Origin of the sequence: Algibacter miyuki, from assembly GCF_030409805.1 — a bacterium.
GTDB lineage: Bacteria > Bacteroidota > Bacteroidia > Flavobacteriales > Flavobacteriaceae > Algibacter > Algibacter miyuki.
Window position 1 is genome coordinate 57,672 of record NZ_JAUFQP010000001.1, and the last position, 57,671, is coordinate 115,342.

Genomic DNA, 57,671 nt, shown 5'->3' on the forward strand with positions numbered 1-57,671 from the left:
ATAAGTATGAATATGCTTATCATCAATTAATGATGGAGCTTGTTTTACTTCAAGTTAAAGATATTAAAGGCGCATTAGGCGAAAACAGTATTGCACGCATTTATATAGATGGCGGTTTTAGTAATAATGATATTTATATCAAATTATTATCGCATCATTTTAGAGGGAAAAAATTAAGTACTACAGATGCTTCATTAGGCTCAGCTTTAGGTGCAGCTATTTCAATTTCAGATAATAAACTCAATTCTAAATTTTTGAAAGAAAATTATGCGCTTAAAAAGCATGTGCCTTTTATAGTTAGCGGATAATTGTTTTTTCAATTGAAATTATATTTTTATTCGAGTAAATCAATAACATAAAAACCCTTGATAAAAAAAAACATCAGTAAATAACCATGATAGTACAGGATAGGTTTTTTATAATTATCCTTTATTTTTCGTAAGTCGAATTTATTCTGAAATTCAACTTATACCAACACCACCAACTAAACCAAAATTATGACAAAATACGAACAAGCAGAAGGCATTTTAGACGATGCTTCTGGAGGTGAATTTGAAAGAACACCCGTGCCAAAATCTAAACTTAAAGGTTGGAAAAGCTTTATAGGGATGTATGCGGGCGAACACGCAGCAGGTACCGAATTTATGATTGGTCCACTCTTTTTAACAGCCGGTGTTAGTGCTTTCGATTTAATTATAGGTTTACTCTTAGGAAATCTATTAGCGGTTTTAAGCTGGCGGTTTCTAACTGCCGAAATTGCCATTAAAAATAGGCTAACTTTATATTTTCAATTAGAAAAAATTTGTGGTAAAAAATTGGTGACAGGATACAATCTGGCCAATGGTATTTTGTTTTGCTTTTTAGCAGGCTCCATGATTACGGTTTCTGCAACCGCCGTTGGTATTCCGTTCGATATGCCGATGCCAAAACTAACAGACACGATGCCTAATGGCGTCACTTGGGTGGTTATTGTCATTATCATTGGTGCCGTGATTTCTTTAATTGCAGCACGTGGTTACGATACAGTAACAAAAGCAGCAAATGTAATGTCGCCCGTTATTGTGATTGCTTTTTTAGCTTGTGGTGTTGTGGCACTTAATCAATTAGGTGTTGGTAGTTTTTCAGATTTTTGGAACATTTGGGGAGAAGGTGCCGAGCCTTTTCCTGGGCAAATAAAATTCACGTTTTGGCATGTTGTTATTTGGTCTTGGTTTGCTAATGGTGCCATGCATATTGGGATGTCCGATTTATCGGTATTTAGGTTTGCAAAAGAAGCTAAAGCAGGTTGGGCAACAGCAGCAGGAATGTATGTTGGCCATTATATGGCGTGGATAGCCGCTGCATTATTATATGCTGTATATTTAAAATCACCAGAAGCCATGGCTTTTTTAAGTAATGGCGATGCGCCTCCGGTAGCACCAGGTCCACTAGCATACAATGCTATTGGTGTCTTTGGAATTATAGCTGTGGTATTGGCTGGTTGGACTACTGCAAACCCGACTATTTATAGAGCAGGATTAGCTTTTCAAGCTATTTTGCCAAAATTATCAACGGCAAAAGTGACTATTTTAGCTGGAACTATTGCAACTATAGCAGGGTTGTTTCCGGCATTTGCCATGAAGCTTTTAGGTTTCGTTGCGTTATACGGTTTCATATTGGCGCCATTTGGAGCTATTATTGTTTTTGAGCATTTTTTCCATAAGAAGGTAGGTATTATTAAAAATTATGCTGAAGTTGCAAACCTTTCCTTTAATAAATCGGTGTTTTGGGCTTGGGCGATAAGTTTCGGTTTGTTTTACTTTATATCCATCCAATTTGATGTGTTTTTATCCTTTGTAACATTGCCTGCATGGTTATTATGTGGGGTCTTGTTTTTGGTGTTCAGTAAACGTTTTCAGAATAAATAATTTTTCAGAATAAAAAATATAAGTTAAACGCCGCTAATGGTCTTTTTGTAAGATGATTTGCGGCATTTTTGCAACTTATTTTGATTGATTTAGTACCGTTTAATATGCTCGGTTGGCGGTGCTCCGTGTTTCTAATTGAAGCATGCTTTAATGTTATTTTGAGTTCAACCGTGACACTTGAAACACAAAAGAATAAGAGTTTTTTAGATTATATATTTAAAAATAGACTTAAAATGATTATTAAGCCTTTTTATGTTGTTAAACCCGGTAAACGGGGAATGGTTTTGATATAAAGAGCTATAATATTGCTGAGGTTTTTACGCTAAGTTTTAAATTTACGCACTGCTTACGCTTCGTTTAAAAGAAACCGATATCAGCTACTATTATCGGAGAAGAATACAAAAATCGTCATTCTGAAGTTTGTGTTAAAGGGGGAATGCGATTGTATTACAATCAGAAAAATTAAATTATCTAATTAAAACAGCTGGAGTTTTTCATCCTTAAAAAACCGGTTAATTTATTTAAGTTTGTATTAAAGTTGAATAACCAAAAACCATCAAACCATATAAAATAAATGAATTGGAGATTATATATTGTATTTCTTTCTCTTTGTGTTTCGTTTTCAGCTCTAGGACAATTCAAAAATTTAAAATTTGAGAATCTAGATAAAATTGATGGACTCTCAAGCAGCACTTGTTCTGAAATATTTCAGGATAGCGATGGGTATTTATGGTTTGGGACAATTGATGGTTTAAACAAATATAACGGATATGGTTTTGAGGTTTTTAGGCCAAACTTAAACGATTCGACTTCCATTAGTAATATCCGAATTAATACTATTACAGAAGATAAAAATGGTAATTTATGGATTGGTACTAACAACGGCCTCGATATTTTAAATAAAAAAACACAACAATTTTCGCGTGTAAATATTTTTGAAAGTGAATCTCAAATTTCAAACACCAATGAGGTTATAAATAAACTGTTGTTTGATGAGGTTAGGAATACCATTTGGGTAGCAACCAATAAAGGTGCGGTGAAAATTGTTTTAAAAGAAGGTGATGTTAGCCCGTCTAACTTAAAAATCACAAGGTTTAATAATAACGAAAATGATAAAAACTCTTTAGATGATAACTATGTAAATGTTGTTTTGAAAGATGAAAACAACAATATATGGCTGAGTACAAATGGGGCTTGTTTAAATAAATATAATGAAGTCGAAAATAATTTTGAAAGGGTTTTAATTGAAAATAAACGATTTTATGAGCTCAACCATATTTCTAAACGCGTTTTTATTGATAATGATGGCGATTTTTGGATAGGTAACGATGTTTCTAATTTAATTCTATGGAATCCGAAAAATCATAGTTTTAATCATGTTTCTATTGTTGAAAACAAAGCGCCAATACAAGATTTTTATCAAGATGAAAATGGTATTATTTGGATTTCTACCGATGGTTATGGTTTGTTATTATACAATAAACAGGAAAAAAAACTAGAGCAAAGTATTGTTAATAATCCGTTCGATCCTTTTTCTTTACCCAACAATCAACCTTCAAAAATATTCCAAGATCGTGATGGTGTGTTCTGGATTGGTAGCTATGATAAGGGCGTGAGTAAGTTAGATCCTTCTAAAAACTTTTTTGGTCATCACTATTATCAACCTAATAACCCAGACGGACTTAGCGAAAAAATTGTCCAATCTGTTTTACAAGATTCGAAAGGGCGTATTTGGCTAGGTGCTTATAATGGCGGTTTAAATTTGTATGATCCAGAAACGAATACATTTAGAAATTTTGCACAGAATCCTAACAATAAAAACGCATTAAGTTCAAATAAAATATTATATACTTTTGAAAGCTATAATGGTGATATTTGGATATGCACTTATGATGGTGGTTTAAATAAATTTAATCCTGAAACCGACCAGTTTGAACGATTTTTTCATGATGAAAAAAATCCTTTGACCATAGAGCAAAATGCGGTTTGGACGGGCGTTGAAGATGCTCAAAAACGTATTTGGCTAGGTTTAAAAAGTGAAGGTTTAAATATTTACAACCCTAAAAATAAAACGTTTCATAGTTATAAAAAAAACTTAGCAAGTAATAATATTTTTACGGTATTTATCGATTCTAAAAACCGATTACTTATTGGTACTAATTTAGGGTTGAATGTTTTAGATTTAAATACTTTAACGGAATTTATTCCAAAAACATTAGACTTTTCCGAAGTAAAAGAAAAAGGAATTACTGGGCAGAAGATAAATTTTATTACGGAAGATGTTTTGCACAATATTTGGCTAGGTACCGATAATGGTGTTTTTAAGTTAGATACCAATTTAAAAGTCTTAAAATCGTATGCTTCAGCAAACGGCCTGCCTAATAACTTTGTTGTTGGCTTGGTAGAAGATGATGATAAAAATTTCTGGGTAACCACCAAAAACGGTTTGTCATTCATCAACACTAAAACAGATCAAATTAAAAATTTTAATACGCACGATGGTGTACAAGGTGCGGAGTTTCAAAGTAAATCGATAACCAAAATTAAAGATGGTAGAATAATAGCAGGAGGTATCAATGGTTTCAATATTTTTAATCCGAAAAGAATTAATTTAAAATCAGCGGCAGTATTAAAACCCAAAATAACTGGTTTTCGTTTAAATAATAAGAAGATAAGTTACGGCGATTCTGTAAACGGTCGAGTACTTCTAAATAAAGCTATTTCTCAAACCAATCACATAGAGTTACAGCATAATGAAAACTATATTTCGTTTGAGTTCGAAGCGCTTTTTTATAATAATCCGGAACATGTTAAGTATGCCTACAAAATGCATGGTATTGATGATAGCTTTATAACCGTTGATAACTCGCGTGTTGTTAATCAGGCTAATTTACTTCCAGGTACTTATACTTTTGAAGTTATTGCATCTATTGATAATGCATGGGATAAAAGTGAATCGGCGGTAATCAATATTGAAATTTTGCCACCACTCTGGAAAACTTGGTGGGCATATTCCATTTATTTTATACTAACCATTGGGTTGGTTTGGTTTTTTATGAGGTTGTATAGTAAAACTATTCAGGAATCTCAGGAACGAAACCTAGATTTAATGAAACTTCAGTTTTTTATAAATGTATCTCATGAGTTTAGAACACCGTTAACGCTTATTTTAAATCCGTTAGAAAAAATATTAGGAAACTTAAGTGAGACTACGGTTGTGAAATCTTCAGCATTATCAGCGCAACGTAGTGCTAGACGTTTGTTGCACTTGGTAAATCAACTTTTAGATTACCGAAAAATGGATGCAGGAATGGCGCCACTGCAATTAGAAAAAGGTGATATCGTAAAGTTTAGCGAAGCTATTTTTGATTTATTTAAAGGCTTAGCCGAAAAAAAAGAAATAAACTATAGATTTATTTCGTCTTCCGGAGAAGTTATTTCCCTTTTCGATTTTGATAAAGTTGAAAAAATAATTACGAATTTGATATCTAATGCCATAAAATTCACAGAAAGCGGTGGCGATATTGTGGTTTCTATAACGCACGTAACAGAAGAGGCTAATGCTTCCGGTGTTTTTAAAATGAAAAAAGCCAAACTCGGCGAACATGTAGAAATTGTTATAAAAGATACCGGTATCGGAATGGATAAAGAGCAGCAAGAGCAGGTGTTTTCTCGTTTTTCTAATTTAGATGCTTCTAAATCAGGAACAGGTATTGGGCTAAATTTTACTAAAGCCTTGGTTGAAATCCATGAGGGTGCTATAGCTGTAAAAAGTAAATTTAAAAAAGGAACTAAGTTTGTAGTTAGGCTGCCTTTAAATATGAACAGGAAGGAAGAAACGGTAGAAAGTATTAAAAACGAGTTTCTTATAAATTCCATGAAAGCAGTTGAGTATGATATGTTAACCTCGGATATAACGGTATCTGCGGAAAATTCAAAGCCCGAAAACCCAGAATCAAAAACCATACTCATAGTTGAAGATAATAGCGAACTACGGGCACATTTAAAAGATGATTTAAACGATACTTACATTGTGAAAGAAGCCGTTAACGGAAAAGAAGGCTTAGAAATGGTGCTAAAGCATTATCCCGATATTATTATTAGCGATGTTATGATGCCAAAAATGGACGGCTTCGAGATGTGTAAAAACTTAAAAGCAGCGTTTGAAACTTGCCATATTCCCATTATTTTATTAACAGCAAGAAGTCGTGAAGCGGATTTAATCTCAGGTTTTAACCAAGGTGCCGATGCCTATATTGCAAAACCGTTTAGAATTGCGGTGTTAAAGGCACGGATTAAAAATTTATTAGATTCCAAAGAACGATTAAAAGAGAAATTCTCAAAACTCGGCGCGATACTGCCATCAAAGGAGCTAACAACAAATTCTTTAGACGAAGCTTTTATTGAAAAAGTAACCAAATTTGTACTGGATAATATAAGTGATCCCGATTTTAAAATTGCTGATATTTTAAAAGAAATCGGCCTTGGTAAATCTCAGTTTTATAGAAAAATACAATCTATTACAGGGCAAAATCCAAGTGGGTTTATTAGAACCATTCGTTTAAAACGAGCTTCGGAATTACTATTGAATAGCCATTATTCTATTAAAGAAATTTCATATATGTGTGGTTTTAATTCTACAACCTATTTCGGAAAAACCTTTAAAGATTTATTCGGAGTTTCTCCTACTGAATACCTAGAGAATAATAAGAAAGAATTATAAAAAGCGTGTGTTTTTTTCGTTTTTGAAGCTTTAATTAATAAGGAGAAACCTTTTTATTTAATGCATTTTCAATCCTAGATGTTTCCGAAAATGTAAGTCAATTTTTATTGTACTAAATAATATACACGTAATATTTATATATTGTCTTAGGTGTATGCCAGCATTGGTTTGTTTTACTTCTACAGTTGTTATACCTGGTGTTTATTGCTTAAATGGGTTATGGTTTTGAGTTTTGGGTTTATAATTTTGACGTGTTTTTTACTTGTTTTAATAATATTGCAGTGTCGTTTTTTATTCCGAAGAATGTTTTTTATCAAAGCATGAATCATTGGAATGAATCCATTAGAAAATGGGTTAACAAAGAAAATGAGATAGAAGTACAATACTGTCGATAGACGTTTTTATAAATAGAATAATTTAAAAAATATGAGCATATTAAAAAAAGGAAAAAAGGTGTTGGCCATAGCATTGGCGACAACGTTGGTAGGATGTTTTTCAACTAAAAAAGAAACGTCTAGTACATCCGTTGATAGTGTTTTAAATGCCAATACGATAAAAGTTAAAGCCGCTTTAAAAGATTTAAAAACATTCGATAGTTTTCCTCGTACTATTTCTAAAGGTCATAACAAATGGGAGAAAGTAGGTGTAAAAGATTGGTGTAGCGGATTTTGGCCGGGAGTACTTTGGTATGCTTATGAGTTTTCTGGGGATGAAGAATTAAAAAAAGCAGCTGAAAACTTTACGTTACCTATAAAAACTATTGCTTATAGTGAGGCTCTAGATCATGATGTTGGTTTTCAGGTTTTTAATAGTTATGGTAATGGTTACAGACTTACCGGTAATCCAGAATATAAAAAAGTATTGCTAGCTGCAGCCGATACTTTAGCAACTTTGTACAACCCAATTGTTGGTTCAATTCATTCTTGGCCAATGAAACCACAATACCCACACAATACCATTATTGATAATATGATTAATTTAGAGCTACTGTTTTGGGCGGCTAAAAATGGCGGATCGAAAAAGCTCTACGATATTGCTGAAAGTCATGCTGAAGTTACTATGAAACATTTGGTTCGCCCAGATTATTCAACCTACCATTTAGGGGCTTTTGATGATAAAACAGGCGCATTTATTCGTGGCGTTGCGCATCAAGGTTATGCTGATAATTCTTTGTGGGCAAGAGGGCAGACTTGGGGGATTTATGGATTTTCTTTCGCGTACAGAGAAACAGGAAGAGACGATTTTTTAAAAACAGCCATTGGCCTTGCCGATAAATTTTTAGAACGTTTACCAGAAGATGGTATGCCTTTTTGGGATTTTGACGACCCGAAAATTCCAAATGCACCTAAAGATGCTTCTGCCGCAGCCGTTGCAGCTTGTGGATTATTGGATTTGTCAAGTTTAGTGAAAGATTCGGAATTAAAAGAAACTTATTTTAATGCGGCCAAACGTTTTATAGCTATTTTGTCTTCCGAGACTTATTTAAGTAATACAACCAATCAAGCATTATTGTTACATTCAACAGGGCATCATCCTAGAAATTCTGAAATAGATGTTCCGATTATTTATGCCGATTACTATTTTATGGAAGCCTTGTTACGATTGAAGAAAATGGAAGCTAGTAAAAAAAAAATCATAGTCAATTTTTAAACTGAAAGGACTAAATTATGAGGAATGAAAACACTGGAAAGATGATTAAATCGGCTAAATTAATTTGTTTTTTATGTGTTGGGATATTATCTTTTTCAGCTTGTAAAAGTGAAAAAAAAGAAGTGATTCTTCATGGTAATGTTGTTTTAGTTGAAAACCTAAAAGATTTCACACAATACCTATCAATGGATGATGTTACGGTGAGATTAAAACCTGGTAGTTACAAAGTAAGTGATACATCGTTTAGCGAAACGGCTATTTTAAAACGTTACCAAGGAGAGAATAAAACATCTGATTTTCCTATAGCCTCTATATTTAATTTTTCAGGGAGTAATAACCGGTTTATTTTAGACGGTGTTGTTATTCATATAGACAGTAAACTGCATACAGCTTTCGGAAACCGTCAAATTTTTGAAATATTTGTGACAGGAAATAATAACACTATTGAAGGCTTAGAAGTTTATGACGAGGCGCACGAACATGAAGCACCTTCGCGCGCAGCCATCATGATGCATGTTATGGGAGATGGGAATAGTATTGTGAATACAACCCTCCATATTAAAGGTTCTTACCCTTATGGTTACGGACACTTATTAGGGAAAGGAACAAGAACAATAGTAAAACCCCGAAAGCACTCGTCTCTTTTAGTTACAGGGAAAGACACCAAATTAATTGGTTGTAACGTGATTACTCGCGGTTTTGGTCATGGTATTGTAATGCAAGGCGCTGTAAATACACTTATAAAAGATTGTTATGTAGAAGGCGAAATGCGTGCTACCGATGCGATGTTAGCCGAAACATCAGGACCTGCTTTTGATACAGGGTTTAAAAGTGATTATCCTCCGGGAGATATATTACCAAATGAAATAAAATCACTTTCCGAAGATGGTGTTAGGTCTTATCCGTATGGTTATTTTGTGGGAAGAAAAACAGAAAATATTACCATTATAAACACCACGGTAAAAAATATGCGGTCTGGTTTCGATTTAAGTGCGCATGTTGGTAGAACGCTTATAGATGGCTGTACGGCTCTTGGATGTCAAGAAAAAGGATATTCGGTATCTAAAAATGCAGTTATTAAAAATTCAAAAGGGGATGCTAAATATGGGCCTTTGTTAAGCTTTCATAATAACAATACTGAAAATTGTACTGTTGAATTAGGACTGATAAATACCGTAAGTGAATTTCCGGTGCATCGTTTAGCAGAAATTAACGGTACAGGGCATAAAATTACACTTAAGAATCACAAAAGTGAATCAAGATCTATAGCTTCTCCTATTGTTTTCGGAGAATCTTTTTGGTCCGATGTGCATAAGTACAGACAGCCCAATACAGATCCTAAAGCATTTTCTGGTGCTTATAATATTACCTTAATCAACGAGACAGGGATGCCGGTTGTTTTTAAGGAATTAACGAGCGATTGTAAAGTAACGTCTAATGGCGAATTATCGCAAGATTTGGGTGAAAGAAATCAATTTAATTAATGAAACATATTTATTTGAAGACACTTTTTTACATGATATTTACTCTGTTTATTTGCTTAACCGCATGTAAAACAGCTTTAGTAAAAAAAGGCGAGGTTACTTTAGTTGTAGAGAATAATGGTGTTGCTGGAAATTCAACTGCCAACTTACTACGTCGATTAGAAAGTGATGTACTAAGCGAGAAGCCGGACTTGGTTATTATTATGGTTGGCACCAATGACATGTTAAATTCTAAGAAATTTGTGTCGTATGAAAACTACCATGAAAACCTTTCTTCAATTGTAGAAAATATTAAAAATATAGATGCTCAAGTATTATTGATGACGCCTCCAAGAGTAGATAGTTTATACTTATTTAAGCGTCATGATAAAGCTTTATTTACCGATACACCAAATGTGAAACTTCAGAAAGTAAAACAAATAATGGAGGATGTAGCAAAAGAGTATGATGCCTTTTTTGTTGATAATTACAGTGTTTTTAAAGCAAAAGGATTACCACAGCACAACCAAGATAATTACATCAGGAACTTAAAAAATAGTAATAAAGAAGATGGTGTGCATTTAAAACCGATAGGGTATAAGCTTATAGCCGAAAATGTATTCGATTATTTGAAAACTAATAATTTACTAGATAAGTATAAGCATATTATTTGTTTTGGAGATTCTTTAACCAAAGGTTCAGGAGCTTCAGGAGCGGGAACGATTACAGGAGAAAACTATCCGTCGTTTCTGTATCGTATGCTTTTAAAGAATTAAAAAATATAGAAGATGAAAGGCTTCGTAATATAGAAAATCATAAAACCACTAATGAAAAGAACAATAGCCATATTAGTCAGTTTGTTTTGTTGTTTCACTTTGTTTGCGCAAGATGAAAACGGCATTGCTACAAGTAAGTTTTCAACCTTAAATTGGATTATATTAATTGTATTTCTTTTAGGGACCACGGTTATTGGGGAATTAGTGAAAAATGAAGATAAGGGCCTCGATGCTTTTTTTAAAGGCGGAAATAATTTGCCTTGGTGGGCGGTTTCCTTATCATTAATTGCAACAAAAACGAGTGTTGCAACCTTTATTGCGGTACCGGCTTTTATATTTTCAATGAATGGAAATTTAACCTATTTGCAAATGACCATCGGTTTTGCTTTAGGAAACGTACTATTTGTTTATGTATTATTAAAGGAATATTACGAAGAAGGTATTTACAGCCCATACGATTTTATTCAGAAAAGATTAGGTGTAAAAACGAGTCAATTATCTCGAACTTTTTTCATGATTGGAGCCACCATGAGTCAAGGTGTACGCTTGTTAGGTACTGCTTTAGTACTTAGCGTTATCACAGGGCAAAGTACTTTAATATGTATTTGTATTATAGCGCTGTTTGCTATAGTTTGGTCTTATATTGGTGGGATTACAACCGTAGTTTGGACCGATGCTATTCAGTTTGTAATTTTTATTTTCGGTGCTTGTTTTGCGCTTTTTTATGCAGTAGGAGATATTCCTGGAGGTTTTGGAGAAATGATGACCATTGCCGATAGCAAAGCAAAATTAGTACTTTGGGATTTATCCTTAGATCCACATAAAACATATACCTTATGGGTCGGGATTTTAGGGTGCACCTTTTTTGAGTTTGGTTCAAATGCCGTCGATCAGGTTGTAACACAACGTGCCTTATGTTGTAAGAATTTAAAAGAGGCAAGAAAAGCAGTTGCTTTTTCCGTTGTTGGTGTGGCCACTACATGGATTATGGCTTTTGTAGGCATCGGTTTAGTAGCTTATTATGATATTAATCCGTTATCCGATTTAATTCAAGCGTCCATAAGTGCAGAGCCAGATAGAATATTTCCTTATTACGTGGTAAACGAGTTGCCAAATGGTATTTCTGGTTTAATTATAGCGGCCATGTTTGCAGCGGGAATTTCAACTTTAGACTCCGCATTAACGGCACTTTCACAAACAAGTGTAATGGGGATTGGAACTTTAGTTTTTCCGAAGTTAAAAATTATGGACGAAAATAAAGTGGTTAAAATATCTAAAATAGCTATAATTGTTTGGGGCTTAATTTTAGCATTATTGGCATACGGATTCAGCTTCTTTCAAGATGGAGGCTTATTAGCTTTAGGCTTCAAAGTTCCGGGTTATGCATATGGAATATTAATTGGTATCGCGTTTTTAGCACTTATGCGGAAAGGAACTTTTATTGGGATTTTAATTGGTGCATTTATGGCTATTTTGGCCATTGCATGGATGCATTTTGAAGGTATTAGTTTTTTCTGGTGGTTTCCAGTAGGAGCACTTGTGGTAATTGTTACGGCATTATTGCTTTCAAAAATCGGTGTAGATTCAAGTAAAACAGATTTAGTTTAAAAATTATAAAAAAATAAAAATACAGTTTAATGAAAACATTCAAAACAAAATTAATAGAAGGATACGATGTGATAGTTGTAGGCGGAGGAGTTTCTGGAAGTCATGCCGCGATTGCAGCAGGTAAAACAGGAGCAAAGACATTATTAATCGAGCAATTTGGGTTTTTAGGAGGCTCGTTAACTGCTATGGGTGTTGGTCCCATGATGACGTTTCATAACAAAGCAGGTAAGCAACTTGTGTTTGGTTCTCCAAATGAAATGGTAAATAGGTTAAAGGAAAAAGGCGCAAGTCCAGGACATATTTTTGATAGTACAGGTTATTGTTCTACAGTAACTCCTTTTGATGCCGAAATGTTGAAGGTGGTTTTAGAAGATATGGTACGAGAGGCTGGAGCCGATATTTTATATCATACCCGATTAATTGATATTGCTAAAGAAGGCAATAAAATTAAATCGATTTTTATCCATAATAGAGGAGGGATTCAAGAAATTCCCGGAACTATTTTTGTTGATGCCAGTGGAGATAGTGAAATTGTAAAATTATCTGGTGTGCCTTTTACAGAAGGTCGTATTGAAGATAATAAATCGCAACCCATGACTACGAATGTGAAAATGGGGAATGTGGATACGGAGAAGTTACGTGAATACATGCGAAACAATTGGGATCAATTTGATGCCGAAGAGCGTAGTGACGATAAAGCCGAAGTTTTAAAACGTACCAAACGTATTTCTACTTGGGGCTTTTACGATTTATGGAACAAAGCCAAAGCAAACGGAGAAGTTACCGTACCAAGAGATAACGTGTTGTTTTTTGAAACCAATACCGAGGGTGAATTCATATTTAATACCTCACGTGTTTTAGGTTTCGACCCTCTAAACCCGTTCGATTTAAGTAAAGCGGAAAGCTTGGGGCGTAAGCAATGCGTCGAGATTTTTAATTTTATGCGTAAGTATGCGCCAGGTTTTGAGAATGCAACGTTTATAAGTACAGCGCCACATATCGGCATTCGCGAGTCACGTCATCCGCATGCTAAATATGTATTATCAGCTGAAGATTTAGTAAACGAAGTGAAGTTTGAAAATCCGGTTGCTGTTGGTGGTTATCCTTTAGATATTCATTCGCCAGATGGCGGAAATACCGATACCGTACACTTAAATGATGATGGAGTTTATTATATTCCAACCGATTCTTTGTTGGTAAACGAAGTCGACAATTTAGTGCTTTCTGGACGAGCTATTGGTGCCGATCATCATGCTAGTGCTGGCTTGCGTGTTACGCCTATTGCCATGGCAATTGGTCAAGGCGCAGGAACATTAGCAGGTTTGTCAGTAGCAGATAAATTAATGCCAAGCCAAGTAGAATACGCTAAAATTAAAAAAGCTTTAGAAGCAAATGGAGCTTATTTAGGTTAAACACTATTTTAGTGCTTATAAATATTTTAAATCTGTTTTGTTAGGTTATTTACAGAACAGATTTAGCATTTTTCAAATAAAATAAATTAAAAATGAACGTTTTATCATTAAAATTCAAAGTAGGTTCAAAACAGTTTTTATTAGGACTGTTTTGTTGTTTAATCCATGTTTTATGTTATGCTGGTTCGCCTATTTCAAAAGTTGTTTTCAGTAGCCCATTACAAACCCAAGCAGCAAAAGCTAATGAAACTATAACTTATAATTTTCAACTAAAAAATTTAAAAAGTACTTCGGAAACTTATACTCTTAACGTGAAACATCCGAGAGAATTGGCTAGTGAAAATATACTAAGTGTGGCATCAATAACTTTAGAACCTAGCGGAAGTTATAACGGGACACTAAAAGTTACAGTTAGCGATAGAATACCTTTAGGCGGACAAGAAGCAAGCGCAATAGAACTGAAAGATTCCGAAGGGTATATTATTGAAACATTAGAGTTTATATCTGTTCGAAGTAAAGCGCATCCATTTTTATTGGCAACTAATGCTGTTTTTGAAGACACAAAACAAAAGATAAAAAACTATACTTGGGCTAAGCAAAACTTAGATAATATGTTGATGGAACTTGATGGGTTTGAGTTTCCTGAACGTAAAATTGTTAGTAAACCAAGGCCAACCAAAATATGGTCGAGCTTTGATTATAGCGCCAGCGATGGCGAAAAAGCGTTTCAGTTGGCATTGGCTTATAAATTAACGGGAAAGGCTATTTACAAGGAAAAAGTAATCAGCTTAATTAAAGCAGTTTTTGATAAGGATGAAGGTTATTTATCTATTGGAGCGGCCACGAATGGTGTCCAAGTTCATGAAGGGAATTTCTTTTTATTTATATCCGCAGCTTGCGATATTCTTTATAATGAACCAGAATTTTCTAACACAGATAAGGAAAATATTGAGGCTTCGTTTCGTTATTATTTAGAGTTGAATAAAAAACACATGGACGGTTTGGGGATAATGAATCATCAAGCAAGTGCTAACGCAGGTGCTATATTTGTTGCATTATATTTACAAGATATGCCACAAATAGAATATTTAACCGAAGCTGATGGCGGTATGGCAGACCAAATAGGTAAAGGAGTTATGGCTGATGGTTGGTGGTTTGAAGGGACTGGTAATTATTGTTATTTGGTGGTGCAACGCTATTCTTTGGTAGCTCAAGCTTTTGAGAATTATGGAATGGATTTATACCACAGACGATTTCCTACTAAATTCAAAAGTGAAGATTTTGAAAACTCAAAAGAAGGTTTCACAGGTATGAAATTTGACAATTGGGGACCAACTGGAAAAAACACCAGAGGTCTTGAAGATATGGTTACGCCTTACGTACCTTTTATGGATGAAAATGCGTATTTGGTATCGACTAACGATTCCGATTTAAAAGCACCAAATGAGTTTTATGAACTGGCTTATCGCGAATATAAATTCAACGATTTAGCTTGGGTTATTAGTAAAACAGAACGCGATTCTTGGGTGTCTTTAATGTATGGCGTTCCAGAACTTCCTGAAGTGGAAGATCCTAGAACCGGGTCCGATTTTAGAGAAAATATTGGGTTGGTAGCCTTGCGCTCTCAGGGGCAAAAAGAGACTCCTGAAAATCAAATTCAAGCCTTTCTTAAATACGGTACGCATGGCGGATGGCATGGGCAATTTGATCGTGTAAGTTTAGCGGCTTTAGACCGTAATGGACATAAATATTTTGGTTCGGAAATGGTGTGGTACGGATACGGAAAGCCTGGGTATAAAGAGTGTGTGCAAACTTCGGCAACTCATAATATGGTTATTGTTGACGAACTTCAGCAAGAGGCTGTGCCTTCCGAGCAATTGCTGTTTCATAAAGGCGATATGATGCAAGCATCGGTAGTAGAAACGAATGCCAGATGGCGACAAATTCCACGTTGGAATGCTGAAAAATTCCCACCATGGGACGATACCGATTATGCTAACGGTTTTAACCCCATTCAGCAACGAAGAATTTCTATTGTTACAGATGATTATGTAATTCTTGCCGATTATATGAAATCGGATAAAAAACATAATTACGATTGGTTAATTCATCCCGTTGGTTTTTCTTCTATGCAAGGCGCTAAAAAGAAGGGGATAGCACTTGAAAAGTTAAGCACAGATGGAAATTCGCCTTATAAATATTTTGAAAACGCACAGTGGTACACGGCTAAAAAAGGTGCAAAAGTGGAGTTCATTGAAGGGGAACATAAACTAGATGTGCATACAGTTTGGCCTAAAAAATCTGAGATTGTAATTAGTAACTATCCAAATGGTGGTAAACAACGACGTATTCGAAATAACCCGGATAGACGCACGTATGGTGTTCGTGTAAACGAAAAAGAGATTGTTTTTCTAAGTTTAATCGAACCTTATAAAGGGGCTTCTTCAATTGAAAAAATAGAATCGGCTTCTGAAAACGAAATTACGGTAACCTTGAAAGATGGTAGAGTACAAGATATAAGTATCGAAAATTTAAAAGGAATACTTCCCAAGATAAAAATTACCGAAACGTTTGCTGGAAAAGTGAAGACAGAAATAACTAAATAACCATGTGGGAGGCAAAGAAAGGCTCAACAAAAAGGCATGTCACATAGATAATTTTGATGTAGAAAACATTTGTAGTTGTAAAATATAAATCATTAATTAAATCAGTTAAAAAACCATCGTATTGTAGTTTTATAGGGTGGTTTTTTGCTGATTTTTTGTTTTTTAACATGTTATTTTATGGATGTGCAAAAATAGTATCGTTAATAGTCAGTATTTTGGAAGATTAGCTTTCCAATATTGATTAAAATTGTTTTTTGAAAATTAAACGCTTCTAAAGAGTATGAAACGCATTTTATTAATAGCCATTATTTTAACCTTAATACTTTTAGGGCTTTTCTTGATTCCGCTTACGGGTGAAGTAGAAAATACAATGGTATTTTTCCTTGGACGATTCCATCCCATTTTACTACACCTTCCCATAGGTGCATTAATTGTATTGTTTTTCATGGAAATTATTAATGGTTTGCGCCCAGAGCTTAATTTAGATGCTGCTTGTAAACTGTTGCTTTGGTTTTCCGTTTTCAGTATAGTTCCAACGCTTATTTTGGGCTTTTTATTAGCTTCATCAGGAAATTATAATGAAGAGTTACTCGATTTACATAAATGGCTTGGTTGGTTTACCGCACTTAGCGCAATTTGGTTGTTGGTATTACGTCAAAAAACACCTGCAAATAACGAAAAGCAAGTTACCAAATTCTATAAAATTGTTTTATTTGTAAATGTTGTATTGCTTACTTTAACGGGGCATTACGGCGGTTCATTAACGCATGGAGCAACGTATTTAACCAAACATATGCCGTCTGGCTTAAAAGCAGCGTTGGGTGTCAATGCTAATGAAGGAGAATATATGGCTGTAAATACGGTTAGCGATTCCACATCTGTAGAAGCTTTGCATTTTAAAAATAAAGTGAAACCTGTTTTGGAAACCTATTGTTTTGAGTGCCATGGAGCAGATAAACAAAAGGGAGATGTGCGTTTGGATGTGTTGCATTGGGACATGATAAACGGACATGATGCTGAAGGTTGGCATGCCGCTTTAGATATGATAAATTCTGGGGAAATGCCTCCGAAGAAAGAAGCACAATTGGATGCTGATGAGCGTCGCGCTGTAGTAGATTGGATGACGGAGAATTTAGAGCAAGCTGCCATTGCTAAAAATAGCGCGAACAAAGGTGTGATGCGTAGGTTGACCAAAAAGCAATACACTAATTCGTTAAACGAATTACTCGATGTTCATGTTAATTTTGGAGATGTTTTACCAGACGATGGTAAGTCGGAAATGGGCTATAGTAATAATGGAAATATCCTTCAAACTTCAGCATTACATATTGATTATTATCAGAAAATAGCACGTGAAGCATTAGATAAAGCCATCGTTTTTGGAGGTAAACCAGAAACTAAACGCTATAAAGTAACTTTAGGGAAAAATATAGGTGATGGAAAAACTGGCGCCGAGTATGGAGGGTATCAAACCGCTGCTATTAGTAATAAAGATTTGCGTGTTGATATTTTGGATGAAGAAGGAGTACCTTTCGGAAATTCTTTCAGTAAAGAAAAAGATACCATAAAACGTCTAAAAAATAAAATAGGCATTGGTATGCGAGGTTCTGCCAGTAATCGTTACAGTGTGGTGAAAGAGGGTATGCTACTAAATTCGGCGTTACCAGCACGAGAGGTGACTCCAAAATCTTGGCAAGGGCCTTCACCAAATTTAAAATTATTAGTTAAAGAAGATTTTCCAAGAACAGGCGATTTTGTGTTTCGCGTAGAAGCTTCAAAAGGATACAATGCAATATCTGTAGAACGTTTAATCGATTTAAGAAACGATGAACCTGCTAGAAAAACCCAAAAAGCAGTTCGTATAGCAGCAAAGGATATTAAAAAGACGAAAGGCTTTGTTTTAAAGGATAACCGCTGGTTAGTGGCCGAGAATGTAGCAACTAATGTAAAAACTCAGTTTAAATACCATGTGCCTAAATCGGGTATTTATCAAGTCGATTTAGTACATCCTTATGTGTCTGAAGACGCTATGCCATCCTATCAATTAAGCCTTTTGGGTAATAATAAAGAAGGTCGCGTAGGTGAACGTTTATACATGGATAAAGGCCTTATAGATGCAGATGAAATTGTTACACCAGTAACATTGGCGTATTTATCTGAAGGTGAGCACAAAGCTTATATTGGCGGTAAGTTTTTTGTAGGCTTTAGCCATATTGTACTTACGCCGTTACCTGAAGATGATCCTTTACCAAAAACGTTAGCAGAAGAAGCAGATAGAAATAATATAAAATATGCCGATGTTAATCCGTCGATACAAGTATTTGCAGGATCTAGAACCGATGATGGTATGGATTACAAAACCTTTGGTGATGCGATAGAGGTTACAACGCCAATGGGAGAATATCAAACCTTTGAGTTTAAAGGACGTTTAGAAAATTTGCCAATTCCGTTAGGTAGTGCGCAGGTTAGTGGCGATTTAGCTAATATACTTACTGTTGGTCTATGGAATAATCACCTTGTTAAAGACGGAAGTTTCAATGGGCCTCCATTGCTAATAAAATCAGTAGAATTCGAGGCGCCGTATCATCCAGTTTGGCCTCCCGAAAGCCATACAAAACTGTTCTTCGATTCGCCGAACAAGATTGATATAGAACTTTATACAGAAGAAGTACTTACACGTTTCATGGAACGCGCGTTTAGACGTTCACTTAACCCAGGAGAACTTAATCGTTACATGGATTTCTGGCGTAGTGTTAAGGATGATTTCGAACGTTATGAAGATGGTGTTAAGGAAGTTATGGTTGCTGTGTTATGTTCTCCAAATTTCATATATTTGTTTGAACCTGAGGTTCCTGAAGGTGAAAAGTCGAAAAAATCTACGGATGAGTTTTACTTGGCATCCCAATTATCTTATTTTTTATGGAATTCGCCTCCAGATGAAAAATTGAGTGCTTTAGCGGCTACAAGCGATTTATATGATGACTTGCCAGAGCAAATTGAGCGCATGGTAGACGACCCTAAAATAACACGAATGATTCATTCTTTTACTTATGAATGGCTTCGTTTAGATCGTCATAAAAGTATGGATACCGATGTTGGTGTATATAAAGATTATACCCGCTTTGTGAAAGAAGATATGTTTAAAGAAACCTATGCTTTTATTCAACATATATTGAAAAACGATTTGAGTATTATGAATTTCATTGATTCAGATTTTGCTATGCTGAATCAAAACCTTGCTGAATTCTATGGTATCGATGGTGTTAAGGGGAATGAGTTTAGACCAGTTACTTTACCAAAAGAAGCGCAGCGAGGTGGTTTACTCTCGCAAGGTTCATTTTTAAATGGGCATTCCGATGGAGTTCAAGCACATCCAATAAAAAGAGCTGTTTGGTTGAAAGAAAAAATATTAGGCGATACACCACCACCACCACCACCAAATGTACCGGAATTAGCAACCGATACCCCAGGTTTTGAAAAAATGACGTTAAAAGAACAGTTGTTCTTACATAGAAATAAAACCTCGTGTTTAAATTGTCATCATAAAATAGACCCGTTTGGTGTGGTATTTGAAAATTATGATGCCGTTGGAAGATTTCAATCTATGGCAAAAGGAAAACCTATTGATGTAAAATCAAAATTACCAGATGGTACTGAAATTGAAGGTGTACAAGGTATAAAAGATTATATTTTAAGATTGAAGCAGGAAGATTTTACACGCGCTTTAGTTGAAAATATTTATGCTTACGCCTTAGGTCGCGATGTGGGGTTTGCTGATGAAAAAGAAATTAATCGTATTGTAAAAGAAGTTGTAGAGGATGATTATCGCTTTAAAACAGTGATAGAACAAGTTGTTTTAAGTCCGTCATTTTATAAAAAAGAACAAAGTTGGTTTAACAAAATATTTGGATCATGAGTAAAAAACCTTGGCATTTAGATCGTCGTACGTTTATTAAAGGATTGGGAGTAGCTTGTATGCTGCCTTATTTTGAAGGTATGGCCATGAGTAGTTTTTCAAAATTTATAGAACCTGCAATACCTAAACGTATGTGTTTTCTATATTTTCCAAATGGAGTAGGTATTCCACCTAAAGAAAGTCCGTATTACAAAGATTGGAGTTGGTTTCCTACGGAAGAAGGTACCGATTATAAACTAACAAAAACACTATCTCCTTTAGAAGCTCATCGTAATGATATTTCCATTATGGGCGGTTTAAGTCACCCGTATAGTCGTAATGTTTTAGGACATATGGCGGGAGATTCTTGGTTAACAGGGGGTGATTTACGTGGAGAGTATAAAAACAGTGTTTCGGTAGATCAAGTTGCGGCCGAAAAATTAAGTAAATACACACGTTTTCCTTCTTTATCATTATCAACTGATGGTGGTGTGGGGTATAAATCTAGAACATCAACCTTATCTTTTAATTCGTCAGGAAAGCCATTACCTTCAGAACATCGCCAACGTGAAATTTTTGAGCGTTACTTTTCTCCAAGCGGAGGTGCTTCAACCCTTGAAAGACGTAAAAGTTTAAATCAAGGTAAGAAAATTGTTGATTTGGTTTTAGAAGATAGTAAAAACCTAGAAAAGCGTTTGGGCGCCAATGATAAAGCGAAATTAGACGAATACTTAACATCGCTTAACCAAGTAGAACAACAGGTAGAGCGTAATGATAAATGGTTGGATGTACCCATGCAAGAGTTTGATGCAAGTTTAATTAATATGGATGTAGATCCAGCAACGGCGCCAGATGATTATGTAAAATCCATGATGGATTTAATGGTACTTGGTTTTCAAACTGATGCAACACGAGTGATGACTTACATGATGGCGCGTGAAGACGGTATGGGCTTTGGTGATAATTTCCCGAAAATAGCCTTAGGCTTAAAAGGACATCATAGTATTTCTCATGATAAAACTTCTGGCCATTGGAAAGATTGGGGACGTTTAGATCAATGGTATGCTAAGAATTTTGCATACTTTATAGATAAAATGAAAACCACAGAAGATGCTCATGGTTCTTTATTAGATAATTCACTTATTCTTTATGGAAGCGCTTGTAGTTCAACGCATAATGCTAGAAATTGCCCACTTGTTTTAGCAGGAGGTTCTAATCTAGGTGTTAAGCACGGCGCATATACCAAGTTTAACGAAAAAGAGGTGCGATTATCAAACCTTTTTGTGAGTATGCTTAATAAGGTAGATGTGCCAACTGAAAATTTTTCAGATAGTACAGGGCCATTACCGGCTATTTTTTAAATATAAAATAAACAACTAACTAATAAATTAAATCAAATTATATAGATGAGTAAAAAAGCACGCATTCCTGTTGTAAGCAAAGAATTATTATTTCCTTTTATCATTATAACCTCTTTGTTTGCTTTATGGGGTATTGCTAACGATTTAACAAATCCAATGGTATCTGCTTTCAAAAAAGTAATGCCAGAATTATCAAATATTCAGGCGTCTTTAGTACAGTTTGCTTTTTATTTTGGGTATTTCTTTATGGCATTTCCGGCGGCTTTATTTATTAGACGGTTTAGTTATAAATCGGGAATTTTACTAGGTTTATCGCTTTATGCTATTGGTGCATTTTTGTTTTATCCGGCAGCTAAATATGAGGAATATAATTATTTTTTAATTTCATTATGGGTAATTACCTGCGGATTGGCTTTTTTAGAAACTACTGCAAATCCTTTAATTCTTGCTTTAGGTGATAAAAGAACCGCGACACAACGCTTAAATTTAGCACAAGCTTTTAATCCGGTGGGGTCGCTTACCGGAATGATTATTGCTCAAGTTTTTGTACTTCAGGCTTTGCGTTCAGATGATTATACAGCTGAAGCTTATAATGCATTAGCATCATCAGAATTGGCAGCTATTCGTGAAAACGATTTAAGTGTTATCAGTATTCCGTATTTAAGTTTAGGTGTTTTGGTTTTAATTATTATGGCCATTATTGTGTTTACAAAAATTCCGAAAACGGCTGTAGAAGATAAAATGAGTTTAAAAGATTCATTAAAAAAATTGACTGCCAATAAAACCTATTTAAAAGGCGTTTTAGCTCAGGCAGCTTGTGTGGGTTCGCAAATTATGTGTTGGACGTATATTTTTCATTACGTAGATAATCTAAATGAAACTACCGGGAGTACTATTACGGCAACGAATTACAATGTGGCTGCGATGGTTTTATTCTTATCTGGGCGTTGGATTGGCACAGCTTTAATGAAAAAAGTAAATCCACCAAAAGTGTTAATGTTATTTGGTTTAGGTGGCGCTTTAGCAAGTGTTGGAGCTATTGTATTGCCAGGAATGGCTGGGTTAATTTCTTTAGTAGCTATTTCCGTTTTTATGTCTATCATGTTTCCTACCATTTATGGTATTGCTCTAAAAGATATGGGAGATGAAGCTAAAATTGGTTCTGCTGGATTAGTTATGGCAATTGTAGGAGGTGCGCTTATGCCTATTATTCAGGCGGCTATTTTAGATTTAGGTGGCGATGGTTTGGCCGATATTAGTTTTTTAGGCTACATACCAGAGGTTAATTTATCATTTATTCTACCTGCTTTATCATTAGCTTTTGTTGGTTATTACGGTTACAACAGTATCAAAACGGTAGTGCGAAATGATTAGTATAAACTTCGGAATAAAACAAAATCAACATATTTCTTATAGACTGATATTTGTTGCGATTGCTTTTTTAGGATTGTTTTCTTGTGAGCAACATCGGGGCAGTGTAGTTCAGGTTGCCGATAGTGAAAATCAGTGGCCCATGTCTGGCGGACCTGATGGAAGTTATAAAATTAAAACAGATTTAAAAGTTCCGGTGGAATGGTCTGTACGAAATAACGAAAATATCAAATGGAAGAAATCACTTCCTGCTGGAGGACAAAGTGGTATCGCTGTTTGGGATAATAAATTATTTTTCACCATTAACCCGCCTTTAGATACGGCTCCTTTTTCTGAATTGGAAAGCAATTATAAAGACGGTAAATCGAATTATGATATTGTTTATGCTGAAGCAATAAATCGTTTAAGAAAAGAAGGAGCGCCTGCTTTTGAAAAGGTTTTCAACCGGAAAAATACAGCGCATAATCTTTTCGGAGCTTTTTTGTTTTCAAATGAAAATTATCAAAAACTATCTTCTGAAAAAAAGAAAGCTAATTATAATCGATTACTGAGTAGGAGTAAAGAAGGCCAGCTATTTTCCGAAGCAAATAAAAAACTGATAGATTATGTGAATTCAAAATCTGATACGGTTTTAAAGCAATATAATAAGTTTCAAGAAGCAGAGAAAGCATTAAAAACAAGGCCTGCTGGAACCGATGTTGTGTTGTATTGTATGGATGCAAATACAGGAGAAACCATTTGGACAAAACCGGTAAAAGGATTGTTGCCTAGTGATTATAATTATGCCTTTAGTGATGCGACAACGCCTTGTCCTATGACGGATGGCGAATTTGTTTGGGCCATTAACGCCAGCGGAGGTATGGCTTGTTTTTCATTAAAAGGTGAATTGGTTTGGGAACGCACTTGGATGCCTACCGTGGGAAGACCGTTTAATAAACAGTTTGACTCGGTGTTGTTTGAAGATATTATTCTTAACGTAGAACCACCATTTGAAAGTGATTCTACACGAATAAAGGATTGGAATTATCTACACGCTTTTAATAAATATACCGGAAATCACGAATGGACGACAGAAGCAGCCATTACGCATTATAATACACCTGTAATTGGAGAAACTTTCGAAGGAAAACCAGCAATTTTAATAGCACGTGGCGGACCTCATGGAGTTCCAGAACGCCCTGTTGGATTGAGTTTAATAAGCTTAGAGCAAAATAATGCAGGTAAAGCTTTATGGCATTGGGAACCCGAAGCGCCAAATAAATTATCGGGTTATGGCGCCTTAAATACCCAGCATTGGGATACCGAAAAGATATCGTGGATTTATAAATGTGAAGAAAATTTAACCGTAAACTCTAATACAGGGGAACTAATCAATCAAAAGCCTTTAAATATTGTAGATCAATATATTTATGATGAAGCTGATAAAAAATTTCATATAAAGGAAAATGTTGTTCTTAAAAATTCAGAAAATGAATTCCATTGTAATATGGCGGTCAACGATTATACCTTTTATATGGTTATGCATAAACCTTTTATTGCACGACACAACATTGTAACCGGGAAAAATGAACATTTAGAATTGCCTCATGAAAAAAACGCTGACGGTAGTTTTATTTGGAAAACACCACAAACTAACGATGGTTTGAATTCCAAAGGGCAATTGCACAGTAATGATACGCGTGTTTTAGGTGATGGTTTTCAGCGCTCGTTTTTAGGATCTCCAGTCATGATTAATAATTATATCTACTTTACAAATGCTGTAGGTATGGTGTATGTTATTGATGCGAATGCTGAGCGTTTTGATGAAACGGCTTTAGTAGCAGTAAACGATTTAGGTGAAAAAGGAAAAACATGGACGGTAAATACTTTAAGTTTTGCTAACGGACATATTTATCACCGCACCTTAAAAGAGATTATTTGTATTGGGGAGTAAGATGTGCTTTTCAAAAGCAAGAGTTTGGAATAAATTGAAATGATAAGTATCTTAATAGTAAACAAAAGTAGATTAACTTAATTCTTTTTTTAAGAGATTTAGAAAGAAGAGGTACAAGTTATCTTTTTCAAAACCTTTACGTATTTTTTTAAAAGCGATACTCATTTGCGATTCTACAGTTTTTATAGAAACCCCCATGATTTCAGCTATTTCATAATATTTGAGTCCGTTAATTTTATTCATTTCAAGAGTTTGTCTGCACTTTGGAGGTAGGGTTTCAATAATTTGGTTCATTTTTTCAACCCGTTTTTCTAGTGATTCACTATCTTCTTCTATTCTGTCTCTTAATGCTTTTTCATAAACAACATTCAGTAATTTATGACGTCTTTTATCGGTATTAATACTATCAATAAACCTGTTGTAAGTAATAGTATATAGGTAGTTTTTTGGCGATTTGCACTCGTGTAATTTTTCTTTAGCATTCCATAAATCAATAAAAGCTTGCTGTACAATATCTTCTGACCTCATTTTATCATGGGTGTAGGTAACCATGTAAGCTACTAACCTGTCGTAATATAAATCAAAAAGAACCTTAAAGGCGTTTTTATCACCATTTTTTATGGCTATAGTGGCTTCAAGTTCATTCATACATTAACCTTTACAATATTTAAATAGACGAGAGGATTTGTAAGTGTTTGGTGTCATTCTTGAACAATAGTATAAACAAAAGATTAAATATGCAATATTTTACTAATATAAAGTTAAAGAATAATTAGTAAATATTATTATCGTATTATAGATTGGAAGTATTTAAAAATTCTTTGTTTATTCTAAAAAAAAATGTCGTTTTAATAGAAGTAAGCATCTTTGTTTTAATTAATAATTTGGTATTGTTTTTTTTGTAAATCGTAATAATTTAATATAAAAGGTGTTTTTTTTTAGGGGTTTTAGATGTTTTGCAGGTAATAATTCATGTAAACACTTAAAAGAGTAATTAACTTGAAAAATATTATAACCAAATTTATAGCAAATTCCATTGCTGAAGAGGAATTAGAGTTACTTTATGTTTGGCTTGAAAATAAGGATAATCAAAATGAGTTTGAAAGATATGTTCTAGATTATCATGATTTAAATATGGCCATGTTGAAAAACGATGTATCTGAAGCTTATAAAAATGTAGATAAATCTATAGAGAATAAAAAACGTTCGGTTAAAATTATTTCGTTATTTAACCGGGAGTATGTTAAATATGCAGTGGCAATATTAATTATAGTTTCTTCAAGCTTTTTCTTCCTATCAAAAAAAACTTTTGTTGATAGCAATAATGTAATTATTAGGCCTGGTACCGATAAAGCTATTTTAACACTCGCCAATGGATCTGAAATTTTTCTAGATAGTGTCACAAATTATCAAGATAAGATGATTATTAGTGCAGGGAAAGAAATTGTATATAAACCTTCTTATAACAAAACAAGTCCAGTTGAGTATAATTATTTAACTGTACCTAGAGGAGGACAGTATCATGTTGTATTATCTGACGGTACTCAGGTACGAATAAATTCCGAATCTCAATTAAAATACCCTGTAGCTTTTAAAGCTGATGAAACTAGACAAGTAGAACTTGTTTATGGGGAGGCTTATTTTGATGTATCGCCTAGTACTTCGTGCGGAGGAGATGCCTTTAAAGTATTTAGCCAATCACAAGTGATTGAAGTTTTGGGAACTCAATTTAATATAAAAGCTTATAGAGATGAAACCAATCTTTATACTACGTTAATAGAGGGGGAAGTCCTTGTAAGTACAGCAAACACGGATAAAACGCTTGTCCCTAACCAGCAATCAAATCTAGATTTGACAACAAATGAGCTATTAATCACAAACGTTGATGTAAAAGGAGAAATAGCTTGGGTAAAAGGAGAGTTTCGATTACAACAAAAAACATTGAAAGAGATTATGAAAGTCTTAGCGCGTTGGTACGATATAGAGATCGTATTTAGTGATAAAGATCTTGAAGATATTCGATTTGAAGGTGTATTAAGTAAAAAACAGAATCTTGTAGAAATACTAAATAGTATTAAAAGCTTTGGCGTTATTAGAAATTTTAAAGTTAATGATAAAACAATCACATTAGAATAAATTATCAATGCAGTAATACCTAGAAATAATAACACTTAAAACCGTAAAATATGAAATAAAAAAACAAATAAAGTAAAAAGGGAACGAAGTTCAAACATTACCACGTGCATAAAACTCCGTCCCCAAACAAACAAATTAATCAAACATAAAGTCTAACCAATTCATACAAATTTATGGAAATTAAATTAATAAAGACCTGTTCTCTCTTTAGAAAGCAGGCATTAATGATAATTATGAGAATATTCCTCTTATTATTAAGCACCGCTGTTTTTAGCTTTAGTACAGTAAACAGTTTAGCACAAAATAAAATTACTATTAACAGCAGCAAATTGGTCTCTGTTGATGAAGTATTTAAAATAATTATGGACCAAACAGACTATCATTTTATGTATCCGGTAGGGATTTTTAAAGATACTCCTAAAGTCCAACTTAAAAAAGGTACTATAAAAATAAAAGATTTACTAAAACAAAGTATTGCAGCTGCACAATTTGGTGTCGTTTTATCTGCAAACAACACGATTGTTATTAAAAAAAGAAGTGAACAACAACAAAGGCAAGTATTCGGTATTGTAAAAGATAAAGAAGGGGTACCACTACCAGGGGTTGTTGTTTTAATAAAAGGTACTAATAATGGGGTGTCTTCTAATTTTGAAGGGAAATATAAAATTACAGTACCCGATATTACCAGTGTATTGGTTTTTTCCTGTATGGGGTACGAAACAAAAGAAGTTATAGTTGATGAACAAAAAGTAATTAATATCATTTTAAATGAAGATATAAGTGATTTAGATGAGGTTTTAATTACAGGGTATCAAAAAATATCGGTAAATAGAAGTACAGGAGCAACTAGTAATGTACAGGCTGAAACTATTGAGAGAAAAGGAAACTCTAATTTGTTAGAATCTTTGGAGGGACAAGTTGCAGGATTAGGTTTTTTCTCAGACCCTACTCAAGAGGGGGTAACAAAATTTGATATAAGAGGGGTGACTAGTTTAGTTGGAGATTCTAGGCCTTTAATTATTGTTGATGGTTTTCCTTTAGAAGCCAATATTTCTACAATTAATCCTTATGAAGTAGAATCGGTTACGTTTTTAAAAGATGCTGCTTCTACATCTATTTATGGAGCTAGAGCGGCTAATGGAGTAGTAGTAATTTTAACTAAAAGAGGTAAGTCTGGTAAATTAGATATAAACTACAGGAGTTTTCTTACCACTTCATCAAGTCCAGATTTATCATATAGATTAAATAGAGTTAGTTCAGCTGATTTAGTTGAAATTCAAAAATTAGCTGCAGGAAGCAATCCACATACTTACGAGTGGAGATATAACAATGCTCCAAGTTCTGCATCAAGTTTTGCAGAGGCAGCATCTCTAGTATATAATACTATGGGGTTGTTAAACGAAGGAACCATTACACAAGGGGAAGCAGATGCTACGCTTGAAAACTTAAAAAATATAGACAACTTAAATCAGCTTCAAGATCATTTTTTTCAATCTAGCTTTGAGCAACAGCACAATATAAGTATTAGTGGTGGTGGAGAACGAAATACATTTAGAACCTCACTAAATTATACAACTGCTGAAACAGATAGAGTAGGAAGCAACTCTGATAGAATAATTTTAGATGTTTTGAATAATTTTAAAATTAATGATAAGTTAGACTTTGATTTGATAGGAAATGTCGTTTTAAACAATTCAAAAAGTACACCTGTACCTGATAACTTAATTTTTGGAGGTATTAATTCTTATGAAGAAATAATTGATGAAAACGGCAACTTTTTACCTGTAAGAATTAGAGGTATAAACACTGGGCTTACCACCAGAGGTTGGTCGGCAGGAAGTAAAGAACCTTTTGAAGTAGAACGATTAATTGGGGCAGGTTTATTAGACGAAACATACTATCCTTTAAAAGAATTAGGGGCTTATACTACAGATGTTAATGAATTATCTGTTAGACTTCAGTCAATGCTTAATATTAAATTTACAGATGCATTATCTGGTCACGTAGCTTTTCAATACGAAGCGGGTAATGTAAAATCTAAAAAAATATCGTCATCAGAGTCTTTTGAGGTGGTAAATTTAATAAATAACACAACACCATTAACTTATTCAGGCTCCCCTGATGAATTAAATGTACCATTAGGAGCTAGACTTACGGAAACAAGATCAAACAGAAATTCATATACTTTAAGAGGTCAGTTAGATTTTAATAAAACTTTGAGTAAACATGAAATTTCTGCTATAGCAGGAAGTGAGGTAAGAAATGTTTTTGATACACAGACAGTAGTAGATAAATTTGGGTATGATGATGCCACTTTGTTATTTGCTTCTCTTAATACAAGAGATTTAGAAGAAAGAATGACAAATGTTTATATTCCTGGAGGGAGAGTAAATAGCGGTATTCGTTTTGCAGATGATTTTAGCGAATCAACAAATAGATATTTTTCATTATATGGAAACCTTACGTATGCTTTTGATGATAAATATATCATTTCTGGTAGTGCGCGTGTAGATCAATCTAATCTGTTTGGAACAGATCCAGAATATAGATATAAACCTTTTTGGTCTGTTGGAGGAAAGTGGAGAGTAAAAGAAGAAAGTTTCTTTGATATGCCAATGATTAACAAGTTAGATTTTAGAATGTCTTATGGAATTAATGGTAATGTTTCAAATAATTCTGGCCCCTTTAATATCGCAAGATATATAACTGCTTCTAGAGCAGGGGGAGTTCAATCTCTATACATTTCTTCGCCAGCAATATCAGATTTAAGATGGGAAAGAACAGGTACTACAAATTTTGGTATGGATGTTAGTTTTCTAAATGATAAAATAAATTTAGGGTTGGATTATTATATTAAAAAAACCACAGATTTATTAGCGAATGGTAAAACGAACCCAACGCAAGGTTTTTCAACTTTAGTAAGAAACGATGCTGATATTATTAATAAAGGTATTGAAGTTGTTTTAAGCACTAAAAATATAACAACTGACAATTTTAGTTGGTCATCATTTTTAACATTTAGATATAATAAAAATAGAGTTTCTAAATCTTACTCTGACGAGGAGCACGCTGGTAATGCAAGTGGTTTAAGAAATTATGAAGGAGCTCCTGCTAATACCCTTTGGTATTTTGATTGGAATGGATTAAATGAAGATGGAAATGGAACCATAAAAGCTGCTAATGGGGAAATTATCCCTTTAAACAGTGCTTTTAGAACCGCATCATCTGTAGTTGTAGACGATTTAGTAAACGCTGGAACTGTAGAACCTATTTATACAGGGGCTATTACAAATACATTTGCTTATAAAAATTTAAAACTTTCATTTATGTTTATTGGTAATGGTGGACATGTACTGGTAAAAGATTCTTATAATGGATTAACTGTGGGAAGATATCCTACAAATTTAACTTTAGATGCAGCAAATGCATGGAAAGAACCTGGAGATGAAAATATAACAGATGTTCCTGCAGTAAATCAACAATCTACTTATGCTAGAATTGCAATGACAAATAGTACAAAAAATGTTGTTGATGCAGATTATTTAAAATTAAGAGAAATTATCCTTACTTATGAAGTGCCAAAAGAAATACTCAATTTTGGTGTTCAATTTAATTTGAAAGCTAATGATTTATTTTATGTAGCTAAAAACAAGGAAGGTATTGATCCTGAAAACCACGGAATAGGGAGACGTTATTTTCCTAATAATCCAACTTATAGCTTAGGGGTTCTTTTAAATTTTTAATTAACTAAAATAACATAAAATGAAATCAATAAATATTTTATTCACACTATTGTTAACCATAACATTTATAAGTTGTGATGACTATCTGGATGTAGAGCCTAAGGGGCTTGCAGTTCCAGTAAGCATAAAGGAATTTGACTTACTATTAAACGGTGGTACTTCAATTTTAAATACGACCTCAAATGCGAATGCCTTGTTTTTTACTGCAGATGATTTCGAATCTACAGAAGATGATTTGGGTGATTTAGACAACCCTAATAATGTTGCGTTAAAGCTATATTCTTGGGATACTGACTTATTTGAAGATGAAGTTGGTAATGGGAGCTGGAACCTTCCATATCAAAATATATATACCTACAATGTAGTTATCAATTCAACAGATGAAGCTTTAACAGCTACTAACTATATAGAAGAAGATAGAAACATTATAAAAGCAGAAGCAAAAGTAGGGAGAGCTTATGAATATTGGTTATTGATAAATACATTTGCTAAACAATATTCCGAAGCTACCGCTGCGTCAGATCCTGGCGTACCTCTTATTAAAGTTGCAAACCCTACAGGAGCTGTATCGTCTCGATCAACAGTTAAAGAAGTATACGATTTTATTATAAACGATGTTGAAGCATCTATAGAATACCTACCTGAGGTGGCTAAAAACAGACTTAGACCCTCAAAAGGTACTGGGTATGCTATGTTGGCGAGATTTTATTTATCAATGAATAATTATGAAAAAGCTTTAGAAAATGCCAGTTTAGCGCTATTAGAAAAAGGAGAAATTGCAGATTATAATATAAACTTTCCTTTTGGGGGTGCCTATGAAACTGAGCAGTATATATTAAGGGTTTTTGATAATAGTCCAGGACATAAATCTGGTTACTTAAGTCCAGATTTAGCCAACTCATTTCATCCTGAAGATCTTCGCTTTACAGAATTACTAGGAAATTGTGAATCTGTATTTACACCAGGTGTAGGTTGGGAAGTTATATGTGGTGATCATTATCGAAATAATTCAGTAATATTTTATATTAACCATGCGGTATCTGTTCCAGAAATGTATTTAATACGTGCGGAGTGCAATGCTAGAAGTGGTAACATTGCAGATGTTGTTTCAGATTTAAACGCTTTAAGAGTTAAAAGATTTCCTACCGGAACATATACAGACCTTACTTTAGGTGATTTTTCAAGCAACGAAGAAGCTTTAAATTTTGCTTTAGAGGAAAGAAGAAGAGAGCTATTTATGACAGGTATGAGATTGTTTGATTTAAAACGTTTAAACCTTGATCCAAGTACTGCTAAAACAGTAATACATACAGTTGTTGGTGTTGATTATGTTATGCCTCCAGGAGCTAATAATTTGGTATTACCAATTCCTAGTCAAATATTAAGTCTGTCTTCAGGGGTAGCTCAAAACCCTAGAGACTAACACATAAACTATAAAAATGAAAAACATATTTATTTTAATATTTGCAACCTTTTTAATAGTTGGTTGTAATGAAAGCCCTAAAAAAGAGTACATCCTTTTTTCAGGTACTATTATAGATGCTACTAAAGACTTTAGATTAGTTAAACGATTTAGTGATACTGATAGTCAAATTTCAATTAAGTTAACAGATAATGGATCTTTTGTTGCTGATACCATTACTTTTGGAACAGGGCGTTACGTTTTTACAGACGGTAGAAATAGTGCTGAACTTTATTTAACAAATGGGGAGGAATATCATTTGACAGCTATTGCTAAAAATTTTATAAATACTGTAAAATTAACAGGCCCTGACTCTGGAGCATCTAATTATTTAATTTCTAAGGTAGATAGAATCAAACGTTTAAGAGGTGATTATGTTGAATATAATAGTTTAGATGAAGCTGCATTTCTTGCAAAACAAAAAGAACTTCATAAAACTTATGTTAGTTATTTGGATAGTTTTCCAAATATGCCAAAAGAATTTGAAGAAATTGAGCGTAAAGAATTGTATTACAACAATCTTCTAAGTTTAACCATGTATGAAAGATTACATAAAAGATATACAGATAATTCAGATTTTAAAGTTTCAGATGATTTTTTAGCTCAATTAGATAAAGTAGATAATCTCTCTGATGAAGCAGCATATAAAAGTAACGGGTCTTATAAAAGTCTTGTAGATGAGCATTATAAAACAGCAGCTAAAGAACTATCAAAAAAAGAAGGTGTTGATTGGTATTTAGCCAAGTTAAAAGTTTTTGAAACAATACCTAACGATTTTATTAAGAATAGTTTACTGTTGTCAGTTGCTAATGCCGATATAGAATATACAGATAAAATAGATGAATATTATAAAACATTTATGGCTGTTTCTACTTCTACCAATAACAATAAAAGCATTACAGAAAGGTATAAATCTCTTAAAAAACTCAGTACAGGGGAACCTTCTCCTGTTTTTACAGATTATGTTAATCATGGAGGAGGAACAAGTTCTTTAGGTGATTTTAAAGGGAAATACGTTTATATTGATATTTGGGCTACTTGGTGTGCGCCGTGTTTAAAACAAGTCCCATATCTTAAAAAGGTAGAAAAACAATATCATGGAAAAAATATTCAGTTTGTAAGTATTTCTATTGATAAAGAAAATGCACACAATAAATGGAGAAAAATGGTGACAGATGAAGAGTTTGTTGGTGTTCAACTATTAGCAGATAATAATAGGGAAAGTGAATTTGTTGCTGCTTATCAAGCCGATGGTCTTCCTCGTTTCATTTTAATAGATCCAGAAGGTAACATTGTAGATTCGAATGCTCCTAGACCTTCAAGTCAAAATTTAATTAAGTTGTTTAACGAACTAAACATTTAAAGTTTAAATTAGATTATTTGAGACTACTTATTGATTAGGTAAATGCTAAGTTTAAACGGGGGTTGGCTTAAAACCCTCGTTTAAATTTGTTATTTAAAAATGAGAAGAAGCATGTAAATGGAATTGGTTTATAGTTTTGTATAGTCTTTTAAGAAAGTAAAGTGTTGCGAGATAGGATTTTGCAAGGGATTCTTTATGGTTAAGATATTTGTATATTAATTTTAAAATTAGAGAATTCAAAAAGCAAATAAAGTAACGCCACTATATCAATTGTGTAACATGTTTTTTTGCTTCTGAAGACAAATAAATATGTTTGAACAGTAGCTTATGTCGTATTAGGGGGCCTTAAGGATGAAACTGGCCTAATTACCCTAATGTTTTTTCAAGAAATTTACTAGTAAGAGGTATAAGTTCTCTTTTTCAAAACCCTTGCGTATTTTTTTAAAAGCGACACTCATTTGTGATTCTACGGTTTTTACTGAAACTCCCATAATTTCGGCTATTTCATGATATTTGAGTCCGTTAATTTTATTCATTTCGAGAGTCTTTCTACATTTTGGAGGAAGCGTTTGAATAATTTGATTCATTTTTTCAACACGTTTTTCTAGTATCTCAATATCGTCATCTATTCTATCTCTCAAAGCATTTTCATAAACAACATCTAATAAATTATTACGTCGTTTATCGGTGTTAATACTATCGATAAATCTGTTGTAAGCAATAGTATATAGGTAGCTCTTAGGAGATTTGCAATCTTGTAATTTCTCTTTAGCATTCCATAAATCAATAAAAGCCTGTTGTACAATGTCTTCAGAGCTCATTTTATCATGGGTGTAGGTCGCAATATAAGCTACTAACCTGTCGTAATATAAATCGAATAGATTTCTAAAGGCGTCTTCATCACCATTCTTTAAGGCTATAGTGGCTTCTAGTTCATTCATATATTAATTTTAACTCTAATTAAATAGGCATGAATATTCTTAGGGGTTTTGTGGTATTAATAAACAATAGTATAAACAAAAGATTAAATATGCAATAATTTGCTAATGTAAAGCTGAAAAATATCTTGTAATTATGATAATCGTATTATAGATTGAAAGTATTTCGAAATTCTAAAATTATTTTTTAAAAAAGTTAAGTATGAGAAAAGTATTATAAAAGAAGAAGGGGGAGTGTCAATTTATTCTAATTGAAGCTTTAAAGGATGTTAAAAGTGGTGTTTTTATTAAATAAATCTTAGTGATTTAGTAAAAAGTGTAATTTTTTTTAGGGGTTTTTTAGTTTTCGTAAGTAATAATACATGTAAACCTCTAAATAGGTGAATAATTTGAAAAAGATAATAACCAAGTATATAGTTAATACAATTACAGAAGACGAGCAAAATTTGCTTAACGAGTGGCTTAAAGATCGTGATAACCAAAAGGAGTTTAAAAGGTATGTTTTAGATTATCATGATGTTAAAATGGCTTTATATAAAAATGATGTAGATAAAGCATATAGAAATGTAAAGGAAGCTATTAATAATAGCAAACAGAAAGTTATCCCAATTTATAGAAAGAAATTCTTCAAATATGCTGCGGCTGTTTTGGTTTTAGTTTCTTCAAGTTTTTTCTTCTTATCAAAAAATACTCCAGTTGAAAATAATAATGTATCTATTAATCCGGGTACAGATAAAGCGATATTAACGCTTGCTAATGGCACAGAACTTCTTTTAGATAGTGTAACAAATTATCAAGATAAATTGATAACGAGCACAGGTAAAGAAATAATATATACACCTTCTGAAAACAAAACAAATACGGTTGAGTATAATTATTTAACCATTCCAAGAGGCGGGCAGTACCATATTGTTTTATCCGATGATACGGAAGTTTGGGTAAATTCAGAGTCTCAATTAAAATATCCAGTAAATTTTATAGAAGGACAACCAAGAGATGTTGAGTTGGTTTATGGTGAAGCTTATTTTGAAGTATCGCCAAGCACAGAACATGGTGGAGCGAAATTTCGTGTTATAAATGAAAATCAAACCATTGAGGTTTTAGGAACAAAATTCAATGTTAAGGCCTACAAAGAAGAACCTCATATTTATACCACACTTGTAGAGGGGAAAGTTTCTGTAAATACAAAATTGGATGCTAAATTATTAGTACCTAATAAGCAATCTGTTTTTAGTTTGAAAAATGAAAATTTGAGTATTCAGGACGTCGATGTTAAAATCGAAATAGCATGGATACATGGCGAATTTGTTTTTCAGAAAAAATCACTAAAAGACATTGCTACAGTATTAGGGCGTTGGTATAACGTTGATTTCGAATTTTTAAATGATACCATTGCCGAACAAAAATTTAATGGAGAATTAAAGAAAAGTCAAAACTTGGAAAATATCCTGAAACTTATTCAGGATACCAATAAAATTAAATCTTATGAAATGAAAGGAAATTCAGTTTTTCTGAAATAAAAAATAGGGGAAAGAATAGGAACACTAACTAAGAATATTCTTCTCTTATAAGTTTAAAAACAATTAATTAACTAACCAATTTATGTAAATTTATGAAAATTAATCAAACAAACGCCCGTCTCATTTTTGGTAAGCGGTTCTTAAAAATTATCATGCGAACATTTCTCTTTACTTTTTGCTTAACAGTATTTGGTCTCTCACCAAATAACTCGATCTCTCAAAGCGCGAAAATTATTATAGAGACCGATAAAACAGTATCTGTTGATGAGGTTTTTAAAATGATAAGCGACCAAACGGATTACAATTTTATTTATTCAGATGATTGCTTTGAATCCATATCAGAAGTTCATTTGAAAAAAGGAAAAGTTAAGGTATCTAAACTTTTAGAAGACTGTGTAACTTCAAACAATCTTAGTTTTGTGATATCGGAAGAACACACAATTATTATTAAACAACCAGTAGTTGAAAAACAACAAGACATTATTGTTTCTGGTCTTGTTACCGATGAGCAAGGTGTGCCATTGGCAGGTGCTACAGTAAAAGTGAAAAACAAAAATGTGGGTACTTTTACTAATTTTGATGGGGCTTATAAAATAAAAGCTTCGGAAAACACAACATTAATTTTTAGTTCTATGGGTTTTGTTACTCAGGAAGTTGCTGTTAATGGGCTTAGTGTTGTTAATGTTATTTTAATAGAAGACATTTCGGCATTAAATGAAGTTGTTATTAATGGTTATCAAACCAAAGATAAACGCGAAACAAGTAGTGCTGTAACCGTAATTAAAACTAGCGAAATTGATGTTGTGGGTAGTTCCAGTATTGAAAACATGATACAAGGGCAAATTGCAGGTGTAAGTGTTGTTAATAGTAGTGCAGAGCCAGGAACCGCGGCAAGAATCAGAATTAGAGGAACGGCTACCCTTAGTGGTAATGCAGAACCTATTTGGGTGGTTGATGGTGTTGTACTAGAAAGTGGGGTTCCTGCAACTCCTGCAGAACTTAATGATCCTGATTTTTTAAAATCATTTAACAGTTCAATAGGTGGGGTTAACCCAAACGATATTGAATCGCTTACTATATTAAAAGATGCATCGGCTACAGCTATTTATGGAACAAGAGCGGCCAACGGTGTTATTGTGGTGACAACGAAAAAAGGAAAAAGAGGAAAGCCAAGAATATCTATAAACCATACATCAGGAATTCAACCAAGACCTACCTATGAAGATTTTGACTTAATGAACTCACAAGAACGCGCTCAGTTTTCATTTGAATTACTTGAGGATCAAATTCCGCTTCATGGCGTAGTAGGTGTTGCATATTATGATGGTTTATTTACCCGTGGCGGACTTAGCGAGGAAGATTATATTGCTGGTATACGATACACGTCTGAATTAAATGAAGATTGGTTTGATTTATTATTCCGTAATGCCGTTACAAATACTACTGATTTTAGTGTTTCTGGTGGTTCTGATAAAAGTAATTATTATACTTCGTTAAGTTACACAAGCCAGGATGGTATAGATAAAACAACTGATTATCAGAGTTATAATATTATGGCTAAGGTGAATACAGAACTTTCTAGTAAAGTTAATTTAGGAATTATTCTAAATGCTTCTAAAAGAGATAGGGAACAAAATTATACAACAAATGCTTTTGATTATGCATATACTAGATCAAGATCATTACCTGCATATAATGATGATGGAAGCTTGTTTTTTTATAGAGATGGGCAATACCAATACAGTTTTTTAAATGAACAAAATACAACCAATCAAACTTCAAAACAAAATGAAACTAGAGCAACTGTTAGTTTAGATTATAAAATAACAGATTGGTTAACGTATAATGCACTTACAAGTTATACCTACTCTGGTAGTGTAATGCAACAGTATGCTACAGAAGCAAGTAACTATGTGTCTAAAATTCGAGGTTATAATTTAGGGGCAGGATCTGCAGGTCAGATAGAAGATTCAAGCTTACCTTTTGGAGGTGTATATAATCAGACTGATTATACACAAAACTCTTATGTAACCAGAAACTCTTTAAACTCAAAGTTTAATCTATTAGATGATTTATCTATAGATTTATTAGCGGGAACAGAGTTTAGAAATGTGGTTTATGATGGGCTTACTTCTCAAAATTACGGGTATTTACATGATAGAGGTCAGATTTTTTATAACCCACAAGAATCTGAAGAGCAAGGTGAAATTAAAAGAAACACGGTGTCTCGTTCTCTTAGTGATAGGTCTTTCATGTCGTATTTTGGAACATTCTCTTCAATGTTTAAGAATAAATATGTTATAAACGCCAATATTCGTTTTGATGGTTCTAACCTTTTCGGTTCTAATCCAGATTATAGATACCTGCCACTTTGGTCGGTTTCAGGTAAATGGCATATTGATCAAGAATCTTTTTTAGACTCTGCTGATTTTATTGATGCACTTTCTATTAGAGCATCTTACGGATTAAGAGGTAATATTGTACAGAACAGTTCTCCTCAAATCATATCTTCAGCTTTGGCTCCAAATAGTTATACCTTTTTAAATGAACAATATATTATTCAACCTGCCAATCCTGAATTAAAATGGGAAACCACAGAAACTGTAAATCTTGGAATTGATTTCTCTTTTTTTAATAGAAGATTATCTGGATCTCTAGATGTATTTAAAGATTTCGGTAATGATTTGATTGCCTCTAAAAATGTATCCAGTGTAACAGGTTTTCAATCTAAACCAGTCAACTTTGCCAATATTACAACTGAAGGGATAGATATTGGGTTAAATGCTACCATTGTTAAATCGGAGAATTTTAAATATAATTTAGGAATAAATGCATCAATTACAGGTAGTGAGGTTACAAAGTCTTTTATAGAACCTAGCGTAGCAAGTCTTATATCATCAACCTATACCGTAGGAGAAGTTGTAGAAGGGAAACCTCTAAATTCCATGTATTCATATCGCTTTTCAAGACTAACAGATGAAGGTGCTGCATTGTTTTTTGATGGAGAAGGTAATGAATATGGTGTTGGGGATCCAGAGTTTTTTTCCAATATATATCAAAATCCAGATGCTCTTAAGTATGAAGGTTCTAGAGTCCCAACTTCGACAATAGGTATTACTAACAGATTTAATTACAAAAATTTTCAACTATCTTTTTTACTTGTTGCTGGTCTAGATTATAAAATTAGACTTCAAAACCTTGCCTTTGATTCAGAGTATATTCAAGATGATTTTAATTTACGAAGAGGTGTTTCTAATAGATGGAGACAACCAGGTGATGAAAACACAGCAGATATCCCTTGGTTGGGCAATGGTTATTATATGCTTTACGAAAGTGATTTATTTAACAGTAGTGATGCTCAAACTATTAATGGTAATTATTTAAGACTAAGAAATGTGTTATTTCAATATAGCTTCCCTAAAACTTTTATTGAAAAAGCAGGCATTTCTAACCTTGTTCTTAAGTTTCAAGCAGACAATCTATTCGTACTAGCAGACAAACGCTTAAATGGTATGGATCCAGAAACGGCTAATTTCAATACGTCTTTTTGGGGAAGTTCTCTACCATTACCAAAAACATTCACATTTGGTGTTAGTTTAAATCTTTAATAATGAAAATTGAAAATAACATGAAAAATAGATATAAAATATTTCAAATAATTTTGGTAGTCCTACTTATTTTTGGTGAGCTATCATGCGAAAGCTACCTTGAAGAAGTTCCTCAAAATAAGTTAAATCCTACAACGGTTACTGACTATAGAGAACTTTTAAATTATGGATACATTACAAAAGAACGAATCATGCCATATCTTGAAGCTCTTGGTGATGATGTAGATTTAAAGTTGGAAGATAGAGCACGTGATGCCGTTAACGGTGATGCTTACATGAGTGCATACCTTTTTGAACCTACACACGAGACATCATTGGGAAGTGATGTTGCGTTTGCAAAACTTTATCAGAGTATTTATTATGCCAATTTGGTTATCACTAGAATAGACGATGCAGAATCTGTTATTCTTGGTGATGACATGCAAGGTTATAAAGATAATTTAAAGGGAGAAGCCTATGCTTTAAGGGCTTTTTCATATTTCTATTTGGTTAACTTATATGGACAGCATTATGACCCAGCTACTGCAAGTTCAGATTTTGGAGTCCCTATTAATTTCTCTACGGGGGCTGAAGATCAAGGATACCCTCGATCTACAGTAGAAGAAGTATATAATTTAATGGCATCAGATTTAGACAATGCAGTGAGCTTAATGGAAGCTAACACTATTGAAAAAACCTCTAAAATTCAGTTCAATGCACAAAGTGCAGGGGCTTTACAATCTAGAGTAGCCTTGTATATGCAGGAGTGGGATAAAACAATTGAAGCTGCTAGTAATGTTTTGGATGTTAACAATACAGTTAATGATATAACTGGTTTAACAGATATATTTAATGAGGATGAATACAGTGAATTTTTTTCATTAAGAGCTGGTCCAGATTATTTAGATGCCGATAATAGCAATATCTTTTTTGTCAATGGTGTTACAGAAAATATACCATTGGTAAACTATTATCCTACCTACACAACGTTCTCTGTGAATACAGAGTTAGAAGATTTGTATGATGAAGGTGATATAAGAAAATACTATTTTTTAGGTATACTAGATAGAGTTGTAAGCGGTGTAGCTTATCAAAAATTGGCTACATTAAAAAACAGATCAACCACGAGCTTTTTTGGACGTTATCAACCTACTACCTTTGATGGATATAGTCGAGTACTTAGAGTAGAAGAGGTATTATTGAATAGAGCAGAAGCTTATGCCAAAAACGGAGATTTACAATTAGCTATAAACGATCTTAATGCCATTAGAGTTAAAAAAATTGAACCTTCTTTTTATACAGATTTAGCTGTTGGAAGTTTTACTCAAGAAACTCTTATTGATTATATTCTTGAAGAACGAAGAAGAGAACTTTGTTTTGAAGGGCATCGTTTCTTTGATTTAAAACGTACCACCCGACCAGGAATGACTAGAATTGGTTATGAAGGTGATATTACTGTTGAGGGGATTTTATTAGAAGATGACCCTAGGTATGTATTACAGATTCCAGAAAAAGAACTTGAGGCAAATTCTGCTATAACTAGAGCACCTAGGTAATCAATTAAAACTTAAAACAAAAAATTATGAAATTTATAATAAAATTAATATCACTATCAGTACTGATTTCTTTGTTTACAGCATGTGAAAGCGAAGAAGTTATAATTTCTGATTTCAACGGCAAAGATCCGTTTCCACTTATTGAGGAAGGAACCACGGAAGCTAGTCAACTCGCTTTTGGTTTGCTAGAAGAACATGAATTACACATGTATTATGATCTTGAAGGCGAAGAGGCGCTTCAAACAGAGTATGGAGCAATATCTTTGGCATCAAGATTTGGAGATGGCATAATAGCAGCAGAAGAAGAACGGGCTGTCGTTTTCTTAAAGTTAATTGATGAAATGTTCGACCTATTTAGTGATTATAGAGAACTTCAGCTAGCTAGAAGATGGATGCTAGTTGGTAATGGGTTTTCGTCTAGTACTGCTGAGCAACTTAATACCTATGGTTATAGTAGAGATATTCTGTATTACAATACACAGGGTACACAAATACTTTCTAGTGTAAATAATACTTTTGAATTCGATTTATCATTAACCAAAGAGATGCTACTTTTTGCTTACTTTTATGCATATATTGATTATACTTATGATATTCCAGAAGAATTTAGCAGTATTTCTGGAGATATTTATAGGCAATATACTTTTCATAGTGTTCCATTTTACACATCAGCAACAGAATATGATGAAGAAGGAGCTACAGATGCTGGATTTGTGCATCCATGGGGGCCGCAATCTATTTCACTTAAACCTCATGAAGATTGGGAATCTTATGTAGTATGGATCATTTCTAGACCAAAAGCAGAACGCGATGTTTGGTTAGACACAAAACCTCTTATTAAGGCTAAATACGATATTGTAGTTGAATCTATGATGACTGATTTAAACATGGATTTAGAAGCACTTTCAATCCAATGGCAGTCGGTAGGCATCTAAATTGATGAACACTATTACCATATTAATACATCTTATTACAATACTTAATTAAATGAAAAAAACAATATTTAGTGTCGTACTGCTCTTGAGTCTTATGGCTTGTTCAAAAGTAACTCCAGTAGAATACGCTTTGTTTTCGGGTAAAATTGAAAATCTAGAAGCTAAGGTAATCACTTTAGAAAAAGCCGATCAATCCTTTAAAAAGGAAATTACGATTGAATCAAATGGTGCTTTTTCTGATACCATTCAGGCGAGTTCTGGAGTTTATCAACTTACAGTAGGTAAACACAGAGTTAATGTCTATTTAGAAAACGAGAATGTTATTAATCTTTCAGCCGATGCTAAAGATTTCAATGGTTCATTAGCGTTTTCGGGTAAAGGTGCTGAAACCACAAATTATATCACATTTAAAAATAAAAAGACAGCGGAATTACGTGGCGATAATAAATCGTTTTACACGTTGGAAGAAGCTGAATTTAAAAAGAAACTCAATGATATAAGTACGATACTAAATACTGTAATAGATACTACAAAAGGGATCGATCCTGAATTTAAAGCATTAGAAAAAAGGAATATTAATTACACTTATTTATTACAATTGTCTCAATATGCAAGTGGAAAGCATCGTTATTGGACAAAAAATAATGATTATAAACCTTCAGAAGATTTTTTATCAGAATTAGATGATTTAGATATTAATAATGAAAAAGATTTTGAACTTTCAAATGCATATAAACAACTAGTTACCGGTTATTATGTTAAAGAAATTAGTGCGCTAGCTAAAAAAGATTCTATTGAGTTTATGTATGCCAAGGTTAAAGTGCATGCAGCTATTCCGAATGAAAGCATTAAGAATGCGCTTATATTTTCTGGAGCTGAATATGGAATAACTAAAATAGAAAACGTAGAGGATTACTATAAAACCTTTATGAATGCTTCTACTAACGAAGAAAACAATGCGAAGCTTACAGCAACTTACAACAAGTTAATAGGGCTAAATAAAGGCAAACCATCACCAAAATTTGTGAATTACCAAAACCATGCTGGTGGCACATTATCTTTAGACGAGCTTAAAGGAAAATATACCTATATCGATATTTGGGCTACTTGGTGTGCACCTTGCTTAGCAGAAGTACCGTACTTAAAAAAGTTAGAAAAAACATATCACGGTAAAAACATTAATTTTTTGAGCGTATCTATTGATGTGCCAAAAGATGTTGAAAAATGGAAACAAATGATTGTTGATAAAGAATTAGGAGGCATTCAAGTCATTACTGATAAAGGTCCAACGGCTGAATTTATTCGAGATTATTTTGTGTCAACCATTCCACGTTTTATCTTAATAGATCCACAAGGCGCCGTAGTTGATAAAGATGCTCCACGCCCTTCAAGTCCAGAATTAATAGAATTATTTAATACGTTAAATATTTAAAAAATATTAATTCGATTTACTTTTTTTAATCACATGTATTCCATAATAAAATCGTCATTAGTAATAAACAAAAAATAACCATCCATAAAATGAAAAAAACAGTTTTTAGTTTCGGACTAGCCTTAAGTCTTATAGCGTGTTCAAATAACGCTCCAGTAGATTATGCCTTAGTTACCGGGAAAATAGACAATCTTGAAGCCAAAGAAGTTACTTTAGTAAAATCAGATCAATCTTTTAAAAAAGAAATTACTATTGAATCAAATGGTGTTTTTACCGATACCATTAAGGCAGGTTCTGGTCTTTACGAACTTGTTGTTGGAAAAAACAGAACTAATATCTATTTAGATAACGGGAATGTTATTAACCTTACCGCAGATGCCAAAGCCTTTAATAGCTCTCTTGATATTTCTGGTAAAGGTGCAGAAACTACAAATTATATTCTATACAAAAATAAAAAGGAGGCTGCTTTAAAAACAAAAGATAGAGCGGTTTATAAATTAGAAGAACCTGATTTTAAAGTTAAATTTAAAGAAATAGAGAACGCTTTAAACGCAAGGTTAGATACTACGCAAGGTATAACGCCTGCTTTTAAAACTTTGGAAAAGCGTAATCTTAATTACGAATATTTAAATGAATTAGAACGTTATGCTGGTGGTTACCACAGACAATGGGCACAAAAAAAAGGATATAGACCATCGGAAGAATTTTTGGCCGAGTTAGAAGGTGTGGATTTGGATAATGATGTTGATTTCTTTTTTTCTAGTGCTTATAAAGAAATGGTTAACCGTCACTACACGAAGCAAATAAATGTTTTGCATAGAGAAGATTCTCTTGAATACGGTTTAAGAGCAATAACTATTTATGCTACAGTTCCTAATGAAATAATTAGAAACGAACTTATTTTTAGCAAAGCAGAATATGATTTATATCAAACCGTAGATTTTGAAGAATTTCACAAAATCTTTATGAGCGCTTCCACTAATGAAGAAAACAATGCTAAAATCACTAAAATTTACAACGACTTAATGCGTGTAAATAAGGGGCAACCATCGCCTAAATTTATAGATTATGAAAAGCATTCTGGAGGTACATTATCACTGGATGAGCTTAAAGGAAAATATATCTATATCGATGTTTGGGCAACTTGGTGTGGACCGTGTTTAGCAGAATTGCCAGATTTACAACGTATTGAAAAAGATTATCATGGTAAAAATATAACCTTCCTAAGTATTTCAATAGATCAAGCTAAAGATCATGATAAATGGAAAGATATGGTTGTAGATAAAAAGCTTGGTGGTATTCAAATATTAGCAGATAAGGCCTTTGATTCACAATTTGTATTAGACTATAATATTAGATCAATTCCTCGTTTTATAGTTCTTGACCCAAACGGTGTAATCGTTTCACCAAATGCACCAAAACCTTCAGATCCTGAGTTAATAAACCTTTTTAACGAGTTAAATATATAGATCCGATTAAGTCTAAAACGTATTGATGTCCTTATAAATTCGTTAATAAAATGTAAGCCATTATTACGGCAGTTAGCTCGGAATTCTTCAAATACCATTTTGATAGTCACAAATTAATATCAAGATATTTTTTTAAAAGAATATCTTGATTGTGATTATTTACCCTCTTTTTATTAAAGTATCGCCCTAAGCAATCAAAGTAAAAAAATAAACTAAATATAATAGCTGAAAAAGATGTAGTTCCTGGTAAATATGCCTATAAGTTAAGAACTTAAAGCGAAAAATCAGAAGCTGTTTTCAATAAATTAATTAATAATATGAAAAATATACTTGCACTTTTATTCGTGTCATTATTCCTGTCTTGTAATCAACAAGAGCCTCCACGTTATGTTATCAATGGGGTTTTTGAAAAAGGAATAGGAGAGCAATTACTATTAGAAGAACTTTCTAATTTAAGAATTGTTAAAACTATTGATACGGCACGTGTGGATAGCCATGGGAATTTCTCTTTTAATGGCCCTGCATTTGGCGAAATAAAAGAGGCTAGATTATCAATTGTAGGCACAAAATATAAAGAAGATTTTATTATTGAAGATACTATAGTCAATGTAAATATTTGGCAAGATTCGATAACAAAATTTAATAAACCGTTTAAGTTCGAGTTTGATAGAAGTAAAGAAGATGCTGTATATGCCAAGCTTAAGCGTAATTATAAGGATAGAAGAACGGTATGGGGTAATGCCACAAATAGATTGATTGTTGCCAATAAACAAAAAGAACTTAGTGATGATGAGTTAGCAAAAGCACGTCAAGAATTAGACGAAGCTTTTGTGGAAGAAGTTATAGATACTTTATCTAATTACTCGAATAGTTATGGAACTTACTTCTATATAAAAAATTACATGCTAAGGTTTGATCCGCTTCCGTCGGTTGAAGAAGCATTTAATAATTTATCCGACAATATTAAAGCTTCAAAAGAAGCAACGGTGTTTAAAAAGGAAGTAGAAGAAATTAAAAGATCTTTTGTAGGAGGTACTCCTGACGATTTTTCAATTCCTGCTTTAGATGGATCGGTAACTAGTTTGTACCAATATAGAGGTAAAGTTTTACTAATCGATTGTTGGGCAACGTGGTGTGGGCCTTGTATTGAAGCCATGCCGCATATAGGCGAAGTCTATGAGAAATTTCACCCGAAAGGTTTGGAAGTTTTAGGGATATCTTATGATAAAGATGATACTAAATGGCGTGAATTTTTAAAGAAAAACGAATACATCACTTGGGATCAGGCGTCTTCTCTAAAGGAATTTAGATGTCCATCTGCAAAAGTGTTTTCAGTAACCATGATACCAGCCACCATCTTAATTGATAAAAATGGAGTAGTGGCCGGACGAAATCTTAAAGGAGAAGAACTGGAAGCCAAAATAAAAGAATTATTGGCTTTAAATTAATTAAAAGAAACACCTAATCACTATTCTGCTAAGATTTTAAATTAGAATTTGATATCATATTATAGAGTCGTTTTTAATAAAAACACTAAAAACATAATGAGAAAAATAACCATCCTATTTGCTTTTTTATTTAGCATCAGTTTATTGGCGCAAAATATTAATTTTAACGATCCATTACCCGAAAATACACGTGTTAAAAAAGGTGTTTTGCCTAACGGGCTTACCTATTATATTTACAATACCGACGTTGTAAAAGATGCGGCGAGTTATTATATTATTCAAAATGTAGGCTCTGTATTAGAGAATGAAGATCAACAGGGTTTAGCTCACTTTTTAGAGCATATGGCTTTTAATGGGACTAAAAATTTTCCGGATAAAGGCATAACAGATAAGCTAGAAAAACACGGCGCCAGTTTTGGTCGAGATATCAACGCGTATACCATGTTTGAAGAAACGGTGTATAATATGAATAACATTCCGGCTACTCCAGATCTTATTGATACCTGTTTATTAGTACTTCACGATTGGGCTAACTTTTTGTCTTTAAAAGAGGAAGAGATTGATTTAGAGCGTGGTGTGATTAAGGAAGAGTGGAGAACACGCCAAAATGGTTTTATGAGAGTTTATGAGCAAAAGATGCCTGTATTGTTTAACAACAGTATTTATACAAAGCGTATGCCTATAGGGAAAATGGATGTTGTAGATAATTTTAAATACAAGGCTTTAAGAGATTTTTATCATGATTGGTACCGAACCGATTTACAGGCTATCGCCATTATTGGTGATGTTAATGTAGAAGATATAGAGGCAAAAGTAAAAACGTTATTTTCTCCAATTCCAGCTGTTGAAAATCCAAGAGAACGCTTTGTTATCACTATTCCAGAAAATGATGAATTAATGTTTAGTTCAGCTATGGATGTTGAGGTGAAATCGACGTCAATAGACTTCGGAATAAGACACGCTAAAAACCTTAAAAAGAAAACTGTTGCCGATTTAAAATCGGATTTATTAAGAAGTATTACTGTAACCATGCTTGCCATTCGATTAGGAGAATTGAATGATCATCAAGATTCGCCTTTATTGAGAGCTTCACTAAGCTTCAGCGATATTTCTAGAAGTACAAATACCTTTAAATTATTAATATCACCAAAAGTAAATCAGCAACAAGCGGCTTTTGAGATGGTTTTAAAAGAAGTAAACCGTGCTGTAAAATTTGGGTTTACACAAGGTGAGATGGATAGAGCTATTACGCGATATATAAACTCCTATGAGAATCAAATTGTAAAAATTGAAAACACATCTCACAGAACTATTGAAGGTATGATTCAAAAGAACTATCTGGAAAATGCGAGAATGCGAGATATTGAAAAAGAGTACGATATTGCGAAACAAATTTTTAATACGTTAACTTTAGAAGAAGCACATTTAAAACTCAAATCACTTTATACTACTAAAAACAGATTCGTTACAGCAACAGCTGTAAAGGGAGAAGAAAATATTACAGAAGAAGAAGCTTTACAAATTATCTCGGCAGCAGAAAATGACAAAACACTTACCGCTTATGAAGATGCGTTTAGTGGAAAAACGTTGTTGGGCGATATGAAAATAAACAAAGGTAAAATAGTTTCTGAAGAAGAAAACAAAGCTACAGGTTCTACCACGTTTGTATTGAGTAATGGTATTAAAGTGCATTATAAGTTTGCAAATAACCCTAAGAATGATGTTACGTTAAATGCAATTAGTTATGGCGGTTTGTCATTAATTGATGATGCCGATTTAGCTTCTGCTAGCCATATGAATAGTTTAGTTACCGGGTCTGGTTTAGGAGATTATTCTAGAAATGACCTTTCAAAAGTGCTTGCAGGTAAAACGGTAAGAGCAAATTCATCAATTTCTAACCTTACTGAATCTGTTTCCGGAGCTTCATCTACCAAAGATGTTGCCACCATGTTACAAATGGTTCATTTAAAATTTGTAAAACCTCGTTTTGATAAAGAGGTTTTTGATGTGCTTATTGCAAACTCAAACAATCAACTCGTTCGTAGAAGTAATAGTTTAAGTCAAAAAATAAAAGACAGCATGCTTGTTACGTTTTACGGCAGCAATAACCCAAAGAAACCGTTGTTTAATAAAGAGTATATAGAATCTATTTCTTTTGAAACCATCCAGGAGGTTTATAAGGAGCGCTTTAAAGATGCATCAGATTTTGAATTCTTTATTGTTGGCGATGTTTCTAAAGAACAATTAAAGCCTTTATTAGAAAGCTATATTGCTAGTCTTCCTACTAAAAAACAAACGGAAATGTATAAAGACAATTCTACAGAATGGTTAAGTAAAACCATTAAAAAAGATTTGTTTTTTAAAATGGAAAACCCAAAAACTACCGTAAGTATTATCTATAAAAACGATGTGGAATATACACTTAAAAATGCTTTAGTAATGCGGGCTTTTGGTGATATACTTCAGCTTAGATATATGGAAACATTGAGAGAGCAGGAAGGCGGAACTTATGGTACGAGCACTTCGGCAGGTTTATCTAAAAGACCTCAAGAAAAAGGAAGTTTAGAAGTTCGTTTTGATTGTAATCCAGAAAAAGCAGATAAATTAATAGGTATGGTGTATGATGAACTGTCTAAAGTAGCGGCAGGAGAAATTAATACGACTGATTTTGATAAAACCATCACTAACTTTTTAAAAGAACGGGAACAAGCAAAAGGTTATAATCAATATGATATGAATGTATTGACTAATTTTTACCGTGAAGGCTACGATATGAACGATCCTGCAAACTTTGAAGATCTCGTTAAAAGTATTTCTGTCAACGATATTGTAGAGATGGCTAAAAAATTAATTGATGGAGGAGATAAAGCCGAAGTTATTATTAAGGCATTAGACTAAAACGTATTTACACATAAATTATTAAACCCCATTTTACTGAAAAATAAATTATTATTTGAGTTAGTTGCTACTGTAAAAAAGGGTAAGGGTTATTTTTTAATAGCCCTTTTTTTATGATATGATTCTGAAAAGGGCTAAGTTGAATAAAAAAAGAAAGAGGCTTAAATTGTAAATAATTTAAGCCTCTTTTTATAATCGGTTTGGGGTATTTAGGGAGAATTTAATTGGCAGGGTTTAGCTTATTTATTGCAGTAATAACGCCTCCTTCAACTTCTAGACCTTGTGTTGCTGTTGCTGTATTTACATCAATAGTATAAACAAAACTTCCGGTGGTGGTGGTAATACCTACATAAGCCGTTTTTCCATCTTCGGACACATAATTACCTCTAAAAGGGATGGAAGTAATTTCATCAACATTGGGAATACCTGTTACCATTGTAATAGTTTCATTATAAAGGTTAACGATACCAAATTCTTTTCCCGTTGTATAGGCGCCTCTATTAGCAACTTCTTCTAGGTTAATTAATAATTTTCCATTACCTAAATACATTTGTGTTGTAGCGTATTTACCACCAGTTGCTTCTTCAATATTAAAATAATAAGAATCGAACTCGGTAGTTCCGCTTTTTATTCTAGTTATAGCCGAAGGTTTAGTAGAAACATATTCACCATTGTTTGTTGCTACAGATGAAGAAACAGCATAGGTGTCTCCTTGCTCATCAACCGCAAGTCCGCTATTAAAATAACGACCAATAAAGCTTGTTCTATTGTCTTGAATTGTTTTTACATATTCCATTTCTGGGTATGAGAAAACAGCAATATTAGCTTCATCAGGATATAATGTTCCGTTTCTATCATCTCCAGTTCCTTTAATAGTGTAATATGGTAAATATACATTATCGCCAACTTGAGTAATCCATGTAAAGAAAGCAATTTCTCCGTTTTCTTTATTTGCCAATTCTTGTGTGTTAATTTGTCCTTCAGCAACAAATTGAGAAATATTGGTGTCTAAACTGTACCAATAAGCAGTTGGGTCATCAGAACTTCTTGAAATTTTCATTAATAAAATATCGTCATCAACAGGAGCAAAGGCTTGCACCGTTTCTGATTGAAAATCTGATAATTTATTTAAAGAGCCAGTGTCATTTAATTGATAAGTAGTAACGGCTCCAGGATTACCTTGGCCATAAAGCATACTAAAAAATTTGTTATTACTCGTTATATAATATCGGTATGTTCCATCTTGTTCCACACCATTACCTACGGTTGTAATTTTTCCTTGACTTAAATCGTTTGTTGTTAAAATATAATCGGCTACACCTTCAGATGCTGTTGGAGTTGCGGTAATAATGTATTTTGCTTCTCCTTCAGATATTTCTTCTGTTTTCGGGGTATCATCATCACTACATGATGCAAATAATGCGGCTGTAGCTAGTATGCTTAAATAGAGGTTTTTGTTTTTCATTGTAATTAATTTTAAAATATGTAATGGTTTGTAATTGTTTTTAGTAATAGGGAAAACTTATAAAAAAGTATATTTAATTTTTCCTGTAAAGCTTCGTCCCGGTTTTTGCAGACTAAAATTGTCGTAGAGGTTTTTATCTAATAAGTTTCTGCACTCTAATGTAAATTGTAGTTTTTTATTATATGAAAATGTGGCGTTTAAATCATGTGAGATTTGTTCTTGAACATCTAGTTTACCACTACCGCCCAAACTTGGCCAGTATAGATAGAAAGCATGAACATATAAGGCATTGTAACCTACACTTAGCTGTCTGTTTTTGCTTCCTATATTCGAAAAATTGTAACTCACATCTGCATTACCGTACAAATAAGGCATGTTAGGAATCCGGTCTTTATAAACAATACTTACTACTGTTTGGCCTTCTTCATATTTGGTGTTATTACGTAAGTTTTGGTAAGTTAAATTGGCCCCAATAGTTAAGCTGTTTTCCAGTTGGTATCTTATTTCTGTTTCTATACCTGTACTTGTTACACCGCCTAGATTATCCATGGTTGTTTCAGCTTGGTTCGGACTAAATTTCTCTCTAATGAAATCTTCAGCATCTCGATAAAAACCACTGGTGTTAATATTAAACTGATGTTTTTTGTTTATGTAAAACCAGTAACTTAAGCCTAAATTATAATTGTTGCTATTTTCAGGTTTTAAGTTTTTATTACCTTCAAGATTAATTTCGTCTCCAAAAATTTCATTGGCTTCTGGTAAACGATAACTTTTTTCAAATGAGGCTTTCAATTGAAGGTTTTCGTTAAAAAAATGAGTTAAAGCGAGGCCATAACCTGTTGCATTAAACTTGTCGGTATAGTCATTGTAAGCAACATCTCCATAATTCCCCGTTGGGTTATAAGATTGGGCAAATGTATTTTGTTGAAAGTATTGCTTTAAAAAAACAGAGGCATTCCAATTATCGCGCTTATAGTCGTAACCTAAACCCGTTATGTTTTTTTTATTCTTTTTAGGATGCTCGTAAATTTCACTATCTGGGTTTAGCTCGTTATGTCCAACCCTGCTAAAGGTGTTAAAAGTGTTGCTTACTACAACATTACTATGGTCGTTAATTTTATAATTTAAATTTGCTGTAGAAACGCCGTTGTTATTTTTGTATTTATATAGCGAGTAGGAGCGTTCTCCTCCAGCGTCATCATATTGCTTATAATCTCCAAACCAATTATAGCGTCTGTTTTCAATATCAATATTTTTTTCTTCACCTAAATTGAAATTGGCATTGAATAGAAAATCTAAATTTTTAATGAAGAAATTATTCTTCTGATATTTTAAAGTTGGCATAATGATGGTTCCTTTTGTGTGCCAGTCACCAAAGACACTAACCACTCTTGCACCTGTTTGAATTTCTTTATAATTCTGACCTAATGTAATTCCAAATAATAATTGATCGGCAAACGATTTGTTAACCACACCTGTTTTAAAAATGACGGATTCATTATGGTAGGTGTCATGAAAACGCTCTACGGTTTGGTTTGGGAAATATTCACCTGTAACTAAATCGGCGACATCCACATTAACGTTATAATTGTTGTCAGAATAATTTTGAAATGCATTGACTTGGGCTACAAACCCAGATTTAGCAACGTAAATAGCATTTACAGAAGAGCGATGTGTATTAAACGAGCCATAAGAATAGGAGGCTTCTACATGATTTTTTTTGTAAGTATTCGTTATAATATTAACGGCGCCACCTAAAGCATCGGCGCCTAAACCAACCGGTACAACCCCTTTATAAACCTCAATACGTTCGGCTAAATTTATAGGGATATTATTGATTTGAAATGATGAACCAAAATTATCCATAGGTACACCATCAATAAAAAATCGCACTTGATTCCCTTTAAAACCATTAAGCGAAAAACTCATTTGAGAGCCAACACCTCCGCTTTCGCGGATACGCACTCCCGAAACACGATCTAAGGCATGGCCTAAGTCTAGGGTTGTGGTGTGTAGTTTTTTTGCATCGACAACGCTAACATTATACGCGCGTTCCTTGACCTGTTGTACTAAACTTTTACCCGTAACTAAAACTTCGTTTAACGTGGTGCTTTCTTCTTGTAAAACAACGGAAAGTGTTTTTGTTTGCCCTGGTATAATTGTGATGTTTTGGGTTGTAGTTTTGTAACCTAGGTAGGCTGTGACTATAGTGTATGTGCCATTGTAGGCACCACTAAATTTAAATGCGCCACTACTATTTGTAACAGCTCCTTTGTTTAGGTTTTGAATAATTACAGTGGCTCCAAGTACGGGATTTTTAGATTCATCTAATACAACACCTTTTATAATACTTTCTGGTGATTGAGAAAAACTAAGAAAGGATAGTAAGCCGATAGTTATTGTAAAGTATATATTTTTTTTAAACATTTTAAAATCATTCTTATTTAGACTAATTATTAATAGTCTTGTAAATGTATGTTGTGAAATTTAATTTTTGAGTACGCAAAACGGATAAAGATATACGTGAAACGGAATAGGTTTTTAATAGTAAAATAACTCACGTAATTATTATAATGACATGTTATTTTTCTTTTGGTTTGAGTTTGAAAACAACAGCAAGTGCGGTTATTGATAGTAATATCCAAAAAACGTCCATAACAAAAATTTGAGTATATCCCTTTTCCCAAGTAACCCATGGCCAATTTCCAGAAACAATTCCGTTAGAAATGGGAACCAAAAAACCAAGGATACTACCTAAAAGTAGTGATGCTTTATTTGTGAAATAGTTATCTCGTTTTATTATGAAAAATGTACTTATGGCTAGCCAACCATAGAAGAAGACATTATAGATTAGTGCTTTTTTGCCGCCTTCATAGTCATTAGAAAAGCATTTAACAACTAGAAAGACAAGTGCTGTCATGGGGTAAATACTTAAACAAATAGCCATATAAATGTTTACCAACCAACCATTAAATTTTCTTTTATACTCTGGTACATTTTTTTTGTCGCGTGCCACCAACCATATTAACACGCCAGATATAATTACAAAGCAAGTTATTAAGCCGAGTACAAAATAGATAAGTTTCATGCCATAACCTCCGTAATCACCGTAGTGAAGTCTTTTTAAAACATCGGTAGAACCTTCAACGTATGACGTTTTTAGATAAGGGTTTTTTTCGTCTACAACATCACCATTGATAGCGTTAAAAGTAAGGTGCCCGGTGCCTATGAATTTATCTTTAAAAAGCGGATGACCTTCCACTTTAACATGCATATTGGCATCTCCATAATTATAAATTTCAAGCTTATTAATTTTTAGATTAGGCCATTTGTCTTTTGTTTTTTCAATAAAACTATTATAAGAAATGGCACCATGAAAAGCTTCACCTTTTAAATCGTACGTCATTGTTTTTTCTGTATTTAAAGCTTTATTAAATTCTTTAGTATCGTTGTTGAATAAAAAAGTTTCAATAGGAGGGAGCATTATGGAATAACCAATGATGAGGTAAGCACCTGTTACTGCAAACATAAACTGAAATGGCAGACCAATAATTCCTAAAGATACGTGGGCGTCTGTCCAGATCGTTTTCCATTTGCTATTAGGCCTAAAAACATAAAAGCTAGAAATTATTTTTTTCCAATGCACAATAACACCTGTTATAACAGCAAATAGAAAGAAAAAGGCAACAATACCAGCAAGTAAGTATCCCGATTGGCCTAATAAGTTAAGCTGTGCAAAAAAATGAAGTCTATAGAAAAACTCTCCTAAGGTGTAAGAGTCTTGATATTTTTCTGTTTTGTAAGACGATAAATTTGTAACAAAAAAGTTTCTGCGTTGTCTTTTTTTTTGAGGTTTTACGTTTTTGGGAGGCGATATCACGGTAGAGGCCATTTGCCCTTCAATACGTTGGTAAAAAGAAATATCTCTATTATTTAACTCATGTTCTTTTTCAAGGCTAATTAATAAATCATCAAAATTCACTTCACTAAAATAGCTATCTGTTACAGGTTCATTACGTTCCCAGGCTATAATTTCGTCTCTTAAAAAAGATATAGATCCTGTAAAAAAAATAACATACAAAGCAGCGCTAATGATAATGCCGCTTACCGCATGCGTATGAAACATAATATTATATATTCTGTTGGACATATTGACTATAAGTTAAATGATATAAGGTTATTTGAAGTAAATGAGAGATAGGAAAACGAGGCTAATTAGAAGATATATAGCCCATATTTTTAGTCCGTTTTTTCCTAAAAAAGCAACGACGAGTAGAACAGTCCAAAGAATAATACCAGCATAACGTATGGTTATTAAAGTATTTGGAGCATTCCAAAATACTACTAAAAACATATGAAATACTTGGGTTACAATATAGCCGCCAATAAAACCAGCGGTTATTTTTGCGAATCGTTGAAATGGTGATGAGAGGTGTTTTTTATTTGCTGGCATATTTTTTAAGTCAGGAAGATTTCGGTTACAAAGCAGAACATCATAATGAATATTAGAATGGGTAGATTAAAAAAATGAAGTGGTGCCAAAAGAACAACTAAGCTTCCTACCGTCATTAAAACAATTAGAAAAGAAAATATTCCCGAAGAAATACCTAAAGTAATTATAGAAAGAAAAAGACTACTGGTAAAAAATATTAAAGCCAAGTATTTAGCGGTTTTTTCGTTTTGATTAATGCTGTGTTGAAACTTGTATTTAAAAGTCAACTCTGCACGTTTACTTGTACTGTAAAGCATGTAGAACCCAAGAACAGCGAATGTGGATATTAAAGTTATCATAGTCTTTTTTCTGTTTTCACTGTGTCAAATAGATATATTTCTTTTTAGGAGGACTTATAAGCTGCTTCATTTCAAAATCTTAAATATTATGTTAAAAAACGTTTTATTATTCTTATTTAGATTAAATATAAATAATATACATTTGCAAAATTAATAGGGAAAGCGATTTAATTAATACGTGAAACGGATTAAAAAATACGTAAAACGGAATAATGATAAATAGTATAAAAATTATAAATAACAAAGAAATTATTTTTGATAACGCTCCAAGTACTATTGTGGTAGATGGCTGTGGCACGAGAGAAGTTACCACTGTTTTTGATAGTGATGCGCTTAAAGGGAGCTATAAGGAACTCATTTATTATAATTTTAAAATTGGTTATGGAACCTTTCATAATAGTAAAAATAACAGTATTTCATTCGATTTTAAAGGAGAAACTGTAGGGATGGTTTTTGTTAAAAAAGGATGTTTTGGTTTTAATATTGAAAAAATATCACATACGAATCACTTTAATAAAAATGAACATAACATATTTTTTTACACTAGTATATCAGGAGCATTAGAAATATCCGAAGGTGTCGTTTCTCTCGTTCGTATTAATTTTTCATTAAAATTTTTTAATCAATTTCTTCCGGATGAAAATAAATTTAAAGACTTTAGAAAACAGATTAAACAAAATAAAACAGGAAAACTTAAAAAAGAAAATTGCTATATCTCCTCAAAAATGCATTTGTTAATTGATAAAATAGTAAACTCAAAATGGACAGGAGGTTACAGGAATATCCATATGAATTCTTTAGTTTTAGAATTGTTACTGCTGCAACTAGACCAGTTTAAAAATGGTGATATAAAAGAAACTAAATCGAATGACGAGGAAAAAATAATTAAAATCGAAGCTTATCTTGCTAAAAACTTTGCAAAACCATTGACCTTAGAGTTTTTGTCAAAAAAATTCGGTACTAATGAATTTACTTTAAAAAAAAGTTTTAAAGCTGCTTTTGGAAATACAGTTTTTGGTTATATTTTCGATTTGAAAATGAATAAAGCAAAAGAATTGTTAATAGAAAATAAACACACAATAAGCGATATCTCTGAAATTGTTGGTTATAAAAATGCGCAACATTTTTCAACAGCATTCAAAAAAAAATATGGTGTTACACCAAGTAAGTTTATTAATGACAACTAACAGCGGTTTTTTCTCTAAGCTTTCTAATTATTTCGATTTATTATCGGAAAATGCAGCAATGTAACCTGTATGATATGTAATTGTTAAATGAATGCTAATTCTTTGTTTTTAAGGTTTTTTGTCAATTTTCGAGCATCTAAATATGCTGCATGCATCGTATATTTATAAACGAAAAAAAGATATGCGTTATGAAAATATTAGAAGCATTAAAAAACAGATTGGAACACCTTAATTTTGGAAAATTATTAAGTGCTGAAAAAGTAAAAAACGATAAAACAATACCTTTATTAACAGCATCTTCAATAGATGATGAAGATTTATTTTTGTTCATTTAAAAAGGTGAACTTTAAAAAAGAGTATTAAAATAAAAAATAGCTGATTAATTTCGGCCATGCATTTTATGCTTTTCTTTTAGTCAAATTGTAATTTATCATTCAGTTCATTTTTGTTGTTCAGTTTCCCGTTAATTTTTGATAGATAAAAGTGTCTAAGTTAAAAAATAAAAGACTTTTTAATTAAAATCAATGTCTCCGAAATAAGATTTTAAATGAAAATCTGGTTTCTCAGATTCTATCGGATTCCAACTAATATAGTGTGGTGTGGAAAGCTCATCTCCACATTTATAAAAATTACCTCTAGCTTTTAGATTTTCAAAGGACTCTATAGTGTTAAACGAAAAAGTTTTTATAGGGATTTTAATAAATAATTGCCAATTAAATGTGGTTAAACCATGTTGATTTATTCGTTTTATTTTCGTTTTTACTTTAATTAAATCTATTATTTTACTGTCTATTAATTGTCTTTGGTGTCTGTCTGGACCAATTCCTAATAATATAGTTCCTAAATGGTTGAACTCAAAATTATAATAATTAGGGTCGTCTTTAAAGCTAATAAAGAATTCTACACAGCTATCTTTGCAAACCGGATCGTTGTGGTTAAGGTATTTAGCCGCCATTTCAAGTTCGATAACATCGTAGTGTAAATAAATGTTTTTACCATCGTGTGCTATTTTAAAACGGACATGGCGGAACTCATC

At 33.0% G+C, this 57,671-nt stretch carries 35 protein-coding genes (2 of these 35 cut by a window edge); 27 read left to right on the top strand and 8 right to left on the bottom strand.

The window, feature by feature from the left end; all coding sequences use genetic code 11:
- From QWY92_RS00190 to QWY92_RS00250, 13 genes are all read left to right on the top strand, one after another.
- Window positions 1-308 carry the final stretch of an FGGY-family carbohydrate kinase gene (locus QWY92_RS00190; protein ID WP_290267632.1) on the top strand. 1,069 nt of this gene lie to the left of the window's left edge, so only the last 308 of its 1,377 coding nucleotides appear in the window; its start codon lies off the left edge, out of view; it ends in the stop codon at window positions 306-308.
- 189 nt (window positions 309-497) lie between these two features.
- Window positions 498-1,907 carry a purine-cytosine permease family protein gene (locus QWY92_RS00195; RefSeq protein ID WP_290267634.1) on the top strand — a complete coding sequence of 470 codons (1,410 nt, stop codon included), beginning with the start codon at window positions 498-500 and terminating at the stop codon, window positions 1,905-1,907.
- Between the two features lie 574 nt (window positions 1,908-2,481).
- The gene (locus QWY92_RS00200) at window positions 2,482-6,630 is read left to right on the top strand and encodes a hybrid sensor histidine kinase/response regulator transcription factor (protein ID WP_290267636.1); all 4,149 of its coding nucleotides are present in this window, start codon (window positions 2,482-2,484) and stop codon (window positions 6,628-6,630) included.
- A 426-nt stretch (window positions 6,631-7,056) separates the two neighbouring features.
- Entirely contained in the window at window positions 7,057-8,280 is a 1,224-nt protein-coding gene (locus tag QWY92_RS00205) for a glycoside hydrolase family 88 protein (protein WP_290267638.1), read from the top strand.
- 17 nt (window positions 8,281-8,297) lie between these two features.
- The gene (locus tag QWY92_RS00210) at window positions 8,298-9,764 is read left to right on the top strand and encodes a hypothetical protein (RefSeq protein WP_290267641.1); all 1,467 of its coding nucleotides are present in this window, start codon (window positions 8,298-8,300) and stop codon (window positions 9,762-9,764) included.
- Window positions 9,765-9,796: 32 nt separating this feature from the next.
- Window positions 9,797-10,519 (top strand): SGNH/GDSL hydrolase family protein, encoded by a 723-nt coding sequence (locus QWY92_RS00215; protein WP_290267643.1) that lies wholly within the window; start codon window positions 9,797-9,799, stop codon window positions 10,517-10,519.
- 51 nt (window positions 10,520-10,570) lie between these two features.
- A complete protein-coding gene (locus tag QWY92_RS00220) occupies window positions 10,571-12,127 on the top strand; it encodes a sodium:solute symporter family transporter (protein ID WP_290267645.1) in 1,557 nt (518 codons plus the stop codon).
- A 29-nt stretch (window positions 12,128-12,156) separates the two neighbouring features.
- A complete protein-coding gene (locus tag QWY92_RS00225; RefSeq protein ID WP_290267647.1) occupies window positions 12,157-13,539 on the top strand; it encodes an FAD-dependent oxidoreductase in 1,383 nt (460 codons plus the stop codon).
- A 92-nt stretch (window positions 13,540-13,631) separates the two neighbouring features.
- Window positions 13,632-16,145, top strand: a complete 2,514-nt coding sequence (locus tag QWY92_RS00230; RefSeq protein ID WP_290267649.1) for an alginate lyase family protein — start codon at window positions 13,632-13,634, stop codon at window positions 16,143-16,145.
- Between the two features lie 280 nt (window positions 16,146-16,425).
- Entirely contained in the window at window positions 16,426-20,061 is a 3,636-nt protein-coding gene (locus tag QWY92_RS00235) for a DUF1592 domain-containing protein (RefSeq protein WP_290267651.1), read from the top strand.
- Window positions 20,058-21,401, top strand: coding sequence for a DUF1552 domain-containing protein (locus QWY92_RS00240; protein WP_290267653.1), 1,344 nt, complete (start codon window positions 20,058-20,060; stop codon window positions 21,399-21,401). Before QWY92_RS00235 ends, QWY92_RS00240 begins: the two co-directional genes overlap by 4 nt.
- A 45-nt stretch (window positions 21,402-21,446) precedes the next feature.
- On the top strand, window positions 21,447-22,775 hold the full coding sequence (fucP, locus tag QWY92_RS00245) for an L-fucose:H+ symporter permease (RefSeq protein ID WP_290267655.1): 1,329 nt from the start codon (window positions 21,447-21,449) through the stop codon (window positions 22,773-22,775).
- Window positions 22,768-24,705, top strand: a complete 1,938-nt coding sequence (locus QWY92_RS00250; RefSeq protein ID WP_290267657.1) for a serine/threonine protein kinase related protein — start codon at window positions 22,768-22,770, stop codon at window positions 24,703-24,705. Before fucP ends, QWY92_RS00250 begins: the two co-directional genes overlap by 8 nt.
- A gap of 72 nt (window positions 24,706-24,777) precedes the next feature.
- On the opposite strand, the gene QWY92_RS00255 is transcribed toward QWY92_RS00250, so the two are convergent.
- Window positions 24,778-25,353 (bottom strand): RNA polymerase sigma factor, encoded by a 576-nt coding sequence (locus QWY92_RS00255; RefSeq protein WP_290267660.1) that lies wholly within the window; start codon window positions 25,351-25,353, stop codon window positions 24,778-24,780.
- Between the two features lie 351 nt (window positions 25,354-25,704).
- Between QWY92_RS00255 and QWY92_RS00260 the strand changes: the two genes are divergently transcribed.
- From QWY92_RS00260 to QWY92_RS00275, 4 genes are all read left to right on the top strand, one after another.
- Window positions 25,705-26,841, top strand: a complete 1,137-nt coding sequence (locus tag QWY92_RS00260) for a FecR family protein (RefSeq protein ID WP_290267662.1) — start codon at window positions 25,705-25,707, stop codon at window positions 26,839-26,841.
- A 233-nt stretch (window positions 26,842-27,074) separates the two neighbouring features.
- Window positions 27,075-30,584, top strand: coding sequence for a SusC/RagA family TonB-linked outer membrane protein (locus QWY92_RS00265; protein WP_290267663.1), 3,510 nt, complete (start codon window positions 27,075-27,077; stop codon window positions 30,582-30,584).
- Between the two features lie 19 nt (window positions 30,585-30,603).
- Complete coding sequence (locus tag QWY92_RS00270) at window positions 30,604-32,007, top strand: RagB/SusD family nutrient uptake outer membrane protein (protein WP_290267666.1); 1,404 nt, start codon at window positions 30,604-30,606, stop codon at window positions 32,005-32,007.
- A gap of 16 nt (window positions 32,008-32,023) precedes the next feature.
- Complete coding sequence (locus tag QWY92_RS00275) at window positions 32,024-33,409, top strand: TlpA family protein disulfide reductase (protein WP_290267668.1); 1,386 nt, start codon at window positions 32,024-32,026, stop codon at window positions 33,407-33,409.
- Between the two features lie 371 nt (window positions 33,410-33,780).
- Here the strand turns inward: QWY92_RS00275 and QWY92_RS00280 are convergent, their stop codons facing one another.
- Entirely contained in the window at window positions 33,781-34,350 is a 570-nt protein-coding gene (locus tag QWY92_RS00280; protein ID WP_290267670.1) for an RNA polymerase sigma factor, read from the bottom strand.
- Between the two features lie 386 nt (window positions 34,351-34,736).
- Here QWY92_RS00280 and QWY92_RS00285 point away from each other — a divergent pair, with 386 nt between their 5' ends.
- The 8 genes from QWY92_RS00285 (at window position 34,737) to QWY92_RS00320 (ending at window position 49,192) form a co-directional block, all read left to right on the top strand.
- Window positions 34,737-35,867, top strand: a complete 1,131-nt coding sequence (locus QWY92_RS00285) for a FecR family protein (RefSeq protein ID WP_290267672.1) — start codon at window positions 34,737-34,739, stop codon at window positions 35,865-35,867.
- Between the two features lie 152 nt (window positions 35,868-36,019).
- Window positions 36,020-39,475 (top strand): SusC/RagA family TonB-linked outer membrane protein, encoded by a 3,456-nt coding sequence (locus QWY92_RS00290; protein ID WP_290267674.1) that lies wholly within the window; start codon window positions 36,020-36,022, stop codon window positions 39,473-39,475.
- 2 nt (window positions 39,476-39,477) lie between these two features.
- Complete coding sequence (locus tag QWY92_RS00295; protein ID WP_290267676.1) at window positions 39,478-41,010, top strand: RagB/SusD family nutrient uptake outer membrane protein; 1,533 nt, start codon at window positions 39,478-39,480, stop codon at window positions 41,008-41,010.
- A 26-nt stretch (window positions 41,011-41,036) separates the two neighbouring features.
- Window positions 41,037-41,945 carry a hypothetical protein gene (locus tag QWY92_RS00300; RefSeq protein WP_290267677.1) on the top strand — a complete coding sequence of 303 codons (909 nt, stop codon included), beginning with the start codon at window positions 41,037-41,039 and terminating at the stop codon, window positions 41,943-41,945.
- A gap of 52 nt (window positions 41,946-41,997) precedes the next feature.
- Complete coding sequence (locus tag QWY92_RS00305) at window positions 41,998-43,377, top strand: TlpA family protein disulfide reductase (RefSeq protein WP_290267679.1); 1,380 nt, start codon at window positions 41,998-42,000, stop codon at window positions 43,375-43,377.
- Window positions 43,378-43,466: 89 nt separating this feature from the next.
- Window positions 43,467-44,846 (top strand): TlpA family protein disulfide reductase, encoded by a 1,380-nt coding sequence (locus QWY92_RS00310; RefSeq protein ID WP_290267681.1) that lies wholly within the window; start codon window positions 43,467-43,469, stop codon window positions 44,844-44,846.
- Between the two features lie 317 nt (window positions 44,847-45,163).
- Window positions 45,164-46,294 carry a TlpA family protein disulfide reductase gene (locus QWY92_RS00315; RefSeq protein ID WP_290267683.1) on the top strand — a complete coding sequence of 377 codons (1,131 nt, stop codon included), beginning with the start codon at window positions 45,164-45,166 and terminating at the stop codon, window positions 46,292-46,294.
- A 96-nt stretch (window positions 46,295-46,390) separates the two neighbouring features.
- Complete coding sequence (locus QWY92_RS00320; protein ID WP_290267685.1) at window positions 46,391-49,192, top strand: M16 family metallopeptidase; 2,802 nt, start codon at window positions 46,391-46,393, stop codon at window positions 49,190-49,192.
- Between the two features lie 220 nt (window positions 49,193-49,412).
- Here QWY92_RS00320 and QWY92_RS00325 read toward each other — a convergent pair whose 3' ends face one another.
- The 5 genes from QWY92_RS00325 to QWY92_RS00345 all read right to left on the bottom strand — a co-directional run bounded on the left by QWY92_RS00325 (window position 49,413) and on the right by QWY92_RS00345 (window position 55,448).
- Window positions 49,413-50,657 (bottom strand): DUF4374 domain-containing protein, encoded by a 1,245-nt coding sequence (locus QWY92_RS00325; protein WP_290267687.1) that lies wholly within the window; start codon window positions 50,655-50,657, stop codon window positions 49,413-49,415.
- 57 nt (window positions 50,658-50,714) lie between these two features.
- Entirely contained in the window at window positions 50,715-53,084 is a 2,370-nt protein-coding gene (locus QWY92_RS00330) for a TonB-dependent receptor (protein WP_290267689.1), read from the bottom strand.
- A gap of 154 nt (window positions 53,085-53,238) precedes the next feature.
- Window positions 53,239-54,807, bottom strand: coding sequence for a PepSY-associated TM helix domain-containing protein (locus QWY92_RS00335; protein ID WP_290267691.1), 1,569 nt, complete (start codon window positions 54,805-54,807; stop codon window positions 53,239-53,241).
- A gap of 27 nt (window positions 54,808-54,834) precedes the next feature.
- Window positions 54,835-55,110, bottom strand: a complete 276-nt coding sequence (locus QWY92_RS00340) for a hypothetical protein (protein ID WP_290267693.1) — start codon at window positions 55,108-55,110, stop codon at window positions 54,835-54,837.
- A 5-nt stretch (window positions 55,111-55,115) separates the two neighbouring features.
- Entirely contained in the window at window positions 55,116-55,448 is a 333-nt protein-coding gene (locus QWY92_RS00345) for a hypothetical protein (protein WP_290267695.1), read from the bottom strand.
- Between the two features lie 212 nt (window positions 55,449-55,660).
- Between QWY92_RS00345 and QWY92_RS00350 the strand changes: the two genes are divergently transcribed.
- Both QWY92_RS00350 and QWY92_RS00355 read left to right on the top strand, forming a co-directional pair.
- Window positions 55,661-56,635: a helix-turn-helix transcriptional regulator gene (locus tag QWY92_RS00350; protein ID WP_290267697.1), complete on the top strand. Its 975-nt coding sequence runs from the start codon at window positions 55,661-55,663 to the stop codon at window positions 56,633-56,635.
- A 188-nt stretch (window positions 56,636-56,823) separates the two neighbouring features.
- On the top strand, window positions 56,824-56,970 hold the full coding sequence (locus QWY92_RS00355; RefSeq protein ID WP_290267698.1) for a hypothetical protein: 147 nt from the start codon (window positions 56,824-56,826) through the stop codon (window positions 56,968-56,970).
- A 176-nt stretch (window positions 56,971-57,146) separates the two neighbouring features.
- Here the strand turns inward: QWY92_RS00355 and QWY92_RS00360 are convergent, their stop codons facing one another.
- Window positions 57,147-57,671: the 3' portion of a carbohydrate-binding family 9-like protein gene (locus QWY92_RS00360; protein ID WP_290267700.1), read on the bottom strand. Its footprint extends 120 nt past the window's final position; only the last 525 of its 645 coding nucleotides appear in the window; its start codon lies off the right edge, out of view; its stop codon occupies window positions 57,147-57,149.

Excerpts from the sequence above, each read along its gene's own strand:
- QWY92_RS00195 (WP_290267634.1), top strand. The coding sequence starts at position 498 with ATGACAAAATACGAACAAGCAGAAGGCATTTTAGACGATGCTTCTGGA.
- QWY92_RS00200 (WP_290267636.1), top strand. The coding sequence starts at position 2,482 with ATGAATTGGAGATTATATATTGTATTTCTTTCTCTTTGTGTTTCGTTT.
- QWY92_RS00205 (WP_290267638.1), top strand. The coding sequence starts at position 7,057 with ATGAGCATATTAAAAAAAGGAAAAAAGGTGTTGGCCATAGCATTGGCG.
- QWY92_RS00210 (WP_290267641.1), top strand. The coding sequence starts at position 8,298 with ATGAGGAATGAAAACACTGGAAAGATGATTAAATCGGCTAAATTAATT.
- QWY92_RS00215 (WP_290267643.1), top strand. The coding sequence starts at position 9,797 with ATGATATTTACTCTGTTTATTTGCTTAACCGCATGTAAAACAGCTTTA.
- QWY92_RS00220 (WP_290267645.1), top strand. The coding sequence starts at position 10,571 with ATGAAAAGAACAATAGCCATATTAGTCAGTTTGTTTTGTTGTTTCACT.
- QWY92_RS00225 (WP_290267647.1), top strand. The coding sequence starts at position 12,157 with ATGAAAACATTCAAAACAAAATTAATAGAAGGATACGATGTGATAGTT.
- QWY92_RS00230 (WP_290267649.1), top strand. The coding sequence starts at position 13,632 with ATGAACGTTTTATCATTAAAATTCAAAGTAGGTTCAAAACAGTTTTTA.
- QWY92_RS00235 (WP_290267651.1), top strand. The coding sequence starts at position 16,426 with ATGAAACGCATTTTATTAATAGCCATTATTTTAACCTTAATACTTTTA.
- QWY92_RS00240 (WP_290267653.1), top strand. The coding sequence starts at position 20,058 with ATGAGTAAAAAACCTTGGCATTTAGATCGTCGTACGTTTATTAAAGGA.
- fucP (WP_290267655.1), top strand. The coding sequence starts at position 21,447 with ATGAGTAAAAAAGCACGCATTCCTGTTGTAAGCAAAGAATTATTATTT.
- QWY92_RS00250 (WP_290267657.1), top strand. The coding sequence starts at position 22,768 with ATGATTAGTATAAACTTCGGAATAAAACAAAATCAACATATTTCTTAT.
- QWY92_RS00255 (WP_290267660.1), bottom strand. The coding sequence starts at position 25,353 with ATGAATGAACTTGAAGCCACTATAGCCATAAAAAATGGTGATAAAAAC.
- QWY92_RS00265 (WP_290267663.1), top strand. The coding sequence starts at position 27,075 with ATGAGAATATTCCTCTTATTATTAAGCACCGCTGTTTTTAGCTTTAGT.
- QWY92_RS00270 (WP_290267666.1), top strand. The coding sequence starts at position 30,604 with ATGAAATCAATAAATATTTTATTCACACTATTGTTAACCATAACATTT.
- QWY92_RS00275 (WP_290267668.1), top strand. The coding sequence starts at position 32,024 with ATGAAAAACATATTTATTTTAATATTTGCAACCTTTTTAATAGTTGGT.
- QWY92_RS00280 (WP_290267670.1), bottom strand. The coding sequence starts at position 34,350 with ATGAATGAACTAGAAGCCACTATAGCCTTAAAGAATGGTGATGAAGAC.
- QWY92_RS00290 (WP_290267674.1), top strand. The coding sequence starts at position 36,020 with ATGCGAACATTTCTCTTTACTTTTTGCTTAACAGTATTTGGTCTCTCA.
- QWY92_RS00295 (WP_290267676.1), top strand. The coding sequence starts at position 39,478 with ATGAAAATTGAAAATAACATGAAAAATAGATATAAAATATTTCAAATA.
- QWY92_RS00300 (WP_290267677.1), top strand. The coding sequence starts at position 41,037 with ATGAAATTTATAATAAAATTAATATCACTATCAGTACTGATTTCTTTG.
- QWY92_RS00305 (WP_290267679.1), top strand. The coding sequence starts at position 41,998 with ATGAAAAAAACAATATTTAGTGTCGTACTGCTCTTGAGTCTTATGGCT.
- QWY92_RS00310 (WP_290267681.1), top strand. The coding sequence starts at position 43,467 with ATGAAAAAAACAGTTTTTAGTTTCGGACTAGCCTTAAGTCTTATAGCG.
- QWY92_RS00315 (WP_290267683.1), top strand. The coding sequence starts at position 45,164 with ATGAAAAATATACTTGCACTTTTATTCGTGTCATTATTCCTGTCTTGT.
- QWY92_RS00320 (WP_290267685.1), top strand. The coding sequence starts at position 46,391 with ATGAGAAAAATAACCATCCTATTTGCTTTTTTATTTAGCATCAGTTTA.
- QWY92_RS00325 (WP_290267687.1), bottom strand. The coding sequence starts at position 50,657 with ATGAAAAACAAAAACCTCTATTTAAGCATACTAGCTACAGCCGCATTA.
- QWY92_RS00330 (WP_290267689.1), bottom strand. The coding sequence starts at position 53,084 with ATGTTTAAAAAAAATATATACTTTACAATAACTATCGGCTTACTATCC.
- QWY92_RS00335 (WP_290267691.1), bottom strand. The coding sequence starts at position 54,807 with ATGTCCAACAGAATATATAATATTATGTTTCATACGCATGCGGTAAGC.
- QWY92_RS00340 (WP_290267693.1), bottom strand. The coding sequence starts at position 55,110 with ATGCCAGCAAATAAAAAACACCTCTCATCACCATTTCAACGATTCGCA.
- QWY92_RS00345 (WP_290267695.1), bottom strand. The coding sequence starts at position 55,448 with ATGATAACTTTAATATCCACATTCGCTGTTCTTGGGTTCTACATGCTT.
- QWY92_RS00350 (WP_290267697.1), top strand. The coding sequence starts at position 55,661 with ATGATAAATAGTATAAAAATTATAAATAACAAAGAAATTATTTTTGAT.
- QWY92_RS00355 (WP_290267698.1), top strand. The coding sequence starts at position 56,824 with ATGAAAATATTAGAAGCATTAAAAAACAGATTGGAACACCTTAATTTT.